67 protein-coding genes are annotated in these 51602 nt (G+C 69.9%); 58 read left to right on the plus strand and 9 right to left on the minus strand.

The window, feature by feature from the left end; genetic code table 11:
* Positions 1-182 precede the first annotated feature (182 nt).
* From AC07FK_RS13020 to AC07FK_RS13075, 12 genes are all read left to right on the plus strand, one after another.
* Positions 183-473: a hypothetical protein gene (locus tag AC07FK_RS13020; RefSeq protein WP_138901629.1), complete on the plus strand. Its 291-nt coding sequence runs from the start codon at positions 183-185 to the stop codon at positions 471-473.
* 116 nt (positions 474-589) lie between these two features.
* The gene (locus AC07FK_RS13025) at positions 590-868 is read left to right on the plus strand and encodes a hypothetical protein (RefSeq protein WP_479104977.1); all 279 of its coding nucleotides are present in this window, start codon (positions 590-592) and stop codon (positions 866-868) included.
* 86 nt (positions 869-954) lie between these two features.
* Positions 955-1518: a hypothetical protein gene (locus tag AC07FK_RS13030; RefSeq protein WP_479104978.1), complete on the plus strand. Its 564-nt coding sequence runs from the start codon at positions 955-957 to the stop codon at positions 1516-1518.
* 84 nt (positions 1519-1602) lie between these two features.
* The gene (locus AC07FK_RS13035) at positions 1603-2103 is read left to right on the plus strand and encodes a hypothetical protein (RefSeq protein WP_479104979.1); all 501 of its coding nucleotides are present in this window, start codon (positions 1603-1605) and stop codon (positions 2101-2103) included.
* Between the two features lie 16 nt (positions 2104-2119).
* The gene (locus AC07FK_RS13040; RefSeq protein ID WP_479104980.1) at positions 2120-3274 is read left to right on the plus strand and encodes a hypothetical protein; all 1155 of its coding nucleotides are present in this window, start codon (positions 2120-2122) and stop codon (positions 3272-3274) included.
* Between the two features lie 6 nt (positions 3275-3280).
* Positions 3281-4126 carry a hypothetical protein gene (locus tag AC07FK_RS13045; RefSeq protein ID WP_479104981.1) on the plus strand — a complete coding sequence of 282 codons (846 nt, stop codon included), beginning with the start codon at positions 3281-3283 and terminating at the stop codon, positions 4124-4126.
* Entirely contained in the window at positions 4113-6488 is a 2376-nt protein-coding gene (locus AC07FK_RS13050; protein WP_479104982.1) for a hypothetical protein, read from the plus strand. The genes AC07FK_RS13045 and AC07FK_RS13050 overlap by 14 nt, the downstream gene beginning before the upstream one ends.
* A gap of 146 nt (positions 6489-6634) precedes the next feature.
* A complete protein-coding gene (locus AC07FK_RS13055) occupies positions 6635-6817 on the plus strand; it encodes a hypothetical protein (protein ID WP_479104983.1) in 183 nt (60 codons plus the stop codon).
* 77 nt (positions 6818-6894) lie between these two features.
* On the plus strand, positions 6895-7536 hold the full coding sequence (locus AC07FK_RS13060; RefSeq protein WP_479104984.1) for a hypothetical protein: 642 nt from the start codon (positions 6895-6897) through the stop codon (positions 7534-7536).
* A gap of 115 nt (positions 7537-7651) precedes the next feature.
* Positions 7652-8524 carry a peptidoglycan-binding protein gene (locus AC07FK_RS13065; protein ID WP_479104985.1) on the plus strand — a complete coding sequence of 291 codons (873 nt, stop codon included), beginning with the start codon at positions 7652-7654 and terminating at the stop codon, positions 8522-8524.
* A gap of 28 nt (positions 8525-8552) precedes the next feature.
* Complete coding sequence (locus tag AC07FK_RS13070) at positions 8553-8810, plus strand: hypothetical protein (RefSeq protein WP_138901621.1); 258 nt, start codon at positions 8553-8555, stop codon at positions 8808-8810.
* A 196-nt stretch (positions 8811-9006) separates the two neighbouring features.
* Positions 9007-9309, plus strand: coding sequence for a hypothetical protein (locus tag AC07FK_RS13075; RefSeq protein ID WP_479104986.1), 303 nt, complete (start codon positions 9007-9009; stop codon positions 9307-9309).
* 183 nt (positions 9310-9492) lie between these two features.
* Here AC07FK_RS13075 and AC07FK_RS13080 read toward each other — a convergent pair whose 3' ends face one another.
* Genes AC07FK_RS13080 through AC07FK_RS13090 form a run of 3 tightly spaced genes read right to left on the minus strand, consistent with a single transcriptional unit; the run spans position 9493 to position 10720 of the window.
* Positions 9493-9681, minus strand: a complete 189-nt coding sequence (locus tag AC07FK_RS13080) for a hypothetical protein (RefSeq protein WP_479104987.1) — start codon at positions 9679-9681, stop codon at positions 9493-9495.
* Positions 9678-10427 (minus strand): hypothetical protein, encoded by a 750-nt coding sequence (locus AC07FK_RS13085; protein ID WP_479104988.1) that lies wholly within the window; start codon positions 10425-10427, stop codon positions 9678-9680. Before AC07FK_RS13085 ends, AC07FK_RS13080 begins: the two co-directional genes overlap by 4 nt.
* Positions 10427-10720 carry a WhiB family transcriptional regulator gene (locus AC07FK_RS13090; protein WP_479104989.1) on the minus strand — a complete coding sequence of 98 codons (294 nt, stop codon included), beginning with the start codon at positions 10718-10720 and terminating at the stop codon, positions 10427-10429. Before AC07FK_RS13090 ends, AC07FK_RS13085 begins: the two co-directional genes overlap by 1 nt.
* Before the next feature lie 171 nt (positions 10721-10891).
* On the opposite strand from AC07FK_RS13090, the gene AC07FK_RS13095 reads away from it, so the two are divergent.
* From AC07FK_RS13095 to tuf, 6 genes are all read left to right on the plus strand, one after another.
* Positions 10892-11338 carry a helix-turn-helix domain-containing protein gene (locus AC07FK_RS13095; RefSeq protein ID WP_479104990.1) on the plus strand — a complete coding sequence of 149 codons (447 nt, stop codon included), beginning with the start codon at positions 10892-10894 and terminating at the stop codon, positions 11336-11338.
* Between the two features lie 106 nt (positions 11339-11444).
* On the plus strand, positions 11445-12080 hold the full coding sequence (locus tag AC07FK_RS13100) for a hypothetical protein (RefSeq protein WP_479104991.1): 636 nt from the start codon (positions 11445-11447) through the stop codon (positions 12078-12080).
* Between the two features lie 274 nt (positions 12081-12354).
* Positions 12355-12726 carry a 30S ribosomal protein S12 gene (gene rpsL / locus AC07FK_RS13105; protein ID WP_003948652.1) on the plus strand — a complete coding sequence of 124 codons (372 nt, stop codon included), beginning with the start codon at positions 12355-12357 and terminating at the stop codon, positions 12724-12726.
* A gap of 2 nt (positions 12727-12728) precedes the next feature.
* The gene (gene rpsG / locus AC07FK_RS13110; RefSeq protein WP_028812383.1) at positions 12729-13199 is read left to right on the plus strand and encodes a 30S ribosomal protein S7; all 471 of its coding nucleotides are present in this window, start codon (positions 12729-12731) and stop codon (positions 13197-13199) included.
* A 38-nt stretch (positions 13200-13237) separates the two neighbouring features.
* Positions 13238-15367 carry an elongation factor G gene (fusA, locus tag AC07FK_RS13115; protein WP_479104992.1) on the plus strand — a complete coding sequence of 710 codons (2130 nt, stop codon included), beginning with the start codon at positions 13238-13240 and terminating at the stop codon, positions 15365-15367.
* A 148-nt stretch (positions 15368-15515) separates the two neighbouring features.
* Entirely contained in the window at positions 15516-16709 is a 1194-nt protein-coding gene (gene tuf, locus AC07FK_RS13120; protein ID WP_069927451.1) for an elongation factor Tu, read from the plus strand.
* Between the two features lie 116 nt (positions 16710-16825).
* On the opposite strand, the gene AC07FK_RS13125 is transcribed toward tuf, so the two are convergent.
* Positions 16826-18892 carry a PIG-L family deacetylase gene (locus AC07FK_RS13125; protein ID WP_479105447.1) on the minus strand — a complete coding sequence of 689 codons (2067 nt, stop codon included), beginning with the start codon at positions 18890-18892 and terminating at the stop codon, positions 16826-16828.
* A 213-nt stretch (positions 18893-19105) separates the two neighbouring features.
* Between AC07FK_RS13125 and AC07FK_RS13130 the strand changes: the two genes are divergently transcribed.
* Positions 19106-19678: an excalibur calcium-binding protein gene (locus AC07FK_RS13130; protein ID WP_479104993.1), complete on the plus strand. Its 573-nt coding sequence runs from the start codon at positions 19106-19108 to the stop codon at positions 19676-19678.
* A gap of 11 nt (positions 19679-19689) precedes the next feature.
* On the opposite strand, the gene AC07FK_RS13135 is transcribed toward AC07FK_RS13130, so the two are convergent.
* Both AC07FK_RS13135 and AC07FK_RS13140 read right to left on the minus strand, forming a co-directional pair.
* The gene (locus AC07FK_RS13135; RefSeq protein WP_479105448.1) at positions 19690-20277 is read right to left on the minus strand and encodes a Uma2 family endonuclease; all 588 of its coding nucleotides are present in this window, start codon (positions 20275-20277) and stop codon (positions 19690-19692) included.
* Positions 20278-21070: 793 nt separating this feature from the next.
* Positions 21071-21619 (minus strand): hypothetical protein, encoded by a 549-nt coding sequence (locus AC07FK_RS13140; RefSeq protein WP_479104994.1) that lies wholly within the window; start codon positions 21617-21619, stop codon positions 21071-21073.
* Between the two features lie 402 nt (positions 21620-22021).
* On the opposite strand from AC07FK_RS13140, the gene rpsJ reads away from it, so the two are divergent.
* From rpsJ to truA, 31 genes are all read left to right on the plus strand, one after another.
* Positions 22022-22330: a 30S ribosomal protein S10 gene (gene rpsJ, locus AC07FK_RS13145; RefSeq protein ID WP_003948644.1), complete on the plus strand. Its 309-nt coding sequence runs from the start codon at positions 22022-22024 to the stop codon at positions 22328-22330.
* A gap of 11 nt (positions 22331-22341) precedes the next feature.
* Positions 22342-22986 carry a 50S ribosomal protein L3 gene (rplC, locus tag AC07FK_RS13150; protein WP_069927448.1) on the plus strand — a complete coding sequence of 215 codons (645 nt, stop codon included), beginning with the start codon at positions 22342-22344 and terminating at the stop codon, positions 22984-22986.
* A gap of 7 nt (positions 22987-22993) precedes the next feature.
* Positions 22994-23647, plus strand: coding sequence for a 50S ribosomal protein L4 (gene rplD / locus AC07FK_RS13155; protein ID WP_138901391.1), 654 nt, complete (start codon positions 22994-22996; stop codon positions 23645-23647).
* Positions 23647-23970: a 50S ribosomal protein L23 gene (gene rplW / locus AC07FK_RS13160; protein WP_138901390.1), complete on the plus strand. Its 324-nt coding sequence runs from the start codon at positions 23647-23649 to the stop codon at positions 23968-23970. Before rplD ends, rplW begins: the two co-directional genes overlap by 1 nt.
* A 39-nt stretch (positions 23971-24009) precedes the next feature.
* Entirely contained in the window at positions 24010-24846 is an 837-nt protein-coding gene (gene rplB / locus AC07FK_RS13165) for a 50S ribosomal protein L2 (RefSeq protein WP_138901389.1), read from the plus strand.
* A gap of 12 nt (positions 24847-24858) precedes the next feature.
* Positions 24859-25140 (plus strand): 30S ribosomal protein S19, encoded by a 282-nt coding sequence (rpsS, locus tag AC07FK_RS13170; RefSeq protein ID WP_138894198.1) that lies wholly within the window; start codon positions 24859-24861, stop codon positions 25138-25140.
* A 41-nt stretch (positions 25141-25181) separates the two neighbouring features.
* Complete coding sequence (gene rplV, locus AC07FK_RS13175) at positions 25182-25529, plus strand: 50S ribosomal protein L22 (RefSeq protein ID WP_028812372.1); 348 nt, start codon at positions 25182-25184, stop codon at positions 25527-25529.
* A complete protein-coding gene (gene rpsC / locus AC07FK_RS13180) occupies positions 25529-26374 on the plus strand; it encodes a 30S ribosomal protein S3 (RefSeq protein WP_028812371.1) in 846 nt (281 codons plus the stop codon). Before rplV ends, rpsC begins: the two co-directional genes overlap by 1 nt.
* Before the next feature lie 5 nt (positions 26375-26379).
* Complete coding sequence (gene rplP / locus AC07FK_RS13185) at positions 26380-26799, plus strand: 50S ribosomal protein L16 (RefSeq protein WP_028812370.1); 420 nt, start codon at positions 26380-26382, stop codon at positions 26797-26799.
* Positions 26799-27023, plus strand: a complete 225-nt coding sequence (gene rpmC, locus AC07FK_RS13190) for a 50S ribosomal protein L29 (protein WP_028812369.1) — start codon at positions 26799-26801, stop codon at positions 27021-27023. The genes rplP and rpmC overlap by 1 nt, the downstream gene beginning before the upstream one ends.
* Positions 27023-27307, plus strand: coding sequence for a 30S ribosomal protein S17 (gene rpsQ / locus AC07FK_RS13195; protein WP_028812368.1), 285 nt, complete (start codon positions 27023-27025; stop codon positions 27305-27307). The genes rpmC and rpsQ overlap by 1 nt, the downstream gene beginning before the upstream one ends.
* A gap of 96 nt (positions 27308-27403) precedes the next feature.
* Complete coding sequence (rplN, locus tag AC07FK_RS13200) at positions 27404-27772, plus strand: 50S ribosomal protein L14 (protein WP_003966950.1); 369 nt, start codon at positions 27404-27406, stop codon at positions 27770-27772.
* Between the two features lie 2 nt (positions 27773-27774).
* Positions 27775-28098 (plus strand): 50S ribosomal protein L24, encoded by a 324-nt coding sequence (gene rplX / locus AC07FK_RS13205; protein ID WP_028812367.1) that lies wholly within the window; start codon positions 27775-27777, stop codon positions 28096-28098.
* On the plus strand, positions 28098-28655 hold the full coding sequence (rplE, locus tag AC07FK_RS13210; RefSeq protein ID WP_028812366.1) for a 50S ribosomal protein L5: 558 nt from the start codon (positions 28098-28100) through the stop codon (positions 28653-28655). The genes rplX and rplE overlap by 1 nt, the downstream gene beginning before the upstream one ends.
* Before the next feature lie 2 nt (positions 28656-28657).
* Positions 28658-28843: a type Z 30S ribosomal protein S14 gene (locus AC07FK_RS13215; RefSeq protein WP_004571834.1), complete on the plus strand. Its 186-nt coding sequence runs from the start codon at positions 28658-28660 to the stop codon at positions 28841-28843.
* Positions 28844-29053: 210 nt separating this feature from the next.
* Complete coding sequence (gene rpsH / locus AC07FK_RS13220; RefSeq protein ID WP_028812365.1) at positions 29054-29452, plus strand: 30S ribosomal protein S8; 399 nt, start codon at positions 29054-29056, stop codon at positions 29450-29452.
* Positions 29453-29473: 21 nt separating this feature from the next.
* Positions 29474-30013 carry a 50S ribosomal protein L6 gene (rplF, locus tag AC07FK_RS13225; protein ID WP_138894201.1) on the plus strand — a complete coding sequence of 180 codons (540 nt, stop codon included), beginning with the start codon at positions 29474-29476 and terminating at the stop codon, positions 30011-30013.
* 3 nt (positions 30014-30016) lie between these two features.
* On the plus strand, positions 30017-30400 hold the full coding sequence (gene rplR / locus AC07FK_RS13230) for a 50S ribosomal protein L18 (protein ID WP_028812363.1): 384 nt from the start codon (positions 30017-30019) through the stop codon (positions 30398-30400).
* 46 nt (positions 30401-30446) lie between these two features.
* Entirely contained in the window at positions 30447-31049 is a 603-nt protein-coding gene (gene rpsE / locus AC07FK_RS13235; protein WP_028812362.1) for a 30S ribosomal protein S5, read from the plus strand.
* Positions 31049-31231 carry a 50S ribosomal protein L30 gene (gene rpmD / locus AC07FK_RS13240; protein ID WP_028812361.1) on the plus strand — a complete coding sequence of 61 codons (183 nt, stop codon included), beginning with the start codon at positions 31049-31051 and terminating at the stop codon, positions 31229-31231. The genes rpsE and rpmD overlap by 1 nt, the downstream gene beginning before the upstream one ends.
* Position 31232: 1 nt before the next feature.
* Positions 31233-31688: a 50S ribosomal protein L15 gene (rplO, locus tag AC07FK_RS13245; protein WP_069927442.1), complete on the plus strand. Its 456-nt coding sequence runs from the start codon at positions 31233-31235 to the stop codon at positions 31686-31688.
* A 247-nt stretch (positions 31689-31935) separates the two neighbouring features.
* The gene (gene secY / locus AC07FK_RS13250) at positions 31936-33249 is read left to right on the plus strand and encodes a preprotein translocase subunit SecY (protein ID WP_453404610.1); all 1314 of its coding nucleotides are present in this window, start codon (positions 31936-31938) and stop codon (positions 33247-33249) included.
* Complete coding sequence (locus AC07FK_RS13255) at positions 33249-33911, plus strand: adenylate kinase (RefSeq protein WP_479104995.1); 663 nt, start codon at positions 33249-33251, stop codon at positions 33909-33911. The genes secY and AC07FK_RS13255 overlap by 1 nt, the downstream gene beginning before the upstream one ends.
* A 128-nt stretch (positions 33912-34039) precedes the next feature.
* Positions 34040-34876, plus strand: coding sequence for a type I methionyl aminopeptidase (map, locus tag AC07FK_RS13260; RefSeq protein WP_479104996.1), 837 nt, complete (start codon positions 34040-34042; stop codon positions 34874-34876).
* A 149-nt stretch (positions 34877-35025) separates the two neighbouring features.
* Positions 35026-35247 (plus strand): translation initiation factor IF-1, encoded by a 222-nt coding sequence (gene infA, locus AC07FK_RS13265; RefSeq protein WP_003956442.1) that lies wholly within the window; start codon positions 35026-35028, stop codon positions 35245-35247.
* Positions 35248-35308: 61 nt separating this feature from the next.
* Positions 35309-35422: a 50S ribosomal protein L36 gene (rpmJ, locus tag AC07FK_RS13270; RefSeq protein ID WP_009740505.1), complete on the plus strand. Its 114-nt coding sequence runs from the start codon at positions 35309-35311 to the stop codon at positions 35420-35422.
* A gap of 195 nt (positions 35423-35617) precedes the next feature.
* Positions 35618-35998, plus strand: coding sequence for a 30S ribosomal protein S13 (rpsM, locus tag AC07FK_RS13275; RefSeq protein WP_138894206.1), 381 nt, complete (start codon positions 35618-35620; stop codon positions 35996-35998).
* A 65-nt stretch (positions 35999-36063) separates the two neighbouring features.
* Positions 36064-36468 (plus strand): 30S ribosomal protein S11, encoded by a 405-nt coding sequence (gene rpsK / locus AC07FK_RS13280; protein WP_003948617.1) that lies wholly within the window; start codon positions 36064-36066, stop codon positions 36466-36468.
* A 148-nt stretch (positions 36469-36616) separates the two neighbouring features.
* Positions 36617-37639 carry a DNA-directed RNA polymerase subunit alpha gene (locus AC07FK_RS13285; RefSeq protein WP_003956430.1) on the plus strand — a complete coding sequence of 341 codons (1023 nt, stop codon included), beginning with the start codon at positions 36617-36619 and terminating at the stop codon, positions 37637-37639.
* Between the two features lie 79 nt (positions 37640-37718).
* Positions 37719-38216: a 50S ribosomal protein L17 gene (rplQ, locus tag AC07FK_RS13290; RefSeq protein ID WP_138901386.1), complete on the plus strand. Its 498-nt coding sequence runs from the start codon at positions 37719-37721 to the stop codon at positions 38214-38216.
* A 102-nt stretch (positions 38217-38318) separates the two neighbouring features.
* Complete coding sequence (gene truA / locus AC07FK_RS13295) at positions 38319-39203, plus strand: tRNA pseudouridine(38-40) synthase TruA (protein ID WP_479104997.1); 885 nt, start codon at positions 38319-38321, stop codon at positions 39201-39203.
* Here truA and AC07FK_RS13300 read toward each other — a convergent pair.
* Positions 39177-40067 (minus strand): hypothetical protein, encoded by an 891-nt coding sequence (locus tag AC07FK_RS13300; RefSeq protein WP_479104998.1) that lies wholly within the window; start codon positions 40065-40067, stop codon positions 39177-39179. The two genes, truA and AC07FK_RS13300, sit on opposite strands and share 27 nt — an antisense overlap.
* 47 nt (positions 40068-40114) lie before the next feature.
* Between AC07FK_RS13300 and AC07FK_RS13305 the strand changes: the two genes are divergently transcribed.
* From AC07FK_RS13305 to glmM, 4 genes are all read left to right on the plus strand, one after another.
* Complete coding sequence (locus AC07FK_RS13305; protein ID WP_479104999.1) at positions 40115-41743, plus strand: ABC-F family ATP-binding cassette domain-containing protein; 1629 nt, start codon at positions 40115-40117, stop codon at positions 41741-41743.
* Between the two features lie 244 nt (positions 41744-41987).
* A complete protein-coding gene (gene rplM, locus AC07FK_RS13310) occupies positions 41988-42431 on the plus strand; it encodes a 50S ribosomal protein L13 (RefSeq protein WP_028812351.1) in 444 nt (147 codons plus the stop codon).
* Between the two features lie 44 nt (positions 42432-42475).
* Positions 42476-43003, plus strand: a complete 528-nt coding sequence (gene rpsI / locus AC07FK_RS13315; protein ID WP_028812350.1) for a 30S ribosomal protein S9 — start codon at positions 42476-42478, stop codon at positions 43001-43003.
* A 117-nt stretch (positions 43004-43120) separates the two neighbouring features.
* A complete protein-coding gene (gene glmM, locus AC07FK_RS13320; RefSeq protein ID WP_479105000.1) occupies positions 43121-44479 on the plus strand; it encodes a phosphoglucosamine mutase in 1359 nt (452 codons plus the stop codon).
* Here glmM and AC07FK_RS13325 read toward each other — a convergent pair.
* Both AC07FK_RS13325 and coaA read right to left on the minus strand, forming a co-directional pair.
* Complete coding sequence (locus AC07FK_RS13325; protein ID WP_479105001.1) at positions 44476-45420, minus strand: DUF389 domain-containing protein; 945 nt, start codon at positions 45418-45420, stop codon at positions 44476-44478. The genes glmM and AC07FK_RS13325 overlap by 4 nt on opposite strands.
* Before the next feature lie 11 nt (positions 45421-45431).
* Positions 45432-46421: a type I pantothenate kinase gene (coaA, locus tag AC07FK_RS13330; RefSeq protein ID WP_479105002.1), complete on the minus strand. Its 990-nt coding sequence runs from the start codon at positions 46419-46421 to the stop codon at positions 45432-45434.
* Positions 46422-46499: 78 nt separating this feature from the next.
* On the opposite strand from coaA, the gene glmS reads away from it, so the two are divergent.
* From glmS to alr, 4 genes are read left to right on the plus strand one after another with little or no spacing between them, the layout of a single operon-like run.
* Positions 46500-48374 carry a glutamine--fructose-6-phosphate transaminase (isomerizing) gene (gene glmS / locus AC07FK_RS13335; protein WP_479105003.1) on the plus strand — a complete coding sequence of 625 codons (1875 nt, stop codon included), beginning with the start codon at positions 46500-46502 and terminating at the stop codon, positions 48372-48374.
* 4 nt (positions 48375-48378) lie between these two features.
* A complete protein-coding gene (locus tag AC07FK_RS13340; protein WP_479105004.1) occupies positions 48379-48747 on the plus strand; it encodes a holo-ACP synthase in 369 nt (122 codons plus the stop codon).
* Between the two features lie 12 nt (positions 48748-48759).
* Positions 48760-50235 carry an NAD(P)H-hydrate dehydratase gene (locus AC07FK_RS13345; protein WP_479105005.1) on the plus strand — a complete coding sequence of 492 codons (1476 nt, stop codon included), beginning with the start codon at positions 48760-48762 and terminating at the stop codon, positions 50233-50235.
* Between the two features lie 46 nt (positions 50236-50281).
* Positions 50282-51421, plus strand: a complete 1140-nt coding sequence (alr, locus tag AC07FK_RS13350) for an alanine racemase (protein WP_479105449.1) — start codon at positions 50282-50284, stop codon at positions 51419-51421.
* Positions 51422-51602: the final 181 nt, after the last annotated feature.

A 51602-nucleotide genomic window follows, 5' to 3' on the forward strand; every position in this document is an offset into this window, starting at 1 on the left:
CCTTTTCCTGTCTTGGCTTGGGGAGGAAGCCTACGCGGGGAAAAGGGGAAGGGGAAAGAAAGGCTGGGGGGGGGGGGGGAAAAGGGGGGGGGGGGGGGGGGGGGGGGGGCCCCCCCCCCCCCCCCACCGCCGTTTCTCCCGTACTTCCCTCGTTCGCTTCCCACCCTCAGAGGAGCCCTCACATGGCCGGCTTCAACGTCAACGCGGCCCGCGCCCAGCGCCTCGAAGCGCTCGGCCGCGCCTGGATCTTCGAGCTCGACGACGACGTCTTCGAGCTGCCGACCGAGCTGACCCGGGCGACCGCCCGCAAGCTGCGCGACCTCGACGACAACGACGTCGACGGGCTGCTGCGGCTGCTGCTCGGCGAGAAGCAGTACGCGCGGTTCGACCGCCACGAGATCACCATGCAGGACATCGCCGCGATCCTCGAGGCGTACGGCAAGGAGACGGGGCTCGGCCTGGGGGAAGGCTGAGCCTCGGTGCGTTCGTCGACGAACACGCCGAGGCCCTCGAGGCGGATCTCCTCCGCCATTACGGCCTCGACCTGCTCGACTGGCACCGCGGTCTGCTGTCCTCGCGGCGGCTCGCGGTGCTGCTCAAGCACCTGCCGCGGGACAGCGCGGTGGCGCGGGAGCTGCACGGGGAGGCGGCGGAGTGGTCGGTCTCCGACTACCTGCTGGCCACCGCCGTCGACCAGCTCGCCGAGAGCAACTGGATGTTCGCCACGGTGAACCAGGACGAGGACGCGGAAGCCCTTGAGTACCCCGTGCCGGTGACCCGGCCGGGCACGGACGCACCCGAGCCGGCCGCCGAGGAGGAGGGCCCGGGACGGCCGGGGCCCGCGGAGCTCGTGCGGTTCTTCGCCTGAGTGCGGTTCTTCGCCCGAGGGGCCGACTTCTGGCATGCAACCATCAAACGGAGTGGTCGGTCGCGGTGGAGGGCAGGGGAGAGCTCATGGGTAAAGACGCGCAGAGCAGTTGGTCCGGCTGGTCGGACCGGACGGTCCGCATTACCGGCGCCGGCTCCGGCGCACCCGTTCCGCTGACCCTGTCGGGCGGCTTCACCTCCCGCTTCACCTTCACCGCCGTCGGCCCCGGCGGTCACGAGATCCCGGTGGGGGAAACGCACGGGCGGGCGGCCATTCACGTGGTTCTTCCCAGCCATTGCGACGCGCTCGTCATTCGGCGCAGGCGCGGACCGGAGGGTGCGGGCGGATTCCAGCGGTGGCATGCCCGGATCACGGATCCGGCCGATGTCCCACGCCTCTCGGTGGAGGAGTGCGGCGGAAAGGGAACCCGCACGTTCGGCTATTTCGAGCCCAAACGGTACGCCGAACACGTGCGCGTGCTCCGCTACGCGTTCGAGGAGTACGGGACCGTGGCGTTCCACCCCGCGGCCGGGGGCCCGGCGCAGACCGCTCGGGTCCCTCAGTCCGTGGGCAAGGGCGTGCTGCGGCTGCCGGTCCACGGCTATGTGACGGTGTCCAGTACGGGCCGATGGCAGGTGTCGATCGCCTGATACGGCCGCCGATTCCAGGACCAGGGTGTACCCGCGCGAGCGGGTGCACCCTTTGTGTTTTTTGAAAGCGACGGTGACGGAGAAATGCCGGACAAAGACGAATCAGCCCCCGACTCGGCCGTTGTGGCCGCGTTCAAGAAGGAATGGTCTCTCGCGAAGAAGGGGTTCAAAGCCTGGACCGAGGACGTGGTGAAAAAGGAGTACATCAAGCAGTTCGAAGCCACCGGATTCAAGTCCGAAGGCAATGCGGCCGTCGCGGCCGTGCATGGGATCAACGCGGAAGTCACCGGGCTGAAGCTGGAGAAGACGTTCTGGGATCCGCTCGCTCTCCGCGAGGAAGCGAAGCTGCGGTCGCTGCGGCAGCTTCCCGCCCAGCTGCGCGAGGACATCGGCAAGGCCAACGGCGACATCACCAACGTGCGCGGCGAAGCCGGACGGGCCATGAACAAGGCCAAAGAGGTGGAACGCACCGTGACCACGTTCCGCCGCGACTACAACGCCGACCTGGAGAACATCTCCGACGAGTTCGGAGGCATTCACACCCGCGTCACCGACCTGATCAACGATCTGGGCGGGCCCGGCTAGACCCTGGAGATCCCGAATGAGTCTCAAGAAAGCAATCCAACAGGTAAACGCGGGGCTGGGCGGCCTCAAACGGTCGTTGAGCCAGTCCTCCTCCGGCATGTCGTCCCTCCAGCGCGGGGCCAGGAGCGCCACCGAACCCCTGACGAAGCTCAGGTCCGGGGCCGGCCAGACCGGTACCGCCCTGGGCCGGATCAAAGGCGGCGCCGACACCGCGAACTCCGCGATGACCAAGGTCAAGGGCGGTGCGGACAGGACCGTGACGGCCCTCGGCAAGCTCCGTACGTCCGCCGCCAACGGCAACACGGCCGTCGGCAAACTGCAGGGCGGCCTGAAGAGCGCGGACACCTCGCTGGGCAAGGCCAAGGGCGGGGCGGACAAGCTCAAGGGCGCGCTCGACAAGCTCAAGGGGTCGGCCGACAAGGCCAAGACCGCGTTGCAGGGCGTGAAGCAGCAGTCCGACGCCGTGGAGAAGTCCGTCGGGAAGGCCGGCAAGAACGCCGACAAGACCGGCAAGACCATGGGCGGCGGCCTCGCCAAGGGGCTCAAGGGCGCGAGCGTCGCGCAGCGCGGGCTCAACCTGGTCATGGCCGCGAACCCGTTCGGCCTGATCATGGCGCTGCTCGCGCCGCTGATCCTGCAGTTCGTGAAGGTCGACAAGATCGTCGCCGTCGTGCAGAAGGGGTTCAAGGCGGGGATGAAGGCCATCTCGTCCGCGACCTCCGCGGCGATGAAGGCGATCGGACCGATCCTGCGCGGCATCGGAAACATGCTGCTCACCCCGTTCCGCGGCTTCGCCAGTGCGGTCAACGTGGTCATCGGCGCGCTGAACGGCTTCAAGGTCAGCATCCCCGGCTGGGTGCCGAAGTACGGCGGCAAGTCGTTCGCGATCAACCTGCCGAAGATCCCGGTCCCGCACCTCGCCAAGGGCGGTGTCGTCCAGGCCCGCAACGGCGGCACGCTCGCCCTGATCGGTGAGGGCGGTGAGTCCGAGGCCGTCATCCCGCTGAGCAGGCTCGACCGGATGCTGAGCCCCGGCGCCGGCCGGGCGCAGATCGCCCGGCTCGCCGAGGCCGTCGAGCGGCTCGCCGAGCGCCCCGTCCACGTACAGGTCGATTCCCAGACCATCGCCCGCGCCGTCCTCGTCGGGCAGCGCCAGCTCGCCCGGAGGTAAGCGGACATGGCCAGAAACCTCTGGATCGGCAAGCCCGGTCTGCTGCGCGAGATCTCCCAGGCCGCGAAGAGCTGGGACCGCAGCGCGGACCTGAACGTCACGGAGTTCCGGTCGCTCGAAGGGCGGGTGACGCTCGTCGCCCCGCCCCGGACCACCCGCCGTATGAAGCTCTCGTTCGAGTGGCTGGAGCCGGACGACGCCCAGCACCTCGTCCGGCTCGCCCGCCGGGTCAACGGGCCGGGCATGCTCGGCCGCGGCGTCCCGGCAGGGGGCTCGGTCGTCGTACTCGACCCCGCTTCGTTCAACCTGCTCGATCCGCTCCAGGCGGCCGGGCAGAGCCGTGACCCGCGGGGCGGCGACCACTGGTTCACCGTGGCCGGGGACCTCACGTTCCGGCCGTCGGCCGCCGACGTGTACACCGGCGACTGCAAGGACGTCGCCAGCGCGGTCGGCTGGATGCACGGCACCTGGACCGGCTGGCCGGTGGCCCCGGGCATGAACGTGTCGTGGATGGTCCCGCCCGAGTGGGACGACGCCCTGTGCACCGCCCAGCTCGACTGGAAGGCGGTGGATGGTTCCTACCTGTCGACGACCTCGGCGGCCGGCCCGGTCGTGTCCGGTACGGCGCCGGCCGAGGCGGCGTTCGCCACCCCGGTCGGCCGGCCCGGCCAGACCGGAACGACCGCGCTGGCCGGCGCGTGCCTCACCATCGGCGAGCCCCCGGTCGCCTACGCGCTCGGCGACGGCTGCCCGCCGATGGCGGTCACCGGCATGACCGACACCCCGTCGGCCCGGCTGCCGTACCGGAACATCGCAATCGATCTCGTGGAGGTGCGCGGTGCAGCCAACTGACGAGACCCTGCAGGCCGCGCTCGCCGCGCCGGAGCGGGTGCCCGCGCACTCGACCCGGCTCGGCGGCGCCGAGCTCGGCCCCCAGGTCCAGTCGTGGAAGGTGGAGCGGGCGTACAGCACCGATCTGCCCGAGGCGATGCGGGCGGTATCAGGCAGCGCCTCGGCGCAGCTGGAGGTCACGCTCGGCGGGGCGGAGGGCGAGCACGCGCCGCGCATGTACTCCGCGTGGGCCGACCGGTCCACCGGCGACGTGGTGCGCCCCGGCCAGTCCGTGGTGCACTCCGCCGGGGTCGCGGACCGGACGCTGCCCGCGTTCCGGGGCACGGTCCGCTCCCGGTCCGCGGCCTCGGGCAGTGACACCGTCACGGTCCAGGCGCTGGACGGGGCGGAGCGGCTGCGCGGCCCGGCGTCGCTGCCGCGTCCGTACCACGGCTTCTACTACGGCCGGCCGGTCGCCACGGCGACGTGGTGCGTGGACGAACTGCTGCGCCAGGGCGGCATCCACACCTGCCCGCCGCCGCGCGCGCCGCTCGCCGACGACAAGGACGTGGCCCCGTTCACGGTGCTGTACGCCTCGCTGCACGGCGGCTTCAACGCGACGTACGGGCAGCCGGAGGTGCTGCCCACCAGCAGTGCGTACCGCTGGATCCGGGACGGAGCGCCGTTCGAGATGGCGCTGATGCCGGAGCAGCCGGCGCTGCGGGCGTCGTGGATGCCGCGGTCGCGGTTCGTGCTGCCGGGTAAGGTGTTCCAGGTCGAGTGCTGGGCGAACACGGCGCTGGCGAAGGACAGCGTGATCGAGATGAAGGCCGTCTTCGACCGCAGCGGCGGGGCCGCCGGCTACCTCAGCGGCCGGTTCGACATCTCGACCGGGGCCGTCCAGATCCACTCCGGGACCGTGGACGGCGGCTACTGGTACTTCACCTGGACGTTCCCCAAGCTGGCCGCGCTGCGCGGCAGCTGGCACCTGGGGTTCATGGTGGACACCCGGGGGACCGGCGCCACCGTGCTGCCGACGGTCCAGCCGAGGCTCACCGCGCCCGACGGTTCGTACCACGTGGGCGGCCTGGCCACGTTCGTCGAGCCGGTCGCGGCGCATCCGCGCTCGGAGCTCCAGCAGATCGACCTCGTCACGGACATGGCCGTGGAGTGCCTCCAGGTCACCGACCGGGTGTGGACGGACACCGCATCCTACCCGCGCCCGGAGTGGGAGCAGAAGGACCAGTGGCGCAAGGGGGCGGAGCTCGACGAGGCCGCCCTGCCCCTGTACGACATCCCCAAGGTCTCGGGGTCGCAGTGGGACGCGATCACGGAGATCGCCCGCGCGTCCATGTCGACGGCCGAGTTCGACGAGCAGGGCGTCTTCCGCTGGCGCGGCCCGTCGCGCTTCACCAAGGTGCCGGTCGCCCCGCACGCGACGGTGACCACGGTCCGGGACATCTCCGCGCTGACCGTCAGCGAGGAGATCGACGCCTGCCGCAACCACTGCGAACAGCCGTACCAGGACTGGGCGGGCATCGGTCTCGCCCACGGTACGGCGCAGACCGACACCCGGATCAGGGAGATCAAGCCCGGCGTGCCGGAGGAGGTGACGTACGCGATCGCGGAGGACGAGAGCGACATCGGTCCGCCGACCATCGTGGACGACACGTCCGCGTCGATCGCCAGTCACCGGGTGCGTTTCGGCAGTACGGCGACGGGCGGCACGGCGGTGAAGGGCCAGGTCACCGTGAGCTCCCGCCGTGAGGGGCCGGCGTACATCGTCCGCTTCACGAACACCGGGACCACCAGCGTGTGGACGGTCACCAAGGACGGCCTGCCGTCCGTGCAGATCGACCCGCTCAAGCGGTCGGCGGACCCCAAGCAGCGGGTGTGGGCGCGCTGGAGCCCGGCGAGCCAGGAGCACTACGGCAAGCAGCAGTACCTCGCGCCCGCCTCGGAGTGGGTCCAGTCGGCCACCACCGCCTACACCCTGGCGCAGGCGATGCTCGACGCCGGGCGGTATCCGGTGCCGGTCCTCGGCGAGGTGGAGGTGCTGCACGACCCCCGGCTGCAACTGGGCGATGTCGTACGGGTGGTCGATTCGGCGGGAGCGCGGCTGGACACCCTCGCGTGGGTGGTCGGCGTGCGCACCACGTACACGGCCGGCTCGGCGCCCCAGCAGGTCCTGACGCTGCGCGGGACCGGGTACAACGGCGTCCCGGCGGACGAGGGCCTGGTGCCCGACCCGCCGCTGGACCCGGCGTACGGGCGGTTGCGGACGTACCAGATGGTGACGGCGCAGTACGCGCAGTTCGCCGATCTGACGGCCGAACAGCTGAGCTACCGCACGCTGGTGGAGACGCTCGGGGGTGCGGCATGACCACGGCCGGCGTGCGTACGCAAGAACCGGAGCCGGAGGCGGGGCCGACGCCGGCGCCTGTGCCGGGGCCGGTGGCCGGTCAGGTCCCGGATCGGGGCCGAGCTCAGGTCCCGGATCAGGGCCGAGCTCAGGGCCGCCGGGATCAGGTGGCCGGTACGCCGGAGAACCCCGCCGGGGGCGAGCCGGGGGCGCAGCCGCTGCCCGCGGCCGACCCGACGTATCCCTCCCCGGACGCCCCCGCGCCGGTCCCGGTGCCGATCGACGACCCGGCCACGCGGGAGGGCGACGGCGGCATGCCGCCCGACACCCTGCCCCCGCCCCTCGGCTGACTCCGCTTCCGACAGCGGGCCGGCGCCCTTCGGAGCGCCGGCCCTTTTTCGTATCCGCTTCCCAGGAGGCCCCTGTCATGGTCCAGCTCACTCCGCTCAGCAGCCTTCCCTACCCACAGCCCGCCGACGCGGCGAACGTGCCGCTGCACCTCCAGTCCCTCGCCGAGGCCGTCGACGGCCGGACGGTGCTGCGGGTGGCCAACACCGTCGCGCTGTCCTCCGTCGCGGCGCCGGTCACCGGCATGCTGGCCTGGGTCACCAGCCCCGGCCGGTACTACTACTACACGGGCAGTTACTGGCACCCGGTGATCCCGAGCCCGGTGCTGAAGCTCAATCCGGTGGCCGGTACGACGGCCTCCGCGACGTACATCGAGGCCCTGACGGGATCGACCGGCGACACGATGGCCGCGGCCTTCACCGCCCCGCCGTCCGGCGCCGTTCTCGTCACGCTCGGCGCGCGGATCAGCAGCAGCGTGGCCACCGGCGCCGGCTACATGTCGATGACCGTCAAACAGGGCGCGACGGTCACCCTGGCCACCGCCGACACCCGGGCGGCGCTCTTCGGCGGCGGAATGCAGTGCTCCGTGTCGACGCAGTTCCAGGTCAGCGGGCTGAGCGGCGGGGTGGCTTACACCGCCACGCCCGCGTACCGGTCCTCGGCGACGACGAGCACGGCGACGTTCGCCAACCGCTTCCTGCGGGTCGACCCGGTCCACTGACCCGCACCGGCTTGCGCACGCTCTTTCGCCCCCGGCCCCGGCCCGTCGTGTCCCACGGCGGGCCGGGGCCGTTTTCCGCACGCACGCTTTCCCGCCCCGACCCGAGGAGGTCCCGATGGCGGCACCCCTGTCAGCCGACGCCTTCGTCCGCGCCCTGCGCGCCGAAGGCGTCCGTCTCACCGAGCACGCCGACTGGCGCGCCCACCACCGCAACCACAAAGGCGCCTGGGGGCCGGTCAACGGTGTGATGCTCCACCACACGGCCGGCTCCGACAGTGTCGGGTTCTGCCGCCGGGGCGCGCCCGACCTGCCCGGACCGCTGTGCATCGGCGTCGTCGCCAAGGACGGCTCGGTCCACCTGGTCGGGTACGGCCGCACCAACCACGCCGGCCACGGCAGCGTCGCCGTACTGGACGCGGTCCGCGCCGAGCGGGCCCTGCCGAGGCCCGGCAAGGACGCGGTCGACGGCAACGCCCGCTTCTACGGCTTCGAGATCGAGAACCTCGGCGACGGCGCGGACCCCTATCCGGAGGCGCAGCTCGACGCCGTCGAGCGGCTGTCGGCGGCGCTGTGCCGCGCGCACGGCTGGTCGGCGGCGAGCGTGCTCGGGCACAAGGAGTGGACCCGCCGCAAGATCGACCCGTCGTTCTCCATGGACGGCATGCGGAGCCGGATCGGCGAGCGGCTGGCCGGCCGTCCGGGGCCCGTGCGGCCGGCGCCGCAGAAGCCGCCCGCCCCGGGCCACGCGCCGTTCCCCGGCGCCGCCTTCTTCGTCCCCGGCCATCGCGACCCGTTGTTCACGGCGGTCGGACGGCGGCTGGTGGCCGAGGGCTGCGGCCGGTACTCGGTCGGCCCGGGCCCGGTCTGGGGCGCCGCCGACCGGGCGTCGTACGCGGCCTGGCAGCGCAAGCTCGGCTACCGCGGTACGAACGCGGACGGCACGCCGGGACGGGCGAGCTGGGAACGGCTCCGCGTCCCGCGGACCTGAGCACGAAGGAAGCAGAGGAGATACGCGGATGATGCGCGAGTACGAGGAGAGAGGCGTGGTGGTGGAGTTGGAGCGGCTGCGGCGGTCGGTGGACGTCGGGTTCGCCACCACACGGGGCGACCTGGCGCTGCTGCTGCAGCGGGCCGACCAGACGGACAAGGTGCTCGGAGAGCACGAGGAGCGCCTCGACGCGCTGGAGCGCTCCCGGTGGCCGCTGCCGTCGCTGGCCGCGCTGACGTCGTGCGCGGCGCTGGCGGTCACCCTCTGGCAGGCGGCGGCGCGCTGAGCGGCGTGCACCTGCGCGCCGCGAAGATCGCGCGAGCGCGCAATTAGCTTGCTCGCGTCCGCAATTCGGGGTGTGTGGGGCCTCTGAGGCTCCACACGCCCCGGCTTGCCTGCGTTACGCTGCCCCGTATCGAACGGATTTTCGAGAAGGGGCGATTCTGGGGCGTGGGCGCCGAACGAGGTGAAGGGGAGGTGCGATGGTGAACAGTGCGGGAGACCGGCTCGCCGACGTGGTGGCCGCGGCAGTGGAAGTGGCGGCCGAGGCGGGAGAGGCCGGCACGTACAACGCGGAGGTCGCTCGTGCGATCGCCGCGGTCGTGAACAAGGTCGGCGCGCGGGTGGGGATCGACGCGGAGGTCCGCGGATTCACGAGCGGCTGGCGCGAGGCGATGGACCTGGTGGCCGGCGACGCCCGCGAACCGGCCCGGATACTGCGACTCCCCGACCCCAGCGACGAACCCGGCGAACCCGCCGGCCCCGGCGCGGACCGACGCCCCTGACGCGGGCGGAGCCCGGCGCCCCGTCGGCCCGGCGTGGTCTCCGGCCCCGGCGCGGAGCGGCCGCCCCCACTCCCGTACCGCCCGAAAAGCGAGGCGGCCGCACCCCGGACAGGGTGCGGCCGCCTCGCTTTTCCGTGCCTCCGTGCGTCCGTGACTGTGCCTTGGGGGGAGGGGTACGGGATCTCAGGAGCGGCGGTGGGCCGCGCGTTCCGCCGCGAAGACGTCCTCCAGGCGGAAGAGCTGCGCGCGGCCCTGCCGTCCGGCGGGCGCGAGGCGCCCCAGCTGGACCCACTTGCGGATGGTCGCCGGGGCCACGGCGACCTCCTGTGCCGCGAGCGCGCCGGTGATCAGGGGCTGGGTCGCGGCGTTCATCGCGCACCCCCCGCGCCCTCCGGGGCGGGTGCGCGTTCGTCGAGGGCCGCGCCGATCTCCCGGAGGTCGCCGCCGCCCGTCACCAGCGCGGTCCAGGCGTCCTCCCGCCAGACGTGCCGGAAGGCCGGGTCCGTACCGCAGTCGCAGTCCTGATCGGCGCACCGGCAGGCGGGGTTCACGCACAGCACGGCACGCCGGGCCGGGAACGCGCGCAGGGAGACCGACGCGCACCACGGGCAGCGGCCGCCGACCCTGACCATCGGCTCGCTGTCGCCCAGCGCGCGCCCGCAGCGCCGGGCCATCCGGCGCAGTTCGTCCCGGACGTGGCCGGCGAGCACGGGGTGCCCGGCGATCCGGTCGAGCAGGGCGCCGATACGGGTGAGCCGCTGCGCGATCCCGGCGCGGCGCGGCCGGCCGAGGCCCAGCTTCTCGTGCACCGCCTCGTCGAGTTCGGTCACGCCGTCGCTGATGTCCCGCAGCGCGTCGGAGACGTGCAGTCGCAGCGGCGCGGCGGAGTGGCCGGGAACGCTGAGGCCGTGGTCCCGCTCGACGGCGAGCGCGTCGCGGCGCTCCTCGCGGATACGGGCGTCGCGCGCGGCGAGTTCGGCGGCGGTGGGTTCCGGGCGGTCCCCGGGCCGCCCCGGGGCGCCGGGGGACAGCTCGACGAGCAGCTCGGGGAGCTGGCGTGCCAGCAGGGCGAGCCAGAGGGCGGAGTCGTGGGCCGGTGCGGGCGTGGTGGGTGCCATCAGCGTTCCCCTCGGAGCTGGATGGTGTGCGGGGTGCGGGCGACCGGGCGGCCGTTGCGCCAGAGACGTCCGGCGCTGACACCGTCGAACCAGGTGTCGGCGGGGGCCACGGTCTCCTCGCAACGGCGCACGACAGGGCAGCGCGCGCAGGCGCGCAGGGCGGGCGCCGCGTCCCTCTCCCGGCGGGCGAAGACGATCTGCGGGGGCAGTCCGGAACAGGCGGCGGCCGAGCGCCACCACGAGGACCGCGGGTCGCGCTCGTCGTCCGCGGGGTGCGGGGCTAATGAGGTCATGCCCGCAGCGTGACATGTTGCGAGCGAGCGCGCAACAACATATTCCCTTGGCAGTGCCGGGATGTGGGTCCTTCGTGTACGTAAAAGTCCACATGGGAACCACCTTGCGCGCGGGTAATTCTGCGCGCGCAAGCGCGCTAGGCTGGTGCTGCTTCGGAGGGAGGCACATTCATGACCATCAGCGAACTCGACCGGTTCGCGAGCTGGGTAGAAGACCTGATCCGGCAGCGCGGCTACGACATCGACAGTCCCCGGGGCGGGGGGAAGTCCCGGCTGGCCGACGAGGCGGGCGTCCACCGCGCCGCCATCACCCGGCTGCTCCAGCGCCAGAGCATGCCGGACCTGGAGACCACCCGCCGCCTCGCGCACGTCCTGCGCGTACCGGTCCGGGACATGCTCATCCGCTCGGGCCGGCTCAGCGAGGAGGACCTCCCCCTCCCCGACCGGCCCCGCGCCGCGCCCACGGGCGCGGACGGCGGGGCGCCGCGGCTCACGCTGGAGGAGGCGGCGGCCGGACTCGGCGTACCGGAGGACCAGCGCGACATGTTCATGAGGGTCGCCGGACAGTTCCTCCCGCCCCTCGCCGACCGGCATGAGCGGCGGCAAATCGGGGAGTAGCGCCTGGTGGGCGCCGAGTAAGCTGCTGCGGCCTGTCTCCCTCCGCGCGCAGGCAGCGAGGCGCGCGGCGGCGCCGCGCAGGACGGGACGGGAAAGAGAGAGACGCATGGTCGAGGGCGATGAGCGCTCCCGGCTGCCCCGCGACTCCGCCCGCCCCGGTGCCGACCCGCCGCCTCCGAAGCCCGCGCCGCTCCCGCAGGACCTGCCCGGACTCCTCGCGTCGCTCGGCGAATACCTCCAGGGCCACGGCCCCGACGAACTGGTGGTGCTGCTGCGTACGGAGATCGAACGCCGCGAGCTCCGCGCGTACGCGAACGGCTGGCGCGACGCGGCCGCCGAGTACGACCGGGCCCTGCGCCGCGCCGAGGGGGCGCGGCGCCTCTCCGTGGTCTCCCGCACCCCCGGCCGGGCCGCGGTGATCCCTTTCCCGCACGACGAGCACGACGAGCACGACGAGCACGACGAGCATGACGAGGTACCGGCGACCGCCTCGTTACCCCGCTCCGGCGAACCCGCCGCCGCCCCAGGAGCCGGCGCCGGGGACGACGCGCCGGCCCCTACGCCGTCCGGCGACGCGGCGCCCGCCGGTGACGCGGCAGTGCGTGACGCCCCGGCCGCCCGCCGCCGCACCCGCGCCACCCTCGTGCCGAAGAGCCGCAGCTCGAAAGTTCCGACGATACCGAGGCTGCGCACGGCCCGGCCGCCCTCGCGCCAGGACCCGGACGGGGACCAGGCCCCCTGACCGGGGCCCACCGGCTGCCCGGCCTGTCCCGCGCGTGGGCATTTGTTTTGACCGGAGTCCATGAGGTAGGTACGCTCAGACCTTGTGCCTGGGGTGTGTCTGTGCTGCCGTGCGTGCTTGTGTCCGCATCGGTGAGCCAGGTCAGAACACACACCGCAACCTGTGACTTCTCCACGTTCGTGGAGGCTTCCAGTGTTCGACACACCCGACCGCGTGGGCCGGGAGTGTTCCAGGTTAGTTTCACAGTGATCGGCACACAGAAACCGGAGAAGTAGTGCCTACGATCCAGCAGCTGGTCCGCAAGGGCCGGCAGGACAAGGTCGAGAAGAACAAGACGCCCGCACTCGAGGGTTCCCCTCAGCGTCGCGGCGTCTGCACGCGTGTGTTCACGACCACCCCGAAGAAGCCGAACTCGGCCCTGCGTAAGGTCGCGCGTGTGCGTCTGACCAGCGGGATCGAAGTCACTGCTTACATCCCGGGTGAGGGCCACAACCTGCAGGAGCACTCGATCGTGCTCGTGCGTGGCGGTCGTGTGAAGGACCTGCCGGGTGTTCGCTACAAGATCATCCGCGGTTCCCTCGACACGCAGGGCGTCAAGAACCGTAAGCAGGCTCGCAGCCGCTACGGCGCCAAGAAGGAGAAGTAAGAATGCCTCGTAAGGGCCCCGCCCCGAAGCGCCCGGTCATCATCGACCCGGTCTACAGCTCTCCTCTTGTCACGTCGCTGATCAACAAGATCCTGCTCGACGGCAAGCGTTCCACCGCCGAGCGGATCGTCTACGGCGCCATGGAAGGCCTCCGCGAGAAGACCGGCAACGACCCGGTCATCACGCTGAAGCGCGCGCTTGAGAACGTCAAGCCCTCGCTCGAGGTCAAGTCCCGCCGCGTCGGTGGCGCGACCTACCAGGTGCCGATCGAGGTCAAGCCCGGTCGTGCGGCCACCCTCGCGCTGCGCTGGGTCGTGGGTTACTCCCGCGCCCGCCGTGAGAAGACCATGACCGAGCGCCTCATGAACGAGCTGCTCGACGCCTCGAACGGTCTTGGCGCTGCCGTCAAGAAGCGTGAGGACACCCACAAGATGGCCGAGTCCAACAAGGCCTTCGCGCACTACCGCTGGTAGTCGCTACCCACATCGAGACCGAGAGAAGATTGAGCCTTATGGCCACCACTTCGCTTGACCTGGCCAAGGTCCGCAACATCGGGATCATGGCCCACATCGACGCGGGCAAGACGACCACCACCGAGCGGATCCTCTTCTACACCGGTGTGTCTTACAAGATCGGTGAAGTCCACGACGGCGCTGCCACGATGGACTGGATGGAGCAGGAGCAGGAGCGCGGCATCACGATCACGTCTGCCGCGACGACCTGCCACTGGCCGCTCAATGAGGTTGATCACACGATCAACATCATCGACACCCCGGGTCACGTCGACTTCACCGTCGAGGTGGAGCGTTCGCTCCGCGTCCTCGACGGCGCCGTCACCGTGTTCGACGGTGTGGCGGGCGTCGAGCCGCAGTCCGAGACTGTCTGGCGTCAGGCGGACCGCTACGGCGTGCCGCGCATCTGCTTCGTCAACAAGCTCGACCGCACCGGCGCCGAGTTCCACCGCTGCGTCGACATGATCGTCGACCGCCTCGGTGCGGTTCCGCTGGTCATGCAGCTCCCCATCGGTGCTGAGGCCGACTTCAAGGGCGTCGTCGACCTCGTGACGATGAAGGCCTTTGTCTGGTCCGCCGAGGCCGCCAAGGGCGAGATGTACGACATCGTCGACATCCCGGACACCCACACCGAGGCTGCGGACGAGTGGCGCGGCAAGCTCCTCGAGGCCGTCGCCGAGCACGACGACCAGATGATGGAGCTGTACCTCGAGGGCCAGGAGCCCTCGGTGGAGCAGCTGTACGCCGCCATCCGCCGGATCACGCTCGCCTCCAAGGGCAGCGCCGACTCGGTCACCGTCACCCCGGTGTTCTGTGGCACCGCGTTCAAGAACAAGGGCGTTCAGCCCCTGCTCGACGCGGTCGTCCGCTACCTGCCTTCCCCCCTGGACGTCGAGGCCATCGAAGGCCACGACGTCAAGGACCCCGAGAAGGTCGTCCAGCGCAAGCCGGCCGACGACGAGCCGTTCTCCGGTCTTGCGTTCAAGATCATGAGCGACCCGCACCTCGGCAAGCTCACCTTCGTCCGGGTCTACTCGGGCCGCCTCGAGGCCGGCAGCTCCGTGCTGAACTCGGTCAAGGGCAAGAAGGAGCGCATCGGCAAGATCTACCGCATGCACGCGAACAAGCGTGAGGAGATCGCGTCGGTGGGCGCCGGTGACATCATCGCCGTCATGGGCCTGAAGCAGACCACCACCGGTGAGACGCTCTGCGACGAGAAGAACCCGGTGATCCTGGAGTCCATGGACTTCCCGGCGCCGGTCATCGAGGTCGCGATCGAGCCCAAGTCCAAGGGCGACCAGGAGAAGCTGGGTGTTGCCATCCAGCGTCTCTCGGAGGAGGACCCCTCCTTCCAGGTGCACACCAACGAGGAGACCGGCCAGACCGTCATCGGCGGTATGGGCGAGCTTCACCTCGAGGTTCTCGTCGACCGCATGAAGCGCGAATTCCGCGTCGAGGCGAACGTCGGCAAGCCCCAGGTCGCCTACCGCGAGACGATCCGCAAGGCCGTCGAGCGCATCGACTACACGCACAAGAAGCAGACTGGTGGTACCGGCCAGTTCGCGAAGGTGCAGATCGCCCTTGAGCCCATCGAGGGTGGCGACGCCTCGTACGAGTTCGTCAACAAGGTCACCGGTGGCCGCATCCCCCGGGAGTACATCCCGTCGGTGGACGCGGGCGCCCAGGAAGCCATGCAGTTCGGCATCCTGGCCGGCTACGAGATGGTCGGCGTCCGCGTCACCCTTCTCGACGGTGGTTACCACGAGGTCGACTCCTCCGAGCTCGCCTTCAAGATCGCCGGTTCGCAGGCGTTCAAGGAGGGTGCCCGCAAGGCCTCTCCCGTGCTCCTCGAGCCGATGATGGCCGTCGAGGTCACCACGCCCGAGGACTACATGGGCGATGTCATCGGCGACCTCAACTCCCGCCGTGGCCAGATCCAGGCCATGGAGGAGCGCAGCGGCGCTCGCGTCGTGAAGGGCCTCGTGCCTCTCTCGGAGATGTTCGGCTACGTCGGAGACCTCCGCAGCAAGACCTCGGGTCGCGCAAGCTACTCGATGCAGTTCGACTCCTACGCCGAGGTTCCGCGGAACGTCGCCGAGGAGATCATCGCGAAGGCCAAGGGCGAGTAACTCCCCCGAGTTGACGCTTTAGGCTTGACCCGACCGCCGGGGGCTTTCCCCCGCGATCCGTATGGGAAACCCCCGGCGGTCGGCATCCCAGCAAAGATCACCTGGCGCCGATGAAGCAAGGCGTACAGAACCACTCCAGGAGGACCCAGTGGCGAAGGCGAAGTTCGAGCGGACTAAGCCGCACGTCAACATCGGCACCATCGGTCACATTGACCACGGTAAGACGACGCTGACCGCGGCGATTACCAAGGTGCTGCATGACGCGTACCCGGACCTGAACGAGGCCTCGGCCTTCGACCAGATCGACAAGGCTCCTGAGGAGCGCCAGCGCGGTATCACGATCTCGATCGCGCACGTCGAGTACCAGACGGAGTCGCGTCACTACGCGCACGTCGACTGCCCCGGTCACGCGGACTACATCAAGAACATGATCACGGGTGCGGCGCAGATGGACGGCGCCATCCTCGTGGTCGCCGCCACCGACGGCCCGATGCCGCAGACCAAGGAGCACGTGCTCCTGGCCCGCCAGGTAGGCGTGCCGTACATCGTTGTCGCCCTGAACAAGGCCGACATGGTGGACGACGAGGAGATCCTGGAGCTCGTCGAGCTCGAGGTCCGTGAGCTCCTCTCCGAGTACGAGTTCCCGGGCGACGACCTCCCGGTCGTCAAGGTCTCGGCGCTCAAGGCGCTCGAGGGCGACAAGGAGTGGGGCCAGACCGTCCTCGACCTGATGAAGGCCGTCGACGAGTCGATCCCGCAGCCCGAGCGCGACGTCGACAAGCCGTTCCTGATGCCGATCGAGGACGTCTTCACGATCACCGGTCGTGGCACCGTCGTCACCGGTCGTATCGAGCGTGGTGTGCTCAAGGTCAACGAGACCGTCGACATCGTCGGTATCAAGGAAGAGAAGACCACCACCACGGTCACCGGCATCGAGATGTTCCGCAAGCTGCTCGACGAGGGCCAGGCCGGTGAGAACGTCGGTCTGCTCCTCCGTGGCATCAAGCGCGAGGACGTCGAGCGCGGCCAGGTCATCATCAAGCCCGGTTCGGTCACGCCGCACACCGAGTTCGAGGCCCAGGCCTACATCCTGTCGAAGGACGAGGGTGGCCGTCACACCCCCTTCTTCAACAACTACCGCCCGCAGTTCTACTTCCGTACCACGGACGTGACCGGCGTCGTTACCCTCCCCGAGGGCACCGAGATGGTCATGCCGGGCGACAACACCATCATGACGGTCGCGCTGATCCAGCCGGTCGCCATGGAGGAGGGCCTCAAGTTCGCCATCCGTGAGGGTGGCCGGACCGTCGGCGCCGGCCAGGTCACCAAGATCACGAAGTAATTTCGTGGCTTGACCTGGTTGCTCCTGAACGAGCACCAAGAGGGGCCCCGGCCCCGCCGTTCGCGGCGGGTCCGGGGCCCTTCGCCGTATCCGGCCCAGCGCTTCGGCGCGGGAGGTCAGGGGCGCCAGAGCCAGGGGGCCGCGTCCGGGCCCAGGCCGACCACGGCCGGGCCGTCCGGCCCCAGCTGCAGGGCCGCGCCCTCCAGCGGCGCCGCGTCCGGCCCCGCGCGCCGTACGACTCGGCCGTCCCGCAGCAGCTGGACGCGGCCCTCCCGGTCCCGGCCCAGCAGGACCGGCCCGGCCGGCGCCGGGGCGGCGCCCACCGCCCCGTACCCGTCGAACCGCAGCCGCACCGGGCGGCCCCCGCCCATCCGCGCCGTCGTCAGCCGGGCCGACGCCGGCCGCCGGTAGACCAGGTCGATGCCGCCGCCCGGGACCGCGAGGGCGGTGGGGGAGCCGCCCGGCGTGGGCAGTCCCGTGTCCGGCCGGGGACCCACCGGCCCGCCCGGCGTCTCCTGCGCCCAGTGGTGGACCGTCGTGCGGCCGGCCGCGAAGACGTGGACCCGGCCGTCGGAGTCCACCACCGCGGCCAGGCCGTCCTGGACCTCGCCGCCGCCCAGGTCCCGCCACGGGCTCCAGCGCCCGGCGGCGTCCCGCACGCGCGTGCTGACGCCCTTGTCCGCGTTCCGTACGAAGAGGTGGACCCGCCCGTGGGGCGCCGCCACCGCCACGGGGGAACCGATGCGGCGTCCCCTGTCCTGCCGTGTCTCCGGGTTGCCGAGGCCGGTCCAGGAGCCGAAGCGCCCGCCGGGCGTCCGCTGTTCGAGCACGACGATCTCGCGCGTGTTGGCCGCCCCGTGCCCCGCGAGCGCGGAGAACCGCAGCCCGAACAGCAGCTGCCGGCCGTCGGCGAGCGCCGCTCCGCCGAGTACGGGCGCCAGCGGACCGCCCCCGAGGTCGTCCGGCCGGCCCCACACGCCGCTGCCCCGCGCCGTCTCACGCCAGCGCGCGACCCGCAGCCCCAGCACGCCGTACGCCGTCAGCCGCCCGTCGGGGCCGGCGGCGACGACCGTACGGGCGCCGGGGTAGCGGTAGTGCGTCGAGCGGACCCAGCCCTTGCGGTTGGTGAGCGGGCGGTCGCCGCCGACGTTGTAGTCGCCGCAGCCCGCCGCGTTCCCGCACTCCCAGTCCGGGTCGCCGCCGTACGGGACGAGGTGTGCGGCCTTCTCCCCGACCACGTCGGCGGGGAGGTTCTTCGGCCAGTGCCGGTTGTAGTACCCGCGGAAGGACGTGGCGACGAAGCCCGGCACCGCACCACCGCCCTCCGTCGCCTCGGCGACCCGCCGGATCATCGCGGCCCACGCGAAGGAGGCGACGGCCGTGTGATCGGCGTGGTCGGAGTACCCCGGCTGCTCGCTGTCGCGGCGGCGGGTCGCCTCGTCGCTGTGCTGGATGTCGGGGTCCGGGTCGAGGGTCTGCACGACGGTGGGCCGGTAGCGCTCCATCAGCCCCGCGAGCACGTCGACGAGTCCGTCGTAGTCGTACGAGCCCGCCTTCCGCAGCGGCGAGCCGTCGGCCACGACGGTCGGCAGGGACAGGCCGCGCGCCTCCCAGAGGCTGGGCAGCCCCGTCCGGCCCCACCGGGTGTGCATGGCGAGGTTGAGGAAGACCAGCTCGACCCGGCGGCCCCGGTCGCTGAGGGTGTCCCGCTCGGCCCGGTGGTTCCCCCGCAGGGTGGTCACGGATCTGTGCCACCGCGTGAACCGGGGGAGGCCGAGGAGGGCGGCGTAGGACTGGCGCAGGCCCTGCTGCCGGGCCGACGCGTACGCCGTACGGTCGGCCGGCTGCGGGCCCGCGCCGGGTATGCGGTTGACGCCGTTGGCCTCGCCCGCCGTGACGTACACGCAGACGAGGGGGACGCCGGAGTCGAGTGTCCGCTGGGTGTCGGGGTTCATGAAGTACAGGTCGTCGTCCGGGTGGGCGAGTATCTGCATCAGCAGCGCGTGCCGCGGCCGGGACATCCGCTTGCCGGGCAGCGGATCGGGCACGGGGCCCTTCCGGCGCGGGGCGGGGACGGAGCAGGAGGCGAGGCCGAGCCCCGCGGCGAGAGCGGCGGTGGAGGTCAGCACCGCGCGCCGCGCGGGGCGGCGGCCCGGCCGGTCGCGTACGCCGTCCGGGCGCACGGGGCGGCCCTCGTTCGTGCTGCCCACGGCCCCGCGCTCCGTCCCCTGGTGGCGCGGCCCGCCCCCCGTGGCCGGGCCGCGCTGGACTAGACGTGAGCTGGGGCGTCGGGGTTGCTCCGAGGGGCGTTCCGGTTCGCCGGGCGGGAGGTCTCCGCCGGCGTACGGCCCACCGGTCGAGTGGCAGAGAAAGATCACCCTGCTTACGTTCGAGAAATGAATCTTCGTACTGCCGCGACAGCCGTGGTACTGGCTGCCGCCGCCTCACTCCCGATGACCGGCGTCTCGTACGCGCAGCCCGACCTCGACTGCAGCGACTTCACCTACCAGGAGGAGGCGCAGGCGGAGTTCGACCGGGACCCAAGCGACCCGTACCGGCTCGACGAGGACCCGGGCGACGACGACAGGATCGCCTGCGAGGCACTGCCGAGCAGAGGCCAGATCGGCACGGCCACGGCCGCGCCCCGGCCGGTGGTCACCGTCACCACCACGACGACGGCCACGGCCCCGGCCACGGCGTCGCCCACCACACCGGCGGCCACCGCCACAACCACGACCACGGCGACGCCCGCGACCCCCACCGCTACCGTCTCGGCCGCAACCGAGGCACCCGTTCAGCCCACCGCGTCCCCGAGTCTCGGGGTCAGGGGCGGCGAGGGCGGGACCATGGACGACGGGACCAGCACCACCGAGACCGCCCTGGGCATCGGGCTCACGGCCGCCGCGGCGGCTCTCACCGTGGGTCTCGTGGCCGCGCGGCGGCGCCGTCGCCAGGCCAAGGACCTGTGACGCGTTCCGGGCTACGGGTAGCGGGGCAGCTGCTCCGTCGAGATCGTCCACGCGCCGATGTTGACGTCCTCGCCGTACACGAAATCCTTCCGGGTCGCGTAGCGGGGGCCGTCCGGCGTGGAGTGGATGTCGGAGAGCACCGCGCCCGATCCGGTACGCGGATCGAAGACCGCGTACACGGGAATGCCCAGCAAGGGGTAGTCCCTCATCTTGCTCACCCAGTCGTTGTCCGGATTGGACCGTGACACGACCTCGACGGCGGCGACGAGCGTACGAGGGTCGAAGGACCCCTCTCCCTCCATGTCCGCCTCGGCGATCACCATCACGTCGGGATGACGCATGATGCCCTCGGCCGCCTCTTCCACGTCCGGCATCCCCGTGTGGGCCACGAGCTCCTGCGGCAGCACCTTCTCCAGGCGCCTGCGCACGCGCAGCGTGGTGAGTTCGTGCGGCTTCGCGGGCGACATCATGTCGTGGACGATCCCTTCCTTGGTGATCTCGAACTTGCCGGGAAGGGTGTCGTCCATGGACTGAACGAACTCCCGCATCACCTGGTACAGGTGGCCGTCTCGCCGTGCGTCGTCCGGGGCGATGGTCATGATGGCGCTCGCTCCTCGTCTGTGCCCAGGGGCAGGGGTCGTCACCGTCATGCTAGGCGGCTCCCGGAAGGCGCGGTCGCAGTCCTCACAGGTCTGGAACGGGTCCGGCCGCACCACCTTCGGCGCGGGCTGCATGGGCGGCGGCAGCAGCGTGGTGAGCCGGTGCGCGAGCAGGGCCGCCGGGTCGCGCGGCTGCTCGGGAAGGTTCGCGGACAGGGCGGCGCGTACGGCGTCGGGGGCGGCCCGGGGCGCGGCCTGCTCGCTGCGCCGGGCCGGGGGCGCGGGCCGGCGCGGCTCGGACTTCGGCATGCGGGTGAGGCGGCTCCGCTCGGCACTTGATGCCGATACGGGCCCCGGCGGGCAGCGACTGGATGTGCGCGGCGAGCCCGATCGCCACGAGCGTCAGTTCGCGGTGCTGGGTGAGGTGGTTGCCGACGACGGTGTAGCGGCTGGTGTGCCGGGTGTTGACGTGGACGACGCCGGAACCGGAACGGGCGGCGGCCCGGGGAACGCCGGACGAGGCGCGCGAGCGCGCGCTAAGGTGCTGAACATCCATCGGGAAGAGACTGCTTCCTCGTTGGTCAGGCCCTCGTTCGGGATTGCCGTCCCGGCCGGGGGCCGTCGCATGTCTGCGGTTGTCGCCGCGAGCATATGCCCGGCAACCGGCCCGAATACCAGCGCAGTTGGCGAACGCCACCCGTGTGGGTGACGGGGAGGCTGGTGGGGTTCGGAGGGGTTCTTGCTCCGGGGATTGAAAGCTTTTGATGTCGTGAGGATGACTTCCCTGTTCCCATCACTCAGCGTGCCCGGCTGCGCTTACGCTGCACCGCGATGACGCCTGCGCGGACAGTGACCGTCCGGCCTTGGTGTACGCCTCCACGAGCTGACGCCCGGACGGCCGAGCCCCTGCCCCCGCGGCACGCGGGACAGGGGCTCGGGCCGCTTCAGCTGCCCGCCGCTCCGCGGCGAACAATTCCTCCGCCGGGGTGGCGGTGACGGCCCGGTCGAACCAGACGCCGAGCGTGCCGAGGTCGGTGCATTCGGTGATGCGGTCGCTGGCTTCCTCGGGGACCTCGATGCCTCGCTTGGTCAGCAGCAGGACGACGTCCTCGGCCCGGCCCTCACCCCGTAGGCGCTGCGCGGTCTCCGAGCGGAAGAGGGAGAGGCCGACGGCCCGCAGGTCCCTCCAGATCTGGGCTGCCAGGGGGTGCCGGGGCCCCGCGGGAACGACCGTGGTCTCCTGGGCACACCGGCCCCGCGTTCGCCCGGAACGGGGCCCTTCACCCACACGGGTGGGGCGGTGCGGCGCGCCCGGGCTGCGGGTCGGTTTGACGTTCGTCACGTACGGGGTAATCTCTTGCGCCCGATTGGCGCGGGCTGTGCCCCGTATGGCAGACTGTCGGGGTTGCTCGGTTGAGTGCCGATGCTGCGCGCCTCCCGTCGGGAGGACCGGAAGCGAGTCCCACAGTACTCGTCGCCCCAACTGCCCCTCCGGGCAGCGCTGGGGCGGACGTACGGGAATCTTTCGGGAAGCGTCAGCGGGGCTGAGACCAGGCGCCCGGTGGGTGTTTCTCCCCCGGACCAGCGGTCGCGGACCGCATCCCCTGCTTCAGGGAAAACCTTCGGGATTTCGTACTGGCGAGGATGCGACACGCCCGACCGCGTGGGTCGGAGGAGAGCGGTGCTGGCAAAGACAGCCCCCGGGTCCCAGAGCGTTTCGAGAGAACAGGACTACTAGGTAGCCATGGCGGGACAGAAGATCCGCATCCGGCTCAAGGCCTACGACCACGAGGTCATCGACTCTTCGGCGAAGAAGATCGTCGAGACGGTGACTCGCACTGGTGCGTCGGTCGCGGGCCCGGTGCCGCTGCCCACAGAGAAGAACGTGTACTGCGTCATCAAGTCGCCGCACAAGTACAAGGATTCTCGCGAGCACTTCGAGATGCGCACGCACAAGCGCCTCATCGACATCCTCGACCCCACCCCCAAGACCGTTGACTCGCTGATGCGCCTGGACCTTCCGGCCGGCGTTGACATCGAGATCAAGCTCTGAGGGGCGCGGAGATGGCTAAGCAGATTAAGGGAATCCTGGGCGAGAAGCTCGGCATGACCCAGGTCTGGGACGAGAACAACCGGGTTGTCCCGGTGACCGTCGTCAAGGCCGGGCCGAATGTCGTGACCCAGGTCCGCACGAACGACACCGACGGCTACGAGTCGGTCCAGATCGCCTTCGGCGAGATCGACCCTCGCAAGGTGAACAAGCCCCTCAAGGGCCACTTCGCCAAGGCCGACGTGACCCCGCGCCGCCACCTGGTGGAGCTCCGTACCTCCGACGCCAGCGAGTACACGCTCGGCCAGGAGATCACTGCCGAGGTGTTCGAGTCCGGCGTCAAGGTCGACGTCACGGGCAAGAGCAAGGGCAAGGGCTTCGCCGGTGTCATGAAGCGTCACAACTTCGCCGGTGGCAAGGCTTCGCACGGTGCCCACCGCGTGCACCGCAAGCCCGGTTCCATCGGTGGCTGTGCCACCCCCGGCCGTGTCTTCAAGGGCATGCGCATGGCGGGTCGTATGGGCAACGAGCGGGTCACCACCCAGAACCTGACCGTCCACGCCGTTGACGCCGAGAAGGGTCTGCTGCTCATCAAGGGCGCCGTCCCCGGCCCCAACGGTGGCCTCGTCCTGGTCCGCACCGCGGCCAAGGGGGTTTGAGGAACCGATGAGCACCATTGACATCCTTACGCCGGCAGGCGACAAGGCCGGGACCGTCGACCTCCCCGCGGAGATCTTCGACGCCAAGGTCAGCATCCCGCTGATCCACCAGGTCGTTGTCGCACAGCTGGCCGCTGCCCGTCAGGGCACGCACAAGACCAAGCGTCGCGGCGAAGTCCGCGGTGGCGGCAAGAAGCCGTACCGCCAGAAGGGCACCGGCCGCGCCCGTCAGGGCTCGACCCGCGCCCCGCAGTTCGCCGGCGGTGGCGTCGTCCACGGCCCGCAGCCGCGTGACTACTCGCAGCGCACGCCCAAGAAGATGAAGGCCGCCGCTCTGCGTGGCGCCCTCACCGACCGGGCGCGCAACGCTCGCATCCACGTCGTCTCCGGCGTGGTCGAGGGTGCGGTTTCCACGAAGGCCGCGAAGTCCCTGCTGGGCAAGGTCAGCGAGCGCAAGCACGTGCTCCTGGTCGCCGAGCGTTCGGACGAGGCCGCGTGGCTGTCCGCCCGCAACCTGCCCCAGGTGCACCTCCTGGAGCCGGGCCAGCTGAACACGTACGACGTGCTCGTCTCTGACGACGTGGTCTTCACCAAGGCCGCCTTCGAGTCCTTCGTGTCTGGCCCCACCAAGGCCGATGAGACCGAAGGGAGCGACGTCTGATGGCTGAGGCGACCGTAACCAGCAAGACCTTCACGGACCCGCGCGACGTCCTCGTCAAGCCGGTTGTTTCCGAGAAGAGCTACGCGCTGCTCGACGAGAACAAGTACACGTTCATCGTCGCGCCCGGCTCCAACAAGACGCAGATCAAGCAGGCCGTCCAGGCGGTCTTCGGGGTCAAGGTCACCGGGGTCAACACGATCAACCGGCAGGGTAAGCGCAAGCGCACCAAGACCGGCTTCGGCAAGCGCGCCGACACCAAGCGCGCCATCGTGACCCTCGCCGAGGGCGACCGTATCGACATCTTCGGCGGCCCGACCTCCTGACGGAGGTCGAGTCGTCCGGAATCGGACGAGGACTGAGAAATGGGAATCCGCAAGTACAAGCCGACTACGCCGGGCCGCCGTGGCTCCTCCGTAGCCGACTTTGTCGAGATCACGCGGTCCACGCCGGAGAAGTCGCTGGTCCGCCCCCTGCACAGCAAGGGCGGCCGTAACAACGCCGGTCGGATCACCGTTCGCCACCAGGGTGGCGGACACAAGCGCGCCTACCGCGTGATCGACTTCCGTCGTCACGACAAGGACGGCGTGCCGGCGAAGGTCGCTCACATCGAGTACGACCCGAACCGCACCGCGCGCATCGCGCTGCTGCACTACGCAGACGGCGAGAAGCGCTACATCATCGCACCGCGTGGCCTGTCGCAGGGTGACCGGATTGAGAACGGCCCCACGGCCGACATCAAGCCCGGCAACAACCTCGCGCTGCGCAACATCCCGGTCGGTACGACCATCCACGCCATCGAGCTGCGGCCCGGCGGCGGCGCGAAGTTCGCCCGTTCCGCGGGTGCCTCCGTGCAGCTGCTGGCGAAGGAGGGCACGATGGCCCACCTTCGTATGCCGTCCGGTGAGATCCGGCTGGTCGACGCCCGCTGCCGCGCCACGATCGGCGAGGTCGGCAACGCCGAGCAGTCGAACATCAACTGGGGCAAGGCCGGCCGTATGCGCTGGAAGGGCGTACGCCCGACCGTCCGCGGTGTCGCGATGAACCCGGTTGACCACCCGCACGGTGGTGGTGAGGGCAAGACTTCCGGTGGTCGCCACCCGGTCAGCCCGTGGGGTCAGAAGGAGGGTCGTACTCGCTCGCCGAAGAAGGCATCGAGCAAGTACATCGTCCGCCGCCGCAAGACGAACAAGAAGCGCTAGGAGCGGGTTTAGATGCCGCGCAGTCTCAAGAAGGGGCCCTTCGTCGACGGACACCTCGTAAAGAAGGTGGACGTACAGAACGAAGCAGGCACCAAGAACGTCATCAAGACCTGGTCCCGGCGCTCGATGATCATTCCCAGCATGCTGGGTCACACCATCGCGGTGCACAACGGCAAGATTCACGTCCCGGTGTTCGTCACCGAGTCGATGGTCGGCCACAAGCTCGGCGAGTTTGCGCCGACCCGCACCTTCCGCGGCCACGTCAAGGACGACCGCAAGTCGAAGCGCCGCTAAGGCGGGGTGCGATGACTATGAACGACACCGAAGGGACAACCATGGAAGCCAGGGCCCAGGCGCGGTACATCCGCGTCACGCCCATGAAGGCCCGCCGCGTGGTGGACCTTATCCGTGGCATGGATGCCACGGAGGCCCAGGCGGTCCTGCGTTTCGCCCCGCAGGCCGCCAGCGTGCCGGTCGGCAAGGTGCTTGACAGCGCCATTGCCAACGCCGCGCACAACTACGACCACACGGACGCCTCCTCGCTGGTCATCAGCGAGGCGTACGTCGACGAGGGCCCGACCCTGAAGCGGTTCCGTCCGCGCGCTCAGGGCCGTGCCTACCGGATCCGCAAGCGGACCAGCCACATCACCGTGGTCGTCAGCAGCAAGGAAGGTTCCCGGTAATGGGCCAGAAGGTAAACCCGCACGGGTTCCGGCTCGGCATCACCACGGACTTCAAGTCCCGTTGGTACGCCGACAAGCTGTACAAGGACTACGTCAAGGAAGACGTCGCCATCCGCAGGATGATGACGTCCGGCATGGAGCGCGCCGGCATCTCGAAGGTGGAGATCGAGCGCACCCGTGACCGCGTGCGTGTGGACATCCACACCGCTCGTCCGGGCATCGTCATCGGCCGCCGTGGCGCCGAGGCCGACCGCATCCGCGGTGACCTCGAGAAGCTCACGGGCAAGCAGGTCCAGCTGAACATCCTCGAGGTCAAGAACCCCGAGATGGACGCTCAGCTGGTTGCTCAGGCCGTTGCCGAGCAGCTCTCCTCCCGCGTCTCCTTCCGTCGCGCCATGCGTAAGAGCATGCAGGGCACGATGAAGGCCGGCGCCAAGGGCATCAAGATCCAGTGTGGTGGCCGTCTCGGCGGCGCCGAGATGTCCCGGTCCGAGTTCTACCGCGAGGGTCGTGTGCCGCTGCACACGCTGCGCGCGAACGTGGACTACGGCTTCTTCGAGGCCAAGACCACCTTCGGCCGTATCGGCGTGAAGGTCTGGATCTACAAGGGCGACGTCAAGAACATCGCCGAGGTCCGTGCCGAGAACGCCGCGGCCCGTGCGGGTAACCGCCCGGCCCGTGGTGGCGGCGCGGCCGACCGTCCGGCCGGTGGCCGTGGCGGACGTGGTGGCGAGCGTGGCGGCCGCGGCCGCAAGCCGCAGCAGGGCGCACCGGCAGCAGAGGCCCCCAAGGCCGACGCTCCCGCCGCCGCTGCTCCGGCTGAGAGCACCGGAACGGAGGCCTGACCGAAATGCTGATCCCTCGTAGGGTCAAGCACCGCAAGCAGCACCACCCCAAGCGCCGCGGTATGGCGAAGGGTGGCACTGAGGTCGCATTCGGCGAGTACGGCATCCAGGCGCTGACCCCGGCCTACGTGACGAACCGCCAGATCGAGGCTGCTCGTATCGCGATGACCCGCCACATCAAGCGTGGCGGCAAGGTCTGGATCAACATCTACCCGGACCGCCCGCTGACGAAGAAGCCTGCCGAGACCCGCATGGGTTCCGGTAAGGGTTCTCCCGAGTGGTGGATCGCGAACGTGCACCCGGGCCGGGTCATGTTCGAGCTGTCCTACCCGAACGAGAAGATTGCTCGTGAGGCGCTCACCCGCGCTGCTCACAAGCTTCCGATGAAGTGCCGGATTGTTCGGCGCGAGGCAGGTGAGTCGTGATGGCGGCCGGTACCAAGGCGACCGAGCTGCGCGAGCTCAACGACGAGGACCTCGTCGCGAAGCTCCGTGAGGCCAAGGAAGAACTGTTCAACCTCCGCTTCCAGGCGGCGACCGGACAGCTCGAGAACCACGGCCGGCTCAAGTCCGTCCGTAAGGACATCGCCCGGATCTACACCCTGATGCGCGAGCGCGAGCTGGGCATCGAGACGGTGGAGAGCGCCTGATGAGCGAGAAGAATGTGACTGAGACGACTGAGCAGCGCGGATTCCGCAAGACCCGTGAGGGTCTCGTCGTCAGCGACAAGATGGACAAGACCGTCGTCGTCGCTGTCGAGGATCGCGTCAAGCACGCCCTGTACGGCAAGGTCATCCGCCGTACGAACAAGCTCAAGGCTCACGACGAGTCCAACGCCGCAGGCGTCGGCGACCGCGTCCTCATCATGGAGACGCGTCCGCTGTCGGCGAGCAAGCGCTGGCGCATCGTCGAGATCCTCGAGAAGGCCAAGTAAATCCTTAGAGGGGTTTCCTTCTAAGTAGTTCCGCCAGGCTCGGCAGGGGCACCCAGGTGCCCCTGCCGGGAACCGGCAGACGATCAGGAGATAGACGTGATCCAGCAGGAGTCGCGACTGCGCGTCGCCGACAACACGGGTGCGAAGGAAATTCTCACCATCCGTGTTCTCGGTGGCTCGGGTCGCCGCTACGCGGGCATCGGCGACGTCATCGTCGCCACCGTCAAGGACGCGATCCCCGGCGGCAACGTGAAGAAGGGTGACGTCGTCAAGGCGGTCATCGTTCGCACCGTCAAGGAGCGCCGCCGCCAGGACGGCTCGTACATCCGCTTCGACGAGAACGCCGCTGTCATTCTCAAGAACGACGGCGACCCTCGTGGCACCCGTATCTTCGGCCCGGTGGGCCGTGAGCTGCGCGAGAAGAAGTTCATGAAGATCATCTCGCTCGCGCCGGAGGTGCTGTAAGCATGAAGATCAAGAAGGGCGACCTGGTTCAGGTCATCACCGGTAAGGACAAGGGCAAGCAGGGCAAGGTCATCGTCGCCTTCCCCCGCGAGAACCGCGTCCTCGTCGAGGGTGTCAACCGGGTCAAGAAGCACACCAAGGCCGGTCAGACCGCTCGCGGTTCCCAGACCGGTGGCATCGTGACGACCGAGGCCCCGGTCCACGTCAGCAACGTGCAGCTGGTTGTTGAGAAGGACGGCAAGAAGGTCGTCACTCGCGTCGGCTACCGCTTTGACGACGAGGGCAACAAGATCCGCGTTGCCAAGCGGACTGGTGAGGACATCTGATGACTACCACCACCGCGCCGCGTCTGAAGCTGCGCTACCGCGAGGAGATCGCGGGCAAGCTGCGTGAGGAGTTCTCGTACGAGAACGTCATGCAGATCCCCGGTCTCGTCAAGATCGTGGTCAACATGGGTGTGGGCGACGCCGCCCGCGACTCCAAGCTGATCGACGGCGCTATTCGCGACCTCACCACGATCACCGGCCAGAAGCCGGCCGTCACCAAGGCCCGGAAGTCCATCGCGCAGTTCAAGCTGCGCGAGGGTCAGCCGATCGGCTGCCACGTCACCCTCCGCGGTGACCGCATGTGGGAGTTCCTGGACCGTACGCTGTCGCTCGCGCTGCCGCGTATCCGTGACTTCCGTGGTCTGTCGCCGAAGCAGTTCGACGGCCGTGGCAACTACACCTTCGGTCTCACGGAGCAGGTCATGTTCCACGAGATCGACCAGGACAAGATCGACCGGGTCCGGGGCATGGACATCACCGTGGTCACCACGGCGACCAACGACGACGAGGGTCGTGCCCTCCTTCGTCACCTCGGCTTCCCGTTCAAGGAGAACTGACCGTGGCGAAGAAGGCCCTGATCGCTAAGGCGGCCCGCAAGCCGAAGTTCGCTGTGCGCGCGTACACGCGTTGCCAGCGCTGCGGCCGGCCGCACTCCGTTTACCGCAAGTTCGGCCTGTGCCGCGTGTGCCTTCGTGAGATGGCTCACCGTGGCGAGCTGCCGGGCGTGACCAAGAGCTCCTGGTAGTACGGGACTTCCCGTACTCCGGATGCTCTCGGTAAGTATCTGGTCGGCAGGAGCCCGACACCGCATGCCGTAGGCTTGTGGGGTTGGGCGCCTGCCGCCCTGACCGACTTACTACGCCGTAGGTCCCCGCACCGCACCCGTCCCGCCACTGAGTGGGGAGAGGGATGGCGCATACAGGAAACCCCGGCGAGAGAGGCCGAAGGCCAATTCATGACCATGACTGATCCGATCGCGGACATGCTGACTCGTCTGCGTAACGCGAACTCGGCGTACCACGACACCGTGGCTATGCCGCACAGCAAGATCAAGTCGCACATCGCGGAGATCCTCCAGCAGGAGGGCTTCATCACCGGCTGGAAGGTCGAGGACGCCGAGGTTGGCAAGTCCCTCGTTCTCGAGCTGAAGTTCGGCCCGAACCGTGAGCGCTCCATTGCGGGCATCAAGCGGATCTCGAAGCCGGGTCTGCGTGTGTACGCGAAGTCCACCAACCTGCCGAAGGTCCTTGGCGGCCTGGGCGTGGCGATCATCTCCACGTCGCACGGTCTTCTGACCGGCCAGCAGGCAGGCAAGAAGGGCGTAGGTGGGGAAGTCCTCGCCTACGTCTGGTAGTCGGGAAAGGAAGGAAAGCTAATGTCGCGAATCGGCAAGCTCCCCATCCAGGTTCCCGCCGGTGTGGACGTCACCATCGATGGCCGCACGGTCGCGGTGAAGGGCCCCAAGGGTTCCCTCACGCACACCGTCGCCGCGCCGATCGAGGTCACCAAGGGTGAGGACGGCGTGCTCAGCGTCACCCGCCCCAACGACGAGCGTCAGAACAAGGCCCTTCACGGCCTGTCCCGCACGCTGGTGGCGAACATGATCACCGGCGTGACCACGGGTTACACCAAGGCGCTCGAGATCAGCGGTGTCGGTTACCGCGTCCAGGCGAAGGGCTCCAACCTGGAGTTCGCCCTGGGCTACAGCCACCCGATCGTCGTCGAGGCCCCCGAGGGCATCACCTTCAAGGTCGAGTCGCCCACGAAGCTCAGCGTCGAGGGCATCGACAAGCAGAAGGTCGGCGAGGTCGCCGCTAACATCCGCAAGCTGCGGAAGCCCGACCCGTACAAGGCCAAGGGCGTCAAGTACGCCGGCGAGGTTATCCGCCGCAAGGTTGGAAAGGCGGGTAAGTAAGCCATGGCATACGGTGTAAAGATCGCCAAGGGTGACGCGTACAAGCGCGCTGCCATCAAGCGCCGCCACATCCGCGTCCGCAAGCACGTCTCCGGTACGCCGGAGCGTCCTCGCCTGGTCGTGACGCGCTCCAACCGCAACATCGTTGCTCAGGTCATCGACGACATCGCGGGCCACACGCTCGCGTCGGCGTCGACCCTGGACGCTTCGATCCGCGGTGGCGAGGCCGACAAGAGCGCCCAGGCCCAGCAGGTCGGCGCGCTTGTCGCCGAGCGTGCCAAGGCTGCCGGCGTCGAGGCCGTCGTGTTCGACCGTGGTGGCAACAGGTACGCCGGGCGCATTGCCGCTCTGGCTGACGCCGCCCGCGAAGCCGGGCTGAAGTTCTAAGCCCCGGTTCCGGGACTAACGGACGTAACAGAGAGAGGTAAATCCAATGGCTGGACCCCAGCGCCGCGGAAGCGGTGCCGGTGGCGGCGAGCGGCGGGACCGGAAGGGTCGCGACGGTGGCGCTGCCGCCGAGAAGACCGCTTACGTTGAGCGCGTTGTCGCGATCAACCGTGTCGCCAAGGTTGTCAAGGGTGGTCGCCGCTTCAGCTTCACCGCGCTGGTCGTGGTGGGCGACGGTGACGGCACTGTAGGCGTCGGATACGGCAAGGCCAAGGAAGTTCCCGCGGCCATCGCCAAGGGCGTTGAAGAGGCCAAGAAGAGCTTCTTCAAGGTTCCGCGCATCCAGGGCACCATCCCTCACCCGATTCAGGGCGAGAAGGCTGCGGGCGTCGTCCTGCTCAAGCCGGCTTCCCCCGGTACCGGCGTTATCGCCGGTGGCCCGGTGCGTGCCGTGCTCGAGTGCGCCGGCGTTCACGACATCCTGTCGAAGTCGCTCGGCTCGTCGAACCCGATCAACATCGTCCACGCGACTGTGACGGCCCTCAAGGGCCTGCAGCGTCCCGAGGAGATCGCGGCTCGCCGTGGTCTGCCCCTCGAGGACGTGGCCCCCGCGGCCCTGCTCCGTGCTCGTGCGGGAGCGGGTGCGTAATGGCCCGTCTCCAGATCACGCAGACGAAGTCGTACATCGGCAGCAAGCAGAACCACCGCGACACCCTGCGTTCGCTCGGGCTCAAGCGCCTGAACGACGTGGTTGTCAAGGAGGACCGCCCCGAGTTCCGCGGAATGGTGCACACCGTCCGCCACCTCGTGACGGTTGAGGAGGTCGACTGACATGGCGGAGAACAACCCGCTGAAGGTCCACAACCTCCGGCCCGCCCCGGGCGCCAAGACCGCCAAGACCCGTGTGGGTCGTGGCGAGGCGTCCAAGGGTAAGACCGCAGGTCGTGGCACCAAGGGCACCAAGGCCCGTTACCAGGTTCCGCAGCGCTTCGAGGGCGGGCAGATGCCCCTCCACATGCGTCTGCCGAAGCTCAAGGGCTTCAAGAACCCGTTCCGCACCGAGTACCAGGTCGTGAACCTGGACAAGCTCGCCGACCTCTACCCGCAGGGTGGAGAGGTCACGGTGGCCGACCTGGTCGCCAAGGGTGCGGTTCGTAAGAACCAGCTCGTCAAGGTGCTCGGCGCCGGCGAGGTCTCCGTGGCGCTGACGGTGACGGTTGACGCCGTTTCCGCCTCCGCCAAGGAGAAGATCGCTGCCGCTGGCGGCACCGTCACCGAGCTCGTCTGAGAGACGAGCCCGATGGCTTGAACACCGACCGGGGATGCCTCCCAAAAGGGGCATCCCCGGTTGGTCGTTCCTAGGGGGGCATGGTCGCCGGTATGGTGGCGTGCACCGTTAACTTCCGTGCGGTGCGCCCGCACGGCTTTTGACTGCTTTGTATTCATGTACTAGTTGCATTCGTTGTTCCGTCGGATTCGTCGATCCTCAATACCGTCACCTCTGACGCAGTAGCGCGGGGGTCGCAGGAGGCACCGTGCTCACCGCGTTCGCCCGGGCGTTCAAGACGCCCGACCTGCGCAAGAAGCTGCTCTTCACACTGGGCATCATCGTGCTGTACAGGCTCGGGGCCCATGTTCCGGTTCCCGGCGTCAACTACAAGAACGTACAGATCTGTGTCGACCAGGCGCAGACGGGCGGGCTCTTCGGGCTCGTCAACCTGTTCAGCGGTGGCGCCCTGCTGCAGATCACGATCTTCGCGCTCGGCATCATGCCGTACATCACGGCGAGCATCATCCTGCAGCTGCTGACCGTGGTCATCCCGCGACTGGAGGCCCTCAAGAAGGAGGGGCAGTCCGGCACGGCCAAGATCACGCAGTACACGCGTTATCTGACGGTCGCCCTCGCCGTGCTCCAGGGCACCGGTCTGGTGGCCACCGCCCGCAACGGCGCGATCTTCCAGGGCTGCCAAGTGGCGGGCCAGATCGTCCCGGACAAGTCGATCTTCGTGACGATCACGATGGTGGTCACGATGACGGCGGGCACCGCGGCCGTCATGTGGCTCGGTGAGCTCGTCACCGACCGCGGCATCGGCAACGGCATGTCGATCCTGATGTTCATCTCGATCGCCGCCGGCTTCCCGGGCGCCCTGTGGGCCATCAAGGAGAAGGGCGAGCTCGCCAACGGCTGGATCGAGTTCGGCATCGTGATCCTGGTCGGCTTCGCCATGGTGGGTCTCGTGGTCTTCGTCGAGCAGGCGCAGCGCAGGATCCCCGTGCAGTACGCGAAGCGCATGATCGGGCGGAAGTCCTACGGCGGTACGTCCACTTACATCCCCCTGAAGGTGAACCAGGCGGGTGTGATTCCTGTCATCTTCGCCTCGTCCCTGCTCTACATCCCGATGCTGATCGTCCAGTTCAGCGGCGGAGGGGCCAGCAGCGACTGGGGCCGGTGGATTCAGGGGAACTTCGTGGATGGCCAGCCCATCTACATCGCCACGTACTTCCTGTTGATCGTGTTCTTCGCCTTCTTCTATGTGGCGATCTCGTTCAACCCCGAGGAAGTCGCCGACAACATGAAGAAGTATGGTGGCTTCATCCCGGGTATCCGGGCAGGTCGGCCTACCGCCGAGTACCTGAGCTACGTGCTCAACCGGATCACTTGGCCGGGCTCGCTGTATCTGGGTCTGATCGCTCTTGTGCCGACGATGGCGTTGGCAGGCTTCGGCGCGAACGCGGACTTCCCCTTCGGTGGAACAAGCATCCTCATCATCGTGGGTGTGGGTCTCGAGACCGTGAAGCAGATCGAGAGTCAGCTCCAGCAGCGCAATTACGAAGGGTTCCTCCGCTGATGCGAATCGTCCTCGTCGGGCCGCCCGGTGCCGGCAAGGGAACGCAGGCCGCGTTCCTTGCCAGGAATCTGTCGATCCCGCACATCTCCACGGGCGACCTCTTCCGCGCCAACATCAGCCAGGGCACGGCCCTCGGCAAGCAGGCCAAGGCGTTCATGGACGCCGGCAACCTGGTACCGGACGAGGTCACCATCGGGATGGCCAAGGACCGCATGGCCCAGCCCGACGCGGTGGGCGGGTTCCTGCTGGACGGCTTCCCGCGCAACGTCTCGCAGGCCCTGGCGCTCGACGAGTCGCTCAAGGCCGAGGGTCTGCACCTCGACGGCGTGCTGGACCTGGAAGTCCCCGAGGACGAGGTCGTGAAGCGGATCGCGGGTCGCCGCACCTGCCGCAACGATTCGAGCCACGTCTTCCACGTGACGTACAGCCCGCCGAAGCAGGACGACGTCTGCGACGTCTGCGGCGGCGAGCTCTACCAGCGCGGCGACGACACCGAGGAAACGGTGCGCCGCCGGCTGGAGGTCTACCACAGCGAGACCGAGCCGATCATCGACCACTACAAGGCGCAGGGCCTGGTGGTCACCATCTCCGCGCTGGGCAAGGTCGACGAAGTCACCGCCCGTGCGATGGAAGCCCTGAAGAAGTCCTCTGCCGAGGGCTGATCGAACGAGCAGTACGACGGTTGCGGCCGCGGTGTCCGAGAGGCGCCGCGGCCGTACTGTTGAGCGCGCGGCGACGCGTGGTACGCAGTACGTGGTAGGCAGTGACAGCGAAGGTGGAAGGCACACACATGGTGGAGATCAAGACCCCGGAGCAGATCGCGAAGATGCGCGAGGCGGGGCTGGTCGTCGCCGCCGTCCACGCGGCGACGCGTGAGGCGGCCGTGCCGGGCGCCACCACCCGGGACCTGGACGAGGTGTCGCGCAAGGTGCTCGCCGAGCACGGCGCGAAGTCGAACTTCCTCGGGTACGGCGGGTTCCCCGCCACCATCTGCACCTCGGTGAACGAGGTCGTCGTCCACGGCATCCCGGACGAGAAGACGGTCCTCAAGGACGGCGACATCATCTCGATCGACGCCGGCGCGATCGTCGACGGCTGGCACGGCGACGCGGCGTACACCGCCTTCGTCGGCACCGGTCACGCCCCCGAGCTGATCGAGCTCTCCCGGGTGACCGAGGAGTCGATGTGGGCGGGCCTGGCCGCGATGAAGCTGGGCAACCGGCTCGTCGACATCTCCAAGGCGATCGAGTCGTACATCCGCCGCCAGCCCCGTCCGGCGACCGGCAAGTACGGGATCATCGAGGACTACGGCGGCCACGGCATCGGGTCCGAGATGCACATGGACCCGCACCTGCTGAACTACGTCACCCGCAAGCGCGGCAAGGGCCCGAAGCTGGTGCCCGGCTTCTGCCTGGCGATCGAGCCGATGGTGAGCCTCGGTACGGCGCAGACGGACGTCCTGGAGGACAACTGGACCGTCGTCACCACCGACGGCACCTGGTCCTCGCACTGGGAGCACTCGGTGGCGTTGACCGAGGAGGGGCCGCTCGTCCTCACCGCCGTCGACGGCGGCAGGGCGAAGCTGGCGGAGTACGGTGTCACCGCCGCTCCCGATCCCCTCGCCTGAACAGCGTAATGATCTTGACTGTTGGGCACACTTGCCGGATTCGTCTTTTCCGGACGCCTGACGTAGACTGACTCGTCGGCTCGCGTGTACCCGTATGCCTGCATACGGATGCGTGAGTCGATCAAGGTAGCCGATTCGAAGGGCGAAGCGTGGCCAAGAAGCAAGGTGCCATCGAAATCGAGGGCACCGTGATCGAGTCCCTCCCGAACGCAATGTTCAAGGTGGAACTTCAGAACGGTCACAAAGTCCTAGCGCACATCAGCGGCAAGATGCGTATGCACTACATCCGCATCCTCCCGGATGACCGGGTCGTGGTGGAGCTTTCTCCGTACGACCTGACGCGTGGCCGGATCGTCTACCGGTACAAGTAGATCTTGCCCGCGTCCCGTGTCTCACGGGGCGGTGGCACTGACCCGGAGAACCTCACATCCCATGAAGGTCAAGCCGAGCGTCAAGAAGATCTGCGACAAGTGCAAGGTGATCCGCCGTCACGGCCGGGTCATGGTCATCTGCGAAAACCTGCGCCACAAGCAGCGCCAGGGCTGACGCACGACCCCCTGCATCTCGCAGAACTTCGCGCGACGCACGTAAGAAACGTAATTACGCAGAACCCAGTGCCCACAGGGTGCTGACACCTCCGGCGGAGGCCGGGGACCTGGCACGTACCGCTCTCTTGACTGAGAGAGGTCGGCGGCCACGGAACGGTTCTGCGGAAGACCTCCGAGCAAACAGGAGCCATGCATGGCACGCCTTGAAGGCGTTGACCTCCCGCGCGAAAAGCGTATCGAGGTCGCCCTCACCTACGTCTTCGGCATCGGTCGCACCCGTGCCAAGGAGACTCTCGCCGCCACCGGCGTGAACCCCGACACGCGCGTTCGTGACCTCGGCGAGGAAGACCTCGTCAAGATCCGTGAGTACGTCGACGTGAACTTCAAGACCGAGGGTGACCTCCGTCGCGAGGTGCAGGCCGACATCCGCCGCAAGGTCGAGATCGGCTGCTACCAGGGTCTGCGTCACCGTCGCGGCCTGCCGGTCCACGGTCAGCGCACCAGCACGAACGCTCGTACCCGCAAGGGCCCGCGTCGCGCCATCGCCGGTAAGAAGAAGCCGGGCAAGAAGTAGTCCTCAGCCGGACGCTTATCAGCGGTCTTCGCTGTAGGACCGACCACCTCCCGTAGGAGATATAGATGCCCCCCAAGGGTCGTCAGGGCGCCGCCAAGAAGGTGCGCCGCAAGGAAAAGAAGAACGTCGCTCACGGGCACGCCCACATCAAGAGCACGTTCAACAACACGATCGTCTCGATCACCGACCCCACGGGCAACGTGATCTCCTGGGCCTCCGCCGGCCACGTCGGCTTCAAGGGCTCGCGCAAGTCCACCCCCTTCGCCGCGCAGATGGCCGCCGAGTCGGCCGCCCGCCGCGCGCAGGAGCACGGCATGCGCAAGGTCGACGTCTTCGTGAAGGGTCCCGGCTCCGGCCGTGAGACCGCGATCCGCTCCCTCCAGGCCACCGGCCTCGAGGTCGGCTCGATCCAGGACGTCACCCCCACCCCGCACAACGGATGCCGGCCGCCCAAGCGTCGCCGCGTCTGATCCAGGTTGTTGCAGTGCGTGACGAGTGAAGACCGACCTTCACTCCGACCGCGTTGTACTCGGGCGGTACGGTCCTTCGGGCTGTGCCGCCCGTACCCTTGTAGTAGTTGGCATCAAATAGTGGGTGCCAAGACTGGAGGCATTTCTCATGCTTATCGCTCAGCGTCCGTCGCTGACCGAAGAGGTCGTCGACGAGTACCGCTCGCGGTTCGTGATCGAGCCCCTTGAGCCGGGCTTCGGTTACACCCTCGGTAACTCCCTTCGCCGTACGCTCCTCTCCTCGATCCCCGGTGCCGCTGTCACCAGCATCCGGATCGACGGCGTCCTGCACGAGTTCACCACCGTGCCGGGTGTCAAGGAGGACGTCACCGACCTCATCCTGAACATCAAGCAGCTGGTCGTCTCCTCGGAGCACGACGAGCCGGTCGTGATGTACCTGCGCAAGCAGGGTCCCGGCCTGGTCACCGCCGCTGACATCGCCCCGCCGGCCGGCGTCGAGGTGCACAACCCCGACCTGGTGCTCGCCACGCTCAACGGCAAGGGCAAGCTGGAGATGGAGCTGACCGTCGAGCGCGGTCGCGGCTACGTCTCCGCCGTCCAGAACAAGCAGGTGGGCCAGGAGATCGGCCGTATCCCGGTCGACTCCATCTACTCGCCGGTGCTCAAGGTCACGTACAAGGTCGAGGCGACCCGTGTCGAGCAGCGCACCGACTTCGACAAGCTGATCGTCGACGTCGAGACCAAGCAGGCCATGCGCCCGCGCGACGCCATGGCGTCCGCCGGTAAGACCCTGGTCGAGCTGTTCGGTCTGGCGCGCGAGCTCAACATCGACGCCGAGGGCATCGACATGGGCCCGTCCCCCACGGACGCCGCCCTCGCCGCCGACCTGGCGCTGCCGATCGAGGAGCTCGAGCTCACCGTTCGTTCGTACAACTGCCTCAAGCGCGAGGGCATCCACTCCGTGGGTGAGCTCGTGGCGCGCTCCGAGGCCGACCTGCTCGACATCCGCAACTTCGGTGCGAAGTCGATCGACGAGGTCAAGGCGAAGCTGGCCGGCATGGGCCTGGCCCTCAAGGACAGCCCGCCCGGATTCGACCCGACCGCCGCTGCCGACGCCTTCGGCGCGGACGACGACGCGGACGCCGGTTTCGTCGAGACCGAGCAGTACTAGAAACTTCCGGCGGGCAGCAGCTCGCCGGTAACTGACACCGGTACCTGATACGGCCGGTGCAGACACAAGGAGAAACACCATGCCGCGTCCCGCAAAGGGTGCCCGTCTGGGCGGCAGCGCCGCGCACGAGCGTCTGCTTCTCGCCAACCTGGCGAAGTCGCTGTTCGAGCACGGTCGCATCACGACGACCGAGGCCAAGGCCCGCCGCCTGCGCCCCGTCGCCGAGCGTCTGGTCACCAAGGCGAAGAAGGGCGACATCCACAACCGTCGCCTGGTGCTGCAGACGATCACGGACAAGAGCGTCGTTCACACGCTCTTCACCGAGATCGCCCCGCGGTACGAGAACCGCCCCGGTGGTTACACCCGCATCACCAAGATCGGCAACCGTCGTGGCGACAACGCCCCGATGGCGGTCATCGAGCTGGTCGAGGCCCTGACCGTGGCCCAGGAGGCCACCGGTGAGGCCGAGGCCGCGACGAAGCGCGCGGTGAAGGAAGACGCAGCCAAGAAGGACGAGGCTGCTCAGGACGACGCTCCGGCCGCCGAGGCTGCCGAGGGCGAGTCCAAGGACGCCTGAGCGTTCTGACTCCACCGGGCGGGCCCGCATCACCCTTCGGGGCGGTGCGGGCCCGCTCTGTTTTCGCTGCTTCGAGTGGGGCTGCTTTGAGAGGATGCGCTGGTGAGCGAGGACATTGAGGGTGCGGCGCCGGGGTTCGTCCGGGTGCGGCTGGATCTTTCGTACGACGGCAAGGACTTTTCCGGGTGGGCGAAGCAGACCGAGCGGCGCACGGTCCAGGGTGAGCTGGAGAGTGCGCTGCGGACCGTGACGCGGTCCTCGCGGACGTACGAGCTGACGGTCGCCGGGCGCACCGACTCGGGCGTGCACGCGCGCGGCCAGGTGGCGCACGTCGACCTGCCCGAGGACGTCTGGGCCGAGCACCACGACAAGCTGCTGCGGCGGCTCGCGGGGCGGCTGCCGCACGACGTACGGGTCTGGAAGGCCGCCGAGGCCCCCGCGGGGTTCAACGCCCGGTTCGCGGCCGTATGGCGGCGCTACGCCTACCGCGTGACGGACGCCCCGGGGGGCGTCGACCCGCTGCTGCGCGGGCATGTCCTGTGGCACGACCGGCCGTTGGACGTCGACGCCATGAACCGGGCGGCGGAGCGGCTGGTCGGGGAGCACGACTTCGCGGCGTACTGCAAGAAGCGGGAGGGCGCGACGACCATCCGCACCCTCCAGCGGCTGAGCTGGGAGCGGGGGGCGGACGGGATCGTCACGGCCACCGTGCGCGCCGACGCCTTCTGCCACAACATGGTGCGCTCGCTGGTCGGCGCGATGCTGTTCGTCGGCGACGGCCACCGGGACGCGGACTGGCCGGGGAAGGTGCTGGCGGCGGGCGTACGGGACTCGTCCGTCCACGTCGTACGCCCGCACGGCCTCACCCTGGAGGAAGTCGGCTACCCCGCCGACGCGTTGCTGGCGGAGCGGGCCCGGCAGGCCCGCAACATGCGGACCCTGCCGGGCTCACCGGCCGGTTCAGGGGCCGGCGGTGGCTGCTGCTGACGCCTGGACCTTCCCGCGCTGGTGGATCTGGCGGAACGTGAACTCCGCCAGGTCGTCACCGGCGGTGTAGACGTTCTTGTCGGTCGTGACGACGTTCCTGCCGGTGGTGAAGCCGCCCACCGTGAAGTAGGCGTAGCGGCCGTAGGCGTTGGCGGTCTTGCGGCAGATCGCGCCGCCCCGGCAGAAGGTCGGGACGCCGGCGCCGGACAGGGAGGCCAGGCCGCCGCTGGCCTGCTCCTTGGCCTTCTCGGCCTGCGCGGCGGTGTCGAAGACCGCCACGCCGACGGTGACGGCGACGCCGTTCGTGGAGTACGTCGCGCGGATCAGCTGGTCGCAGCCGTTGTTGGTCAGTACGGCGCCCAGCGCGCCCTGGGTCCCGGCGGCGCAGGCGGTCGTGCGGTTCGTCGCGCCCTTGGCGTACGCGCGGTCGCCGAACTTCAGCTGCTTGCCGGGGAAGAGCGAGTCGGCGCTCAGCGGCAGCTTGTCCTTCTTGGCGCTGGAGATGAATTCCCTGGGGTCCGGCGGGGGCGGCGGCGCCTGGGAGGAGAACGAGGGGCCGGGCTGCGCGGACCCGGTCGGCAGGGTCTCGGGGGTCGGCAGCCCGCTCGCGCCGGTGTTCCTGGCGTTCGGGCTGCCGCTGTTCGTCGTGACGACCGCCGTGGCGACGATCGCGCCGACGACGGCGGTCGCCAGCACGCCGCCGCCGATGTACATCCACCGCTTCCGGCGGGCGCGCGCGGCGGAGGCGTCGGCGAGCGCCGCCCAGTCCGGCGTGTCGGAGGTGTGCTGCGTTCCGTACGGATCGTGAGGGCCCTGCCGTCCCTCGGGGCCACCCCAGGAGGGCCCCCCTTGCCCAAAGCTCATGCCGCGCATCCTAATCCGGTTGGGTGATGCGGCGGACGGCGGCGAGAATGCGGAGCATGGGACATCTTGAGGCCGCACACGTCGAGTACTACCTGCCGGACGGACGGCCGCTGCTCGGCGACGTCTCCTTCCGGGTGGGGGAGGGCGCGGTGGTGGCCCTGGTGGGTCCCAACGGCGCGGGGAAGACGACCCTGCTCCGGCTGATCTCGCGGGAGCTCCAGCCGCACGGCGGGTCGGTGACGGTCAGCGGCGGGCTCGGGGTGATGGGGCAGTTCGTGGGCTCCGTGCAGGACGAGCGGACGGTACGGGACCTGCTGGTCTCGGTGTCCCCGGAGCGGATCCGGGAGGCGGCCGCCGCCGTGGACCGGGCCGAGCACGGGATCCTGACCGTGGACGACGAGAAGGCGCAGATGGCCTACGCGCAGGCGCTCTCGGACTGGGCGGAGGCCGGCGGGTACGACGCCGAGACCGTCTGGGACATGTGCGCCATGGCGGCGCTGGGCATCCCGTACGACAAGGCGCAGTACCGCGAGGTGCGGACGCTCAGCGGGGGCGAGCAGAAGCGGCTGGTGCTGGAGGCGCTGCTGCGGGGGCCCGAGGAGGTGCTGCTGCTGGACGAGCCGGACAACTACCTGGACGTGCCGGGCAAGCGGTGGCTGGAGGAGCGGCTCAAGGAGACCCGCAAGACGGTCTTCTTCGTGTCCCACGACCGCGAGCTGCTCTCGCGGGCCGCCGACAAGATCGTGAGCCTGGAGCCGGGGCCGACCGGGGCCGACGCCTGGGTGCACGGCGCCGGGTTCGACACCTTCCACGAGGCGCGGGCCGAGCGGTTCGCACGGTTCGAGGAGCTCATGCGCCGGTGGGAGGAGGAGCGCGCGCGGCTCAAGGCGCTGGTGCTGAGGCTGCGGGGGCAGGCCGCGAGCAGCCCCGACATGGCCTCGCGCTACCGGGCGATGCGCACGCGCTTCGAGAAGTTCGAGGAGGCGGGTCCGCCGCCGGAGCCGCCGCGCAAGCAGGACATCCGGATGCGACTGCGGGGCGGGCGCACCGGGGTGCGGGCGGTGGTGTGCGAGGGCCTGGAGCTCACCGGGCTGATGAAGCCGTTCGACCTGGAGGTCTACTACGGGGAGCGGGTCGCCGTGCTCGGCTCGAACGGCTCCGGCAAGTCGCACTTCCTGCGGCTGCTCGCCGGGGAGGACGTCCGGCACACGGGGGAGTGGAAGCTCGGCGCGCGGGTCGTGCCCGGGCACTTCGCGCAGACCCACGCGCATCCCGAACTGGTCGGGCGGACGCTCGTCGACATCCTGTGGTCCGAGCACTCCAAGGACCGGGGCGGGGCGATGGGCGCGCTGCGCCGGTACGAGCTGGAGCGCCAGGGGGACCAGGCGTTCGACCGGCTGTCGGGCGGACAGCAGGCGCGGTTCCAGATCCTGCTCATGGAGCTGGAGGGGACCACCGCGCTGCTGCTCGACGAGCCGACGGACAACCTCGACCTGGAGTCCGCCGAGGCGCTCCAGGAGGGCCTGGAGGCGTACGACGGGACGGTGCTCGCCGTCACGCACGACCGGTGGTTCGCGAAGTCCTTCGACCGGTACCTGGTCTTCGGTTCCGACGGCGTCGTACGGGAGACGGCGGAGCCGGTCTGGGACGAGCGCAGGGTGGACCGGGCGCGGTAGGCCGGGGGCCGGTCGCCGGCCCCCGCCGGGCCGTTTTGACCCGTACGGGGGCAGGCGGGTAAGCTTCCAGTTCGTTATGCGTATTGGCTTGGTCGTTCTCACGCGAGGGGCCCTTACGCCGGTCCACCGGGCCGATGACCAGCGGCAGGCAGACGGGTTGCGTCCCCGAATGCCGCCAAGGCTGTCGTGATCGTCCCAGTGGCCTTGTCAGGACCCACTCACTGAAGAAGCGAAGGCTACGACCGTGCGTACGTACAGCCCCAAGCCCGGCGATGTCACGCGCCAGTGGCACATCATCGACGCGCAGGACATCGTCCTGGGCCGTCTGGCGACGACTGCCGCCAACCTCCTGCGGGGCAAGCACAAGGCGATCTACGCCCCGCACATGGACATGGGCGACTTCGTCATCATCGTCAACGCCGAGAAGGTTCACCTCTCCGGCAACAAGAAGACCCAGAAGATGGCGTACCGCCACTCCGGTTTCCCGGGTGGTCTGCGCTCCGTCCGCTACGACGAGCTGCTGGCGAAGAGCCCCGAGAAGGCCGTCGAGAAGGCCATCAAGGGCATGATCCCCAAGAACACCCTGGGTCGCCAGATGCTCTCGAAGCTGAAGGTCTACGCAGGTCCCGAGCACCCGCACGCTGCCCAGCAGCCGGTGCCGTTCGAGATCACCCAGGTCGCGCAGTAGTTCCGGCCACACCCCCTAAGAACGAAAGAAATCTGAGGAGAATCGTGGCCGAGACCACTGTTGAGACGCCCGTCGAGGGTTCCGAGGCCGAAGAGACCTTCGCCGAGGTGACCACCTTCGAGTCCGAGGTTCCCGTCGAGGGCGAGTACACCAGCGAGTCCCTCGCGGGCCGTTTCGGTGACCCGCAGCCGGCGGCCGGCCTGGGCCGTCGCAAGAACGCCATCGCCCGCGTCCGGATCGTCCCGGGCACCGGCAAGTGGAAGATCAACGGGCGTACGCTCGAGGACTACTTCCCGAACAAGGTTCACCAGCAGGAAGTCAACGAGCCCTTCAAGGTGCTCGAGCTCGACGGCCGCTACGACGTCATCGCCCGCATCGCGGGTGGCGGCGTCTCCGGTCAGGCCGGTGCGCTCCGTCTCGGTGTCGCCCGTGCGCTGAACGAGGCCGACGTGGACAACAACCGCGCCACGCTGAAGAAGGCCGGCTTCCTCTCCCGCGACGACCGTGCGGTCGAGCGCAAGAAGGCCGGTCTCAAGAAGGCCCGTAAGGCCCCGCAGTACAGCAAGCGCTAATCCGCCTGCTTGCCCGTATCAGACGTTTCGCCCCGGCGGCACCTTGTGTGCTGTCGGGGCGTTCGTTTATCGCTTTGTAGCCAGCTTGCATTTTCGGAGCATTTTCGGAGGACACCAGTGGGACGACTCTTCGGCACTGACGGGGTGCGCGGTGTCGCCAACGCGGACCTGACGGCCGAGCTCGCGCTCGGCCTGTCGGTCGCGGCGGCGCACGTGCTCGCCGAGGCGGGCACCTTCGAGGGGCATCGGCCGACCGCCGTGGTCGGGCGCGACCCGCGTGCGTCGGGGGAGTTCCTGGAGGCCGCCGTCGTGGCCGGTCTGGCGAGCGCGGGCGTCGACGTGCGGCGCGTGGGCGTCCTGCCCACCCCGGCGGTGGCGTACCTCACCGGGGCGCTGGGGGCCGACCTCGGCGTCATGCTCTCCGCCAGCCACAACGCCATGCCGGACAACGGTGTCAAGTTCTTCGCGCGCGGCGGTCACAAGCTGGCCGACGAGCTGGAGCACCGGATCGAGGCCGTGTACGAGCAGCACCGGTCCGGTGAGCCCTGGGCCCGGCCGACCGGGGCGGGCGTCGGGCGGGTCTCCGACTACGACGAGGGCTTCGACCGGTACATCGCCCACCTGATCGGGGTCCTGCCGAACCGGCTCGACGGGCTGAAGGTCGTGCTGGACGAGGCGCACGGCGCCGCCTCGCGCGTCTCCCCGGAGGCGTTCGCCCGGGCCGGCGCCGAGATCGTCACGATCGGCGCCGACCCGGACGGGCTGAACATCAACGACGGGTGCGGGTCCACGCACCTGGAGCTGCTCCGGGCCGCCGTGGTCGAGCACGGCGCCGACCTCGGCATCGCGCACGACGGCGACGCCGACCGGTGCCTCGCGGTGGACGCCGAGGGCCGCGAGGTCGACGGCGACCAGATCCTCGCCGTGCTCGCCCTCGCCATGCGCGAGGCCGGTCAGCTGCGCAAGAACACCGTCGTCGGCACCGTCATGTCGAACCTCGGCTTCAAGATGGCCATGGAGCGCGAGGGCATCGAGCTCGTGCAGACCGCCGTCGGCGACCGGTACGTACTGGAGTCGATGAAGGCCGAGGGGTACGCCCTGGGCGGTGAGCAGTCCGGGCACGTGATCGTGCTGGACCACGCGACCACCGGCGACGGCACCCTGACCGGACTCATGCTGGCCGCGCGGGTGGCCGCCACCGGGCGTACGCTCGCGGACCTCGCCGGGGTCATGGACCGGCTGCCGCAGATCCTCGTCAACGTGCCCGACGTCGACAAGTCGCGCGTCACCACCTCCGCGGAGCTGGCGGCCGCCGTCGCCGATGCCGAGCGCGAACTGGGCGCCACCGGACGGGTGCTGCTGCGTTCCTCGGGCACCGAGCCGCTCGTGCGGGTCATGGTCGAGGCGGCCGACATCGAGCAGGCCAAGGCGGTCGCGGGGCGGCTCGCCGACGTGGTGAAGTCCGCGCTCGGTTAGGCGTTCCGAGCGGCTTCGCGCTCGCGCTGCCTCGTCCAGAAGAACTTCTGGACGAGCAGCGTGAGCGTGCCGGCCACGACGATGCCGAGCAGGTTCAGCAGCAACTGCCCGGTGGAGCGCCACGTCTGGCCCCCGTCGCCGTAGATGAGGGCCACGGCGGCGTTGGCCGCTGCCGGGACCGTCGTCACGGAGATGGCCACCCCCACCAGGGCGCCCGACTTGGCCGAGGTGAGGGAGAGCATCCCGGCGGCGCCGGCCAGTACGGCCACGACGAACGAGAACCGGTCGGGCGCGTAGATGAAGCCGGTGTTCGGGCGGTCGGCGTCCAGTCTCGCCTCGGTGAACATGCCCGTCGCGTTCATGAAGAGGCTGAACAGGACCGTCACCGCCATCGCCGCCGCGAAGCCCACGACCAGCGCCGTCAGCGAGCGCCACGCCAGCTTCGGGGCGCGCTGCACCACGGCCGTGCAGAAGCCGGCCAGCGGGCCGAACTCCGGGCCCACCGCCATGGCGCCGACGATCAGGATCGCGTTGTCGAGCACCACACCGCAGGCCGCGATCATGGTGGCCAGCGACAGGAACGCGATGTAGGTGACGGAGAGCGTCGACTCCTCGTGGGTCGCGTCGGACAGCTGCTCCCACAGAACCGCGTCCGCGCCCTCGCCCGGGGCGTCCTTCTCGGCCCGGTCGGCGCGGTGCGAGAGCGACAGGTCGATGTTCTCGACCGCGATCGAACCGCACTCGTCGATGCCCATGCCGCGCAGCGTGTTGATGAGGTCGTCGCCCGCCTCGCGCGCCACGTCGCACATGACGAGGTCGCCCCGCGGGTCGCGGGCCGCGCCGGGGACCACGGCGAGGTGCGTCGTGCCGACCGTCTTCTCCACCGTGCTGACGACCTCTTCGGTGCGGTCGGCGGGGACGATCAGACGCAGGTGAAGCACGGACGTACTCCTCAGAGTTTTCGGAGGGACAGGCGCTTCACCTTGTGGTCGGGGCCCTTGCGCACGACCAGCGTGGCACGGCCGCGCGTGGGCGCCACGTTCTCCAGCAGATTGGGCTTGTTGATGGTCCGCCACATGGTACGGGCGTAGTCCAGGGCCTCCTCCTCGGAGACCTGGGTGTACTTCGTGAAGTACGAGGAGGGGTCCTGGAAGGCGGTGGCGCGCAGCTTGCGGAAGCGGCCCAGGTACCAGCTCTCGATGTCCTCGGCGCGGGCGTCGACGTACACGCTGAAGTCGAAGTAGTCGGCGAGACCGACCCGGGTGCGGCCGTCCTTGCCGGGGAGCGCGGGCTGGAGGACGTTCAGGCCCTCGACGATCAGGATGTCCGGGCGGCGGATCGTGAGGCGCTCGCCGGGCACGATGTCGTAGATCAGGTGGGAGTAGACGGGGGCGGTGACCTCGTCCTTGCCGGCCTTGATGTCGGCGACGAAGCGGGTCAGGGCGCGCCGGTCGTACGACTCGGGGAAGCCCTTGCGGGCCAGCAGGCCGCGCCGCTCCAGCTCCGCCATGGGGTAGAGGAAGCCGTCGGTGGTCAGCAGCTCCACGCGCGGGTGTTCCGGCCAGCGGGCCAGCAGGGCCTGGAGGAGGCGGGCGACGGTCGACTTGCCCACGGCGACGCTGCCCGCGACCCCTATGACGAAGGGCGTGCCGCGCTGCGAGCCGTGGCCCTCGCCGCCGTCGCCGAGGAAGGTGTTCAGGGCGCCGCGCAGGCCGGAGGTCGCCTGTACGTACAGATTGAGCAGGCGGGACAGGGGGAGGTAGACGTCCCGTACCTCGTCGAGGTCGATGACGTCGCCCAGGCCGCGCAGCCGCTCGAGTTCCTCCGCCGTCAGCGGCAGCGGCGTCTTCTCGCGCAGCGCGCTCCACTCCGCCCGGGTGAGGTCCAGGTACGGCGAAGCGTCTGCCCGGCGCTGGGAGCTTCGTGACGGCGAAGTGATCACACGAACATTGTCGGGTCTGCGGGGGCGTCGTGGGTGGTGTGCTCGGTCACGTGGGGGCGGCGGCCGTAGGGTGCGGACATGTGCGGAATCGTGGGGTACGTCGGCGGGCAGTCGGCGCTTGATGTTGTCGTCGCGGGACTGAAGCGCCTCGAATACCGGGGCTACGACTCGGCGGGCGTTGCCGTCCTCTCCGACGGCGGGCTGGCCGCGGGGAAGAAGGCGGGCAAGCTCGTCAACCTGGAGAAGGAGCTCGTGGGACGGCCGCTGCCGGCCGGTGCCACGGGCATCGGACACACCCGGTGGGCCACGCACGGCGGGCCCACCGACACCAACGCGCATCCGCATCTGGACAACGCGGGGCGCGTCGCCGTCGTGCACAACGGGATCATCGAGAACTTCGCGGAACTGCGGGCCGAGCTGGCCGGGCGCGGGCACGAGCTCGTGTCGGAGACCGACACCGAGGTCGTGGCGCACCTGCTCGCGGAGTCCTTCTCCTCGTGCGGGGACCTGGCGGAGTCGATGCGGCTGGTGTGCCGGCGGCTCGACGGGGCGTTCACGCTGGTCGCCGTGCACGCGGACGAGCCCGACGTGGTGGTCGGGGCGCGGCGCAACTCGCCGCTCGTGGTGGGCGTGGGCGAGGGAGAGGCGTTCCTCGCCTCCGACGTCGCGGCGTTCATCGCGCACACCCGGTCCGCGATCGAGCTGGGGCAGGACCAGGTCGTCGAGCTGCGGCGGGACGGGGAGGGGGGCGGCGGGGCCGGTGTGTCGGTCACCGTCACCGACTTCCACGGCGCTCCGGGCGAGGCGCGGTCGTACCACATCGACTGGGACTCCTCCGCCGCCGAGAAGGGCGGCTACGACTACTTCATGCTGAAGGAGATCGCGGAGCAGCCCAAGGCGGTCGCCGACACGCTGCTGGGCCGGATCGACTCCGCCGGGTCCCTGACGCTCGACGAGGTGCGGATCCCCGACTCCGTGCTGCGGGAAGTCGACAAGATCGTGGTGGTCGCGTGCGGGACCGCCTACCACGCGGGGATGATCGCGAAGCTGGCCATCGAGCACTGGACGCGCATTCCGTGCGAGACGGAGCTGGCCAGCGAGTTCCGTTACCGCGACCCCATCCTCGACGCGCGGACGCTGGTGATCGCGATCTCGCAGTCCGGCGAGACGATGGACACGCTGATGGCGCTGCGGCACGCGCGGGAACAGGGCGCGAAGGTGCTGGCCGTGTGCAACACGAACGGGTCGACGATTCCCCGCGAGTCGGACGCGGTCCTCTACACCCATGCCGGCCCCGAGGTCGCCGTCGCCTCCACCAAGGCGTTCCTCACCCAGCTGACCGCCTGCTACCTCGTCGCGCTCTACCTCGCGCAGGTGCGCGGGTCCAAGTGGGGCGACGAGGTCCGGGGCGTCGTGCGCGAGCTGTCCGCCATCTCCGGCGAGGTGGAGCGGGTCCTGGAGACGATGGAGCCGGTACGGGAGCTGGCCCGGTCGCTGGCGGACAAGAACACGGTGCTTTTCCTCGGGCGGCATGTGGGGTACCCGGTCGCTCTGGAAGGGGCGCTCAAGCTGAAGGAGCTCGCGTACATGCACGCGGAGGGATTCGCCGCCGGCGAGCTGAAGCACGGGCCCATCGCGCTCATCGAGGACGACCTGCCGGTGGTCGTCGTGGTGCCGTCCCCCCGGGGGAGGTCCGTCCTGCACGACAAGATCGTGTCGAACATCCAGGAGATCCGGGCCCGCGGGGCGCGCACGATCGTGATCGCGGAGGAGGGGGACGAGGCGGTGGTCCCGTACGCCGATCACCTGGTCCGGATCCCGGCCACGCCGACGCTCCTCCAGCCGCTGGTCTCCACCGTGCCCCTGCAGGTCTTCGCCTGCGAGCTGGCCACGGCCCGGGGCAACGAGGTCGACCAGCCCCGCAACCTGGCGAAGTCCGTGACGGTGGAGTGAGCGAGTGATCATCGGGGTGGGGATCGACGTGGCCGAGATCGAGCGCTTCCGGGCGTCGATGGAGCGTACGCCGCAGATGGCGAGGCGGCTGTTCCTGGACAGCGAGTTGTACCTGCCGGGCGGCGACCGGCGGGGATACGCCTCGCTCGCCGCGCGGTTCGCGGCGAAGGAGGCCCTCGCGAAGGCGCTGGGCGCGCCGGCCGGGCTGCACTGGACGGACGCCGAGGTGTACGTCGAGGACACCGGTCAGCCCCGGCTGCGGGTGAGCGGGACCGTGCTGGCGCGGGCTGAGGCGCTCGGGGTGCGGTCCTGGCACGTGTCGCTCAGTCATGACGCGGGGGTCGCTTCCGCAGTCGTCGTTGCCGAAGGGTGAGGTGTGGTGCCGATGCGCGCTGCTCATGGCGTGGAGACCGTACGGACCGCCGAGCGGGAGCTGATGGCCCGGCTCCCCGAGGGCGCGCTCATGCAGCGGGCCGCGGCCGGGCTCGCGGCGGTGTGCGCGGGGCTGCTGGGGCGGGTGTACGGATCGCGGGTCGTGCTGCTGGTCGGGAGCGGGGACAACGGCGGCGACGCGCTGTACGCGGGCGCGCGGCTGGCCCGGCGCGGCGCCGGCGTCACGGCGGTGCTGCTGGACGCCGGGCGGGCGCACGCGGGCGGGCTCGCGGCGCTGCGGTCGGCCGGTGGCTCGGTCGCCGCCGACGCGCCGGGGGTGATCGCGCGGGCGGACCTCGTGGTCGACGGGATCACCGGGATCGGCGGGCGGGGCGGCCTGCGGGACGCCGCCGTACCGCTGGCGCGGGCCGCGCGGGACTCCGGCGCGGTCGTCGTCGCCGTGGACCTGCCCAGCGGGATCGAGGCGGACAGCGGGGAGGTGCGGGGCGAGTGCGTGCGGGCCGACGCCACGGTGACGTTCGGCACGTACAAGCCCGGACTGCTGATCGACCCGGCCCGGGAGTACGCCGGGGCCGTGCGGCTGGTGGAGCTGGGCCTGGACCTCGGGGCGGTCGAGGCCGACGTCGAGGCGCTGCAGCACGCGGACGTGGCCGCGCTGCTGCCGGCCCCCGGCGCGGAGAGCGACAAGTACCGGCGCGGGGTGGTGGGGGTCGTCGCGGGCTCGGAGCGCTATCCCGGCGCGGCGGTGCTCGCGGTCGCCGGGGCGCTGCGGGGCGGCGCGGGCGCGGTGCGGTACGTGGGCCACGGGGCCGACGCGGTGATCGCGCGCTTCCCGGAGGCGCTGGTGCACGCGGGGCCGCCGTCGGAGGCGGGCCGGGTGCAGGCGTGGGTCGTCGGGCCGGGGCTCGCGGAGGACGCGCAGGGTGCGCTGGCGGACGTGCTGGCGTCGGACGTGCCGGTGCTGGTGGACGCGGACGGCCTGCGGCCGCTGGAGCCGGAGGCGGTGCGGCGACGTGAAGCGCCGACGCTGCTGACGCCGCACGCGGGGGAGGCGGCCGCGCTGCTCGGGGTCTCGCGGGAGGAAGTGGAGGCGGGGCGGCTGGTCGCGGTCCGCGAGCTGGCCGCGCTGTACGGGGCGACGGTGCTGCTGAAGGGGTCCACGACGCTGGTGGCCCCGGCGGGCGCCACGGGGCGGCGGCCGGTGCGGGTCAACCCGACGGGGACGCCCTGGCTGGCCACCGCCGGCAGCGGGGACGTGCTGTCGGGGCTCGCGGGGGCGCTGCTGGCGTCCGGGCTCGGCGCGCTGGACGCCGGTTCGGCGGCGGCGTACGTGCACGGGCTCGCGGGGCGGCTGGCCGCGGGCGGGGTGCGCGGCGACGGCGTCCTGGGCGGTGCGCCGGTGGGCGCGCACGACGTGGCGGACGCGGTGCCGGCGGCCTGGCGGGGGATCGTCGGACGCCGGAGGTGAGGCGGGGCTGTCGTACGGCTCTGAGACACTTGGCGCGATGACCGCGATGACCCATACCCCCATGCGAGCCCGCGCCGAGATCGACCTGGCGGCCCTGCGAGCCAACGTGCGGGCTTTGCGTGCGCGCGCGGCGGGCGCCCACCTGATGGCCGTGGTGAAGTCCGACGCGTACGGGCACGGAGCCGTGCGCTGCGCCCGCGCGGCCCTCGACGCCGGGGCGACCTGGCTGGGTACCGCGACCCCGGAGGAGGCGCTTGCGCTGCGCGACGCCGGGTTCGACGGGCCGCTGATGTGCTGGCTGTGGACCCCCGGCGGGCCGTGGCGCGAGGCGATCGAGGCGGGCGTCGACGTGTCCGTGAGCGGACTGTGGGCCCTGGAGGAAGTGGCGGAGGCGGCGCGTGCGGCGGGCCGGGAGGCGCGCGTACAGCTCAAGGCGGACACCGGGCTCGGCCGCAACGGCTGCCAGCCCGCCGACTGGCCCGAGCTGGTGCGCCGCGCCCTGGAGGCCGACGGGGTGCGGATCACCGGCCTGTGGTCGCACTTCGCCTGCGCGGACGAGCCCGGGCATCCTTCGATCGACGCGCAGCTGACCCTCTTCCGCGACCTGGTCGAGCACGCCGAGAAGGCCGGGGCCGAGCCCGAGGTCCGGCACATCGCCAACTCGCCCGCGACGCTGACCCTGCCGGAGACGCACTTCGATCTCGTACGGACCGGCATCGCCATGTACGGCGTCTCCCCGAGCCCCGAGCTCGGCACGCCCGCCGATTTCGGGCTGCGGCCGGTGATGACCCTCGCGGCGTCCGTCGCGCTGGTCAAGCGGGTCCCCGAGGGGCACGGCGTCAGTTACGGGCACCACTACGTCACCGGCGGGGAGACGAACCTCGGGCTGATCCCGGTCGGGTACGCCGACGGCGTTCCGCGCCACGCGTCCGGCACCGGCCCGGTGCTCGTCGGCGGCAAGTGGCGGCGCGTCGCCGGGCGGGTCGCCATGGACCAGTTCGTGGTGGACCTCGGGGCGGACGTGGTGGAGCCGGGGGACGAGGCCGTGCTGTTCGGGCCGGGCGACCGGGGAGAGCCGACGGCCGAGGACTGGGCGCGGGCGGCGGGCACGATCGCGTACGAAATTGTCACTCGCATCGGATCGCGGGTACCACGCGTCTATGTGGACGAGGACCCCGACAGCTAGGAGAGCGGCACCGTGAGCGAGAGCAGCGCGCCCGGCGTGGCGGAGGTGGGGGGGGGGGGGGGGGGGGGCCCCCCCCCCCCCCCCCCACCCCCCCCCCCCAGGGGGGTTGGCGTAGACACTCCACACGGTGGGGTGGGGTGAAGCGGGGCGGGGGGGGCCACCCACATGGCGCGCCCCCCCC

This window comes from Streptomyces sp. NPDC046122, assembly GCF_056429965.1.

Coding starts and splice junctions, on each gene's coding strand:
- AC07FK_RS13020 (WP_138901629.1), top strand. CDS start 183: ATGGCCGGCTTCAACGTCAACGCGGCCCGCGCCCAGCGCCTCGAAGCG.
- AC07FK_RS13030 (WP_479104978.1), top strand. CDS start 955: ATGGGTAAAGACGCGCAGAGCAGTTGGTCCGGCTGGTCGGACCGGACG.
- AC07FK_RS13035 (WP_479104979.1), top strand. CDS start 1,603: ATGCCGGACAAAGACGAATCAGCCCCCGACTCGGCCGTTGTGGCCGCG.
- AC07FK_RS13040 (WP_479104980.1), top strand. CDS start 2,120: ATGAGTCTCAAGAAAGCAATCCAACAGGTAAACGCGGGGCTGGGCGGC.
- AC07FK_RS13045 (WP_479104981.1), top strand. CDS start 3,281: ATGGCCAGAAACCTCTGGATCGGCAAGCCCGGTCTGCTGCGCGAGATC.
- AC07FK_RS13060 (WP_479104984.1), top strand. CDS start 6,895: ATGGTCCAGCTCACTCCGCTCAGCAGCCTTCCCTACCCACAGCCCGCC.
- AC07FK_RS13065 (WP_479104985.1), top strand. CDS start 7,652: ATGGCGGCACCCCTGTCAGCCGACGCCTTCGTCCGCGCCCTGCGCGCC.
- AC07FK_RS13070 (WP_138901621.1), top strand. CDS start 8,553: ATGATGCGCGAGTACGAGGAGAGAGGCGTGGTGGTGGAGTTGGAGCGG.
- AC07FK_RS13075 (WP_479104986.1), top strand. CDS start 9,007: ATGGTGAACAGTGCGGGAGACCGGCTCGCCGACGTGGTGGCCGCGGCA.
- AC07FK_RS13080 (WP_479104987.1), bottom strand. CDS start 9,681: ATGAACGCCGCGACCCAGCCCCTGATCACCGGCGCGCTCGCGGCACAG.
- AC07FK_RS13085 (WP_479104988.1), bottom strand. CDS start 10,427: ATGGCACCCACCACGCCCGCACCGGCCCACGACTCCGCCCTCTGGCTC.
- AC07FK_RS13090 (WP_479104989.1), bottom strand. CDS start 10,720: ATGACCTCATTAGCCCCGCACCCCGCGGACGACGAGCGCGACCCGCGG.
- AC07FK_RS13095 (WP_479104990.1), top strand. CDS start 10,892: ATGACCATCAGCGAACTCGACCGGTTCGCGAGCTGGGTAGAAGACCTG.
- AC07FK_RS13100 (WP_479104991.1), top strand. CDS start 11,445: ATGGTCGAGGGCGATGAGCGCTCCCGGCTGCCCCGCGACTCCGCCCGC.
- rpsG (WP_028812383.1), top strand. CDS start 12,729: ATGCCTCGTAAGGGCCCCGCCCCGAAGCGCCCGGTCATCATCGACCCG.
- fusA (WP_479104992.1), top strand. CDS start 13,238: ATGGCCACCACTTCGCTTGACCTGGCCAAGGTCCGCAACATCGGGATC.
- AC07FK_RS13130 (WP_479104993.1), top strand. CDS start 19,106: ATGAATCTTCGTACTGCCGCGACAGCCGTGGTACTGGCTGCCGCCGCC.
- AC07FK_RS13135 (WP_479105448.1), bottom strand. CDS start 20,277: ATGACCATCGCCCCGGACGACGCACGGCGAGACGGCCACCTGTACCAG.
- rpsJ (WP_003948644.1), top strand. CDS start 22,022: ATGGCGGGACAGAAGATCCGCATCCGGCTCAAGGCCTACGACCACGAG.
- rplC (WP_069927448.1), top strand. CDS start 22,342: ATGGCTAAGCAGATTAAGGGAATCCTGGGCGAGAAGCTCGGCATGACC.
- rplD (WP_138901391.1), top strand. CDS start 22,994: ATGAGCACCATTGACATCCTTACGCCGGCAGGCGACAAGGCCGGGACC.
- rplW (WP_138901390.1), top strand. CDS start 23,647: ATGGCTGAGGCGACCGTAACCAGCAAGACCTTCACGGACCCGCGCGAC.
- rplB (WP_138901389.1), top strand. CDS start 24,010: ATGGGAATCCGCAAGTACAAGCCGACTACGCCGGGCCGCCGTGGCTCC.
- rpsS (WP_138894198.1), top strand. CDS start 24,859: ATGCCGCGCAGTCTCAAGAAGGGGCCCTTCGTCGACGGACACCTCGTA.
- rplV (WP_028812372.1), top strand. CDS start 25,182: ATGGAAGCCAGGGCCCAGGCGCGGTACATCCGCGTCACGCCCATGAAG.
- rpsC (WP_028812371.1), top strand. CDS start 25,529: ATGGGCCAGAAGGTAAACCCGCACGGGTTCCGGCTCGGCATCACCACG.
- rplP (WP_028812370.1), top strand. CDS start 26,380: ATGCTGATCCCTCGTAGGGTCAAGCACCGCAAGCAGCACCACCCCAAG.
- rpmC (WP_028812369.1), top strand. CDS start 26,799: ATGGCGGCCGGTACCAAGGCGACCGAGCTGCGCGAGCTCAACGACGAG.
- rpsQ (WP_028812368.1), top strand. CDS start 27,023: ATGAGCGAGAAGAATGTGACTGAGACGACTGAGCAGCGCGGATTCCGC.
- rplX (WP_028812367.1), top strand. CDS start 27,775: ATGAAGATCAAGAAGGGCGACCTGGTTCAGGTCATCACCGGTAAGGAC.
- rplE (WP_028812366.1), top strand. CDS start 28,098: ATGACTACCACCACCGCGCCGCGTCTGAAGCTGCGCTACCGCGAGGAG.
- rpsH (WP_028812365.1), top strand. CDS start 29,054: ATGACCATGACTGATCCGATCGCGGACATGCTGACTCGTCTGCGTAAC.
- rplF (WP_138894201.1), top strand. CDS start 29,474: ATGTCGCGAATCGGCAAGCTCCCCATCCAGGTTCCCGCCGGTGTGGAC.
- rplR (WP_028812363.1), top strand. CDS start 30,017: ATGGCATACGGTGTAAAGATCGCCAAGGGTGACGCGTACAAGCGCGCT.
- rpsE (WP_028812362.1), top strand. CDS start 30,447: ATGGCTGGACCCCAGCGCCGCGGAAGCGGTGCCGGTGGCGGCGAGCGG.
- rpmD (WP_028812361.1), top strand. CDS start 31,049: ATGGCCCGTCTCCAGATCACGCAGACGAAGTCGTACATCGGCAGCAAG.
- rplO (WP_069927442.1), top strand. CDS start 31,233: ATGGCGGAGAACAACCCGCTGAAGGTCCACAACCTCCGGCCCGCCCCG.
- AC07FK_RS13255 (WP_479104995.1), top strand. CDS start 33,249: ATGCGAATCGTCCTCGTCGGGCCGCCCGGTGCCGGCAAGGGAACGCAG.
- map (WP_479104996.1), top strand. CDS start 34,040: ATGGTGGAGATCAAGACCCCGGAGCAGATCGCGAAGATGCGCGAGGCG.
- rpmJ (WP_009740505.1), top strand. CDS start 35,309: ATGAAGGTCAAGCCGAGCGTCAAGAAGATCTGCGACAAGTGCAAGGTG.
- rpsM (WP_138894206.1), top strand. CDS start 35,618: ATGGCACGCCTTGAAGGCGTTGACCTCCCGCGCGAAAAGCGTATCGAG.
- rpsK (WP_003948617.1), top strand. CDS start 36,064: ATGCCCCCCAAGGGTCGTCAGGGCGCCGCCAAGAAGGTGCGCCGCAAG.
- AC07FK_RS13285 (WP_003956430.1), top strand. CDS start 36,617: ATGCTTATCGCTCAGCGTCCGTCGCTGACCGAAGAGGTCGTCGACGAG.
- rplQ (WP_138901386.1), top strand. CDS start 37,719: ATGCCGCGTCCCGCAAAGGGTGCCCGTCTGGGCGGCAGCGCCGCGCAC.
- AC07FK_RS13300 (WP_479104998.1), bottom strand. CDS start 40,067: ATGAGCTTTGGGCAAGGGGGGCCCTCCTGGGGTGGCCCCGAGGGACGG.
- AC07FK_RS13305 (WP_479104999.1), top strand. CDS start 40,115: ATGCGGAGCATGGGACATCTTGAGGCCGCACACGTCGAGTACTACCTG.
- glmS (WP_479105003.1), top strand. CDS start 46,500: ATGTGCGGAATCGTGGGGTACGTCGGCGGGCAGTCGGCGCTTGATGTT.
- AC07FK_RS13345 (WP_479105005.1), top strand. CDS start 48,760: ATGCGCGCTGCTCATGGCGTGGAGACCGTACGGACCGCCGAGCGGGAG.
- alr (WP_479105449.1), top strand. CDS start 50,282: ATGACCCATACCCCCATGCGAGCCCGCGCCGAGATCGACCTGGCGGCC.